This window comes from Methanoculleus frigidifontis, assembly GCF_030464345.1.
Lineage (GTDB): Archaea > Halobacteriota > Methanomicrobia > Methanomicrobiales > Methanoculleaceae > Methanoculleus_A > Methanoculleus_A frigidifontis.
Genome location: NZ_VCYH01000005.1, coordinates 113,421 through 169,448, shown reverse-complemented (window position 1 = coordinate 169,448; position 56,028 = coordinate 113,421). Strand labels below are relative to the sequence as shown.

Below are 56,028 nucleotides of genomic sequence, written 5' to 3'. Positions count from 1 at the left end.
ATTCCTTCCAGCGCAGTGCAGGAGGGCTTGCAACCGGTGTCGGATCGTTCTACAAGTCGTACGAGAGCCTCTGGATCGGGTGGCCGGGGGTGAACGTGCGCAAGAATAACCAGAAAGAGAAGGACGAGATCTGTGAAGCGCTCAGCGCGGAGCAGTGCCATCCGGTCTTCCTCTCACCCTACGACATCAGGAACTACTACGACGGATTCTGCAACAACACCATCTGGCCGCTCTTCCACTACTTCAACCACTTCGCCGAATACGATAAGCATCACTGGAACGTCTACAAGAAGGTAAACGAGTCGTTCTGTGAAGCAGTCCTGGAGGTGGCTCGGCCAGACGACACCATCTGGGTGCACGACTACCATCTCATGCTCCTCCCGCAGATGCTCCGCGAAGAGCTCCCGGATGCCGCGATCGGGTTCTTCCTGCACATCCCCTTCCCGTCGTACGAGATCTTCCGGCTTCTTCCCTGGCGCAAAGAGATCCTGGAGGGGCTGCTCGGCTCCGACCTCGTCGGGTTCCACACCTACGACTATCTCCGCCACTTCCTCTCCAGCATCCGGCGGATCCTCGGGTATGAGCACACCCTCGGGGACGTCACCGTCGGCAACCGGACTGTGCGGGTGGATATGTTTCCTATGGGCATCGACTACCAACAGTTTGCCGAGGCCGCAGAGAGTCCTGCGGTGCAGGAGGAGATCCAAAAGGCGCGGGAACAGTATGGCGACCGCACGATCGTCCTCTCCTTCGACCGGCTGGACTACACCAAGGGCATTCCGCTCCGCCTGGAGGCGTTCGACACGCTCCTCGAGAAGAAGCCGGAGTATCAGGGGAACGTATCGCTCATCCTGGTCGCGGTACCGTCACGGACGGCCATCGAGCAGTACCAGGCGTTAAAGCAGCAGATCGATGAACTTGTCGGGCGGATCAACGGCAAGTACGGCACGACGGAGTGGCTGCCGGTCCGCTACTTCTACAACTACCTTCCGTTCGAGGTGCTCGTCGCCAACTACAAACTGGCGGATGTCGCCCTCGTCACCCCGTTGCGCGACGGGATGAACCTGATGGCCAAAGAGTTCGTGGCCACGAAGACCGAAGGGAAAGGCGTCCTGATCCTCTCGGAGATGGCAGGGGCGGCGCCGGAACTTGGCGAAGCCGTCATCGTCAACCCGAGCGATCGCGATGCGGTCATGGACGCCATCGAGACCGCAATGGCGATGTCCGAGGAGGAGCAGAGCGAGAGGAACCGGATCATGCAGAAACGGCTTCAGCGCTACGACATCACCCACTGGGCAGCAGATTTCATCAACCGCCTCGATGACGCCCGTCTCCTGCAGGAGAAGCGCTCGGAACGGATCCTGACCGCGGAGATGCGCCGCCGGCTCATTGCCGATTATGGAAGCAGTGCAAACCGCCTGATACTCCTCGACTACGACGGAACCCTCGTTCCGTTTGCGGCAAAACCCGAGAAAGCGACGCCCAGCAGTGCCGCCATGGACCAGCTCGCCCGGCTCGCGGCCGAACCGGAAAACGAGGTGGTCGTCATCAGCGGCCGCGACCGGCATACCCTGGAGTCATGGTTCAAAACCCTCGATCTCAGCTTCATCGCCGAGCACGGCGTCTGGATCAAAGAACGCGGGCAGGCGTGGATGATGCCCGAAGCGCTCTCGAGCGAGTGGAAAGAAGAGATCTTCCCGCTCCTCGAACTCTACGCGGACCGGACACCGGGGGCGTTCGTCGAGGAGAAGGAGTACTCCGTCGTCTGGCACTACCGCAAGGCCGACCCGGTCCTCGGCTCCCTCCGGGCAAAAGAGCTCAAAGACGACCTGCTCCACCTCACCGCCAACCTTAACATCGCCGTGATGGAGGGGAACAAGGTCATCGAGGTCAAAAACGCCATGATCAACAAAGGCCGGGCAGCGCTCCACTGGACGGCGAAGAAGCCGTGGGAGTTCATCATGGCGATCGGCGACGACCGGACCGACGAGGACCTCTTCGAGGTGCTCGGCGAGAGCGACTACTCTCTCAAAGTGGGGCAGACTGCATCGCGAGCCCGGTTCAACCTGCCGTCGCAGCGCGACGTCCTTCCACTGCTCCGGGAGTGCACAAACTGCGACGAGCAGCGTGAACGTGGAAAGGCACACAAGTCTGAGAAAAAAGAGAAAAAAGAGAGCGTTACGGGGTCTGCTCCCCTATAGTCGAGCGGACGGTCAGGAAGACCGGGCCGCGGACGTCGACCTTTTTGTTGGTATCCGTGATGTAGCGCATGGCGTAGTCATCGATCCTGAGATTGATGTCGCTCGGGAGCTTCGCCATCTTCGCCTGCACGTGCACAGGCTCCCCACAGCGTGCCGCCTCCTCGATGCGGACGGCGGCCAGGGCGGCGACGGCGTCGAGATAGGTGATGGCGGTAGATACCCCCTCGCTCCTCACCTGCGCCCATTTCTCAACGTCGGGGACACCGAGCACCGCACCGCCATGCACGAAGATCTCGTTGAAGCAGGCAGGGCCGCAGAGCTTCGTATTTGATTCGCTCTCCTCGACGAAGACCTCGACCTGCCGGCCGGCGATCTCGCCCTTCCATGCGGAGAACGTACACGGCCCGGGAGCAGCCGCGTTCTCTGCCGCCGTCTCCCGTATGGCCGTCGCCATCTGCTTCCCGACAAGTGTTGCGGGCTCCTCGCGGAGCCGGACAGCGCCGGCAATCTGCCGGTCCGTGAGCGCCTGCGGGAAGAACTGCGGGTAGGTGAGCTGGCGAACGTCGTCTGCCTGGTAGGCAATCATGGCGAGGCGTTCAACGCCGAGGCCGAGGTTCATCACCGGCACGCCGATGCCGTACTCCGCGAGGGCGGAGGGCGAGTACATCCCGAAGGTCGCGACCTCTACCCAGTCGTGCACCGGGTGGCGGGCGTAGACCTCGGTCTGGGAGTCGGGCATGTAGTACTTGGAGCGCTTCTCGTCCGGCGTGAACTTGAAGTCGGTAAACCCGAAGGCGGAGAGAAGGGCTTCTGAGACGGCCTTCCCCTCCTCGATCGTCACGTCCTCTCCGGCAACGACGCAGGAGGCGGAGTGATAGGTCATCAGGCGGGTCGGCCCCTCTTCCTGCTCGCGGCGGAAACACCGGTCGATCGAGAAGAGGCGGATCGGAAGCGGGCGTCTCTCCCAGGATGCCCCGAGCGAGAGGAACCACCCGCTTGTCATGTGGCTCCGGAGCGTGCTCCTTGAGGACTCGGGCGCAAGTTCGCGAAACTCCGGAAAGACCTCGTCCATGATATGCACAACTGTCGCGTCGTCGGCGTCGAGCACCACCGCGAGCTCGTGCGTCAGCTCGTCGCCGTCGATCGTCCCTTTCTTGTAGCCGTGCAGGGTCTCGCGGAGCGCCGTCTCGGTCTCTTCCGCGAGGCTCCGGTTCAGAATCCCCGCGATCTCGGCAAGCTGCTTTCGTGCAATCCCGACGTTCGGCCGGGGAAGTCCGCCGAGGTAAAAGACGCGGTCGAGGACGGCCATCGCCTCGGGCCCGAACTGCCGGTAGATATCCGACTCCTCAACGATCACGGGGTTGATCGCCTCGTCAAACCCCATCGAAAGATAGGTCGATCGCAGTTTCTGCACGATCTCGTAGATCGGGTGCGGCTGTGCCCGGGCATACGCACGGTGCGGATACCGGCCCGATATTCCCGGCGGCGTCAGCACCTGCGGCCCCTCGTGCCACGCTCGTTCAAAGTCCTCCTTCGCTCGTTTCCGATACTCTTCCACGTCAAATCTCATGCTATCCGCTCCAGGCAGGCGACCCGGCTGATCGGGCTCTCATCCTTGATCTCATAATCGCAGTGCTCCGCGATCGCTTCGGCAAACGCACGCACCTGATCGTGCTGCGGCATCTGATCGCGCTCGAGACGGTGTCTACTGTATCCCAGATGCATATAACCCTTTACTTCCACGAACGAGGCACCCGAGTCCTGTATCATGGCGGCATACCGCTCGGGCGCGAAGTCGTTCAGGCCGCGCACCACCGTAACCCGGATCGCGGAACGGCGACCGGAGAGGAGCACGAGGCTCTCCTGCAGGTTCTCCCAGTAGTCCTGCTGCGGCCGGCAGAGCCGGAGATAGGTCTCGCGGTCGGGCGCGTCCAGGGAGATGTACATCTGGTAGGGGCGGCACCGCCGGAGCACCTCCGGCCGTGTGCCGTTGCTGACCAGGAAGGTCGTATACCCGTCGTCGTTCAGCCCGTCAATCAGCTCCGGGAGGGGTGAGTAGCAGGTGGGTTCGCCCGAGAGGGAGATCGCCACCATCGTCGGCGCCAGCGCCTCGCGGAAGCGCTCGGCAGTGACATACTGCGAGACTTTGTAGCCGGAGAGTGCTTTCTTCTGCAGCCGCCGGAGGTTTGCGCGGATCTCTTCCGGCGGACACTCCTCCTCTTCCGTCACCTCGTGCTCGAACGAACGCCAGCAGAAGAGGCAGCGCTGGTTGCATCGCAGGGTCGGGGTCATCTGGACGCACCGGTGGCTTTCGATACCGTAGAACTGTGCTTTATAGCACATATCCCCGCCCTTGAGGGTGCGCTTGTTCCAGAGGCACGGCTTCACGGCGGCCGAGGAGCGGGAATTGAAAAACTGGTAGCCCTGTTTGCGCAGGGCGTCACATGCTTCGGAGTGCATCGATACCAAGGGTTTCAAGGGATTCTTGCAGGGTGTTCCTGACGGCGTCGACCAGGGTTAAGCGGCTGCTCCGGGTGACGTCCTCGCTCCTCAGCACCGGATCGTAGTGATAGAAGGCGTTGAAGAGGTCGGCGAGCTCCCGGGCGTAGGCAGCGAGAAGGTGCGGCCGCAGCTCCGCCACAACCTGCTCGACGACGACCGGGAACCGGGCGAGGTGCTTCGCGAGCGCTATCTCGTGCTCGGTCGAATACTCGAAGGCGGTCTCGAACTCCCCGGCCTTCTCGAGGATGCTGCAGGCGCGGGCGTGCGCGTACTGGATGTAGGGGCCGCTCTGCCGCTCGAAGTCCAGCGCTTCCTTCCAGTCGAAGACCGTGCTCTTCTCCGGGATGATCTTCACGATATCGTAGCGGATCGCCGCGATGGTGACCGACCGGGCGATGGCGGCCCGTTCTTCCCCGGGAAGCTCCGGGCGACGGCTCGTCACCTCGTCCATTGCTTTTGCCGTCACTTCGTCGATCAGTTCGTCGGCGGAGATGAACTTGCCCGCCCGGGTGCTCATGGAGCCCTCGGGCAGCGAGACGAACTCGAAGTAGACGATTTCCGGGGGGTTTTCGCCGATGAGCGGCAGGGTCGCGGAGAGCTGGGCACCGATCAGTTTATGGTCGGCGCCGAGAATATCGATCACCCGGTCGTAGTTCCGGCCCTTCCAGGTGTGGTAGGCGAGGTCGCGAGCGCTGTAGACCGAGGTGCCGTCGCTCCTGCGGAGGATGTACTTCTTCTCGATCCCGACCTCGGAGAGATCGATCCAGAACGTCTCGTCCTCGTGCGCCTGCGGCAGGCGCTTCATCCGATCGATGATCCGGTCGACGTCGCCGATCCGGATGAAGTCGCTCTCCCAGACGAACCGGTCGTGGCTGCCGTGCAGCTGCGCGAGCGTCTCCTTGATACCTTCCGCACAGAGGCTGACGGCGGCGCGGAACTTTTGGACGGTCTCGGCGTCGCCGCGCTCCACGAGCTGCATACGCCGGTCGATCTCCGTGACGGTTCCGGGGTCTTTCTCCATAGCCCGGTTGGCTGCGACGTAGACGCGTGCGACGTAGTGATCCGCCTTCTCGCCCTCATTCCGCTCGATCCCGAGGGTGTCGAACCCCCAGGAGACAATGGCGATCTGCCGGCCCATGTCGTTCAGGTAGTACTGTACTTCGAGGGGATACCCCGCTTTGCGGAAGGCGCGGGCGAGGGTGTCGCCGATGATGGTGTTCCTGATATGCCCGACATGCAGGGGGCCGTTCGGGTTGGCGCTGGTGTGCTCGAGCACCACCCGCTCCGGGCGGCGGGGTAGTTTCCCGTACCCGGGTTCGATTGCTCGCTGCACGCTTGCGCGGAGGTACGCATCCCCGAAGTGGAAGTTAAGATACGGCCCTGTCGCCTCCACCCGGATATCACCGAGATCGGGCAGGGCGGCGATCTCTGCTGCGAGATCCGCCGCGATCTGCTGGGGCGCTTTCTTTCGCTGTTTGGCCAGTTTGAATGCCACGGTCGAGGCGAGGTCGGCGTGGTCTCCTCCGCCCGTCAGCAGCACATCCTCTTCACCCGTGCATGCCTGCAGCATGCGTTCAACCTGACGGTATTTCTCCCGAAACATCAGTATCCTGTCCTGTAGCGTAGTATTGCCGCAATGCCCCCGAACGCGTTGTAGAGCACTGCTCCTTCTTCAAAGTCGTCGGAGATGATCTCGACGTCGGTGCTGCTCTGGTCTGCAAGCTGTGTCAGCTCGTCGATGATATCCGATTCTTCCGCGATGTAAAGCGGGGCCGTGTCCTTCGGGCAGTTTCCGAGATCGATGTCCCGGAGCGACTTGCCCGGCTCGAGGCGAACCGTTCGCTCCTCGGTATGCCCGCAGGTCTGGCAGGCGACCTTCAGCCGCGCCTGCCGGAGTTTGTCGGAGAGGAGGAGCGTGTCCACCGCACCGATCTCCAGGTTCTTGCGGACGCTCTCCTCGCCGTAGGTCGCGTTTCCGTTGTCCTTGACGAGCTCCTGGAGGAACCGGTTCATGTAGGTCTTCTCCTTGACGACCTCCATCCCCTTCAGGGCGTCCTGCGCGTTGTCCACGAGTTCGGCAAGGCCGCTTTCGTTGGTGTAGGCGACGTCGAAGAGCCCGACGATCCGTTTCTGGAGTTCGTGGTGGAGGTATCCGCCATCGGCGAACTCCTCTTTGGTGGGTGTCGGGCCGCCGATCAGCACGCCCTTGAACCGCTCGAAGAAGTCCTTCTCGGCAAGGAAGATCTCGCTCGCCCGCTCGCCGACCTTTTTGTAGTACTCGTTGATGGCAATCAACCGCAGGCGCTGGAAACGGACGCTGGACTGACCACCTTTCCGCTGCTTGCCGGGGACCGTCGAGGTGACGCCGCTGATGGGTTCGATCCGGTTGCCCCGCAGAAAGCCGATGTAGGATTCCCGCCGGTCGATGACGATCAGCCCGTAGACGACCTTCTCCTCGAGCATCTGCTGCAGCGGTTCGAGCTCGAAGTTCGAGCTGCACCGGTACATATAGAGGTTCAGCGGATCGGGAGGTTCAACGATCTCGCACTGGAGATCTGTCCGATCGCCGCCGGTGTTTATCGTCCCGCAGAAGACGGCCATCCCGTTCTCGGGCGGGCGGTTGAAGTATTTCAGCCGTGAGAGGATCGAGGAGATGGCACTCTGGACGTTGGTTCTGGTCTGTTTGCTCTTGATGTTGGCGCATTGCCCGAACTCATCGCGGAGCTGGGCGGTTACGTCGTGTATCTGTTTGTCGGGGGGGATGTAGATGGTGATCAGCTCGGTACCGCTCCCTTCCTTCTCACTGAGCCTTTCGAGCATCTTTTTGAATTCATAGCGCTTTCGCGCCGTATCCATCTCTTGCGATTCGGCCATTGAATATTCACCAGGATTTCAAGCTACCATATGTTTCGTTCACAGGTGCATAAAACTGCGCACTTTCGGCGATCACGGAATCATCCACTTCGCTGCAGATGCCGTGCGTCCCGTTGAAGGCGATACATTCCTTCGGCTCTCCGGCATGATCGAAGAGCGCCTGCCCATCCGCATACGGGATGATCGGGTCACCTTCGGCATGGAAGATCGTGACCGATCGCGGCGTTATTCTCGCGACACAGGCGTCCGGGTCGATGCTCAGCAGGAACCGGCGGGCGTCGCCCGTGTACCCGTCGCCGGCGCGCCCGAACCCCGAGGTGGAGATACCGATATACCCGGCAAAACCGGGATCGGTTGCTGCGGCGACGGCTGCATACCGGCCGCCGTTGGAGGAGCCCATCGCGACGACCGGCACGCCGGTCCGCCCGGCGAGCACCTGCCGGGCACCGGAGAGATCGGCGACGATCCGGTAGTACTGCGGCCACTCCCCGCCGGCGAACCGGTGGTAGTCCATGTCGAGGTTGAAGGGCTCACCCGGCGTCTCCCCGCCGTTCCCGCGAATGTCCACCACCAGGAAGGCGATTCCTGCTTCGGCGTAGCGGACGGCACGTTCCCGGTGGGCTTCTGCGGGAACGCCGGCCCCGGGGGCAAAGACAATTGCCATGCCCGGTCGGTCAGGCTCTGCGAGGAGGGCGTGGACGTCCGTGCCGTTACCGTTCCTGAAGATAACGCTGCTGACGGTGACGCACCCCTGCTCTTCGAGGACGGTCACGGCCGCATCCGGCGGTGGTGCCGCGAGGGTGAGATGTCCGTCCTCGTCAACGGCATACGAGGACTCCTCCGGTGCGGGCGTGCCGAGACACCCTGCCGCGAACAGCAGCATGATGACAAGCAGGAGCGGCCGGAGCAATCTGATCACCGGAGGCAGCGGCAGACCAGGCAGATCGTCTTGGCGTCGACGATCTCTCCGTCGTCGATCATCCGGCGGATCTCGGCGATCGGCACCTTTACGACCTCGATCACCTCGTCCTCGTCCATCTGATGCTCGTCGGAAGGGGCGAGGTCGCGGGCTTCATAAAGGTGGATTGTCTCGTCGGTGTATCCCGGCGAGGGGTAGATGTATCCCTTCGGGATGAGCGTCGCCGCCTTCATCCCGATCTCCTCGACGAGCTCGCGGTGAGCGGTCTCGTCCGGCGCCTCGCCCTCGTCGATCGTCCCGGCCGGCACCTCATAGATCGTGGCGTCGATGGCGAATCGGTACTGCCGGATCAGGTAACAATCGTCGCCCTCGATGGGGAGCATCGCGACCGCTCCCCCGGGATGAATGACCACCCGCTCCCGTGTGCTTCCGTCCGGGAGCGTGACCGTCTTCTTCTCGACAATGAGGCGTTTGCCGCGGTAAATCTCAGTCACGAGCATCACTCCGCATACTCGATGGGGTCGGTGAGCCCGAGCTCGGTGAAGGCCGAACGGCGGTAGTGGCAGGAGTCGCAGACGCCGCAGGCGATATCATTTCTCTGGTAGCACGACCAGGTGTGCTCATAGGGAACACCGAGTTCAAACCCTTTCCTGAGAATCTCGGCCTTCGTCATATGCACGAACGGGGTCTGCAACCGGATATGGGCTTCCGGCGACGTCCCGATATCGACCGCACGCTGGAACGCCTCGATGAACTCGGGGCGGCAGTCGGGGTAGCCGGAGTAGTCCCCGACCTGGACACCGATGAAGATCGCCTCGGCACCCCGCGCCTCGGCGAGGCTCGTCGCGATCGCGAGGAGGTTGCCGTTCCGGAAGGGGACGTAGGTGTTCGGCATTCCCTCCCGCCCCTCCTCGTACTCCTCGACCGCGATGCTCTGATCGGTCAGGCTCGAGGCGCCGATCTTCGTGAAATGTTCGAGGCTTATCTCGACGAACTCCACGGCATCGAGGCGGCGGGCGATCTCCTGCGCACATTGCCGCTCCTTCGCTTCGGTCCGCTGTCCGTAGGTGAAGTGCAGGGCGACGATCTCGTAGCCCGAATCTTTTGCGAGGTATGCGAGCGTGGCGGAGTCCATGCCGCCGGAAAGGAGACATACTGCTTGCATTCATTTCACTCCGATGATCCTGTGCAGCTGCAGCTGGAACCTCACCGGGAGGTTCTGGTCGACGATGTAGCGGGCGATCGCGAGGTAGTCCGACCCTGCAACCGGTGAGATGAAGATCTCGCCGCGGATGTCGTAGTGGGCGATGACCGCCTGCGCGTAGCGGCAGTCGGCGACATCCGCCACAACGAACTTGACGCAGTCGCGGGGGGTGATATGCCGGAGCAGGTCGAGGTCGCTCTGCTCCCCAGAGGAGGGGCACTTGACGTCCATGCAGATTGAGGCATACTCCTGCATATCCGTGAAGGCGATGGTGCCGTTCGTCTCTATCTCGACGTTGTAGCCGTGGACGGCGAACTTCTGCAGAAGTTCGAGAAGGGCCTGCTGCTGCAGGAGCGGCTCGCCCCCGGTGATGCAGATACGCGTGCCGTGGAGGCGCCAGACGATGTCGAGCACCTCGCCGGCGCTCATCTCTTCGCCGCCCTCCCAGGCGTAGGCGGTATCGCACCAGCTGCACCGCAGGTTGCACCCGGCGAACCGGATGAAGATGCAGGGCGCCCCCTGGTTCTTCCCCTCCCCCTGCAGGCTCTTGAAGATCTCAACGATTCTCATAGACACGCTCGGCATAGCAGCTCGTCGACTCCCAGATGCGGATCTTTGCCACCCGCGCATCGAGGCCCTGTTGCGAGGCTTCGGCATCGATCATATCTGCAATCGTATCGGCGAGCCGCTCGCTCGTCGGGTCGCCGCGGGTGGTGACAACCGGATGGAACGCTTCGAGGCACGGCACCATCGGGTCCTCCTCGTTCAGGATCACCTGGTGGTCGAATGCGGAGACGACGTTCTTGATCGCGTTGTAGTCGATGACGATCCCGGTGCGCTCATCGGCCGTCCCGTCGACCCAGACCTGAACGCGCCACTGATGACCGTGCAGCCGGAAACACTTCCCTGTATAGTGCATCAGGCGGTGGCTTGCTTCAAAAAAAACTTCTTTGTATATCCGGGTTTTCATCACTGAAGGTTACTCGCCAGGATATAATATTATATCAGCTTCCTGCCAATTATATACGGCAAAGATCGGCGCGCCTTGGGGGTTCCACAATACATAAATCCGTGACGCGCGTTGTTTTATACCACATTGAGAGTTGTCTCTATATAAAAAATCAGCAAATCAGAGGGTATCCGATGGGAAAAGGTAAATTTGCAGCCAGAAAAATGAAGCGCGACGCCAAGAACGGGCGCTGGCATGACACGAACTATGCACGCCGCCTGATGGGGCTCGACGTTAAGTCGGACCCGCTCGAGGGAGCGCCGCAGGGTCGCGGGATCGTCCTCGAGAAGGTCGGTGTCGAGGCGAAGCAGCCGAACTCCGCTATCCGGAAGTGCGTCCGCGTACAGCTGATCAAGAACGGTCGTCAGGTCACCGCATTCGCGGTCGGCGACGGCGCCATCAACTTCATCGATGAGCACGATGAGGTCGAGATCGAGGGAATCGGCGGCAGACTGGGACGTTCCATGGGTGACATTCCCGGCGTCCGGTTCGTCGTAACAAAGGTCAATAACGTCTGTCTGCATGAAATGGTCATCGGACGCAAGGAGAAGCCGCGGAGGTAATGCGCTATGGCAGAAGAAGGTACAGAAGCAAAACAGCTGCTCTTCAACCGCTGGGATCTCTCCGAGGTTGAGGTTCACGACCTGAGTCTCGTTCGCTACGTCAACCTGCACTCCATGATCGTGCCGCACTCCTTCGGCAAACTTGCAGGCCAGCAGTTCAACAAGAGCAACATGCTGATCGTCGAGCGTCTCATCAATAAGATGATGCAGATGGAGCAGAACACCGGCAAGAAGGAGCTTGCAATCCGGATCGTCAAGGACGCTTTTGAGATCATCAACAAGCGGACCAAGAAGAACCCGGTGCAGATCCTGGTCGACGCCGTTGCGAACACCGGACCTCGCGAGGAGAGCGTCCGCCTGAAGTACGGCGGTATCAACGTCCCGAAGTCCGTCGACACCGCTCCCCAGCGGCGTGTCGATGCCTCGCTCCGGTTCATCACGACCGGTGTGTATCAGGCGAGCCACAAGAAGAAGAAGAGTGTCAGCGAAGCGCTCGCCGACGAGCTCATCTCCGCCGCAAACGGCGACACCCGTTCGTTCGCCGTCATGAAGAAGGAAGAGAAAGAGCGCATTGCAAAGGCGGCCCGCTAGAGCCCGCCATACTATACTTTTTTAGGTGCATTACATGACCCGAAGGAAGAAGATGGTAGAGAGAGTGACGGAACTGATGGACAAACCGGAGCGTATCCGGAACATCGGTATCGTCGCCCACATTGATCACGGTAAGACAACGCTTTCAGACAACCTGCTCGCAGGTGCGGGCATGATCAGCGAGGATCTCGCAGGCAAACAGCTCTTCATGGACTCCGACGAGGAAGAGCAGGCACGCGGCATCACCATCGACGCGAGCAACGTCTCGATGGTGCACACCTACGGCGGCCAGGAATTCCTCATCAACATGATCGACACTCCCGGCCACGTCGACTTCGGCGGTGACGTCACCCGCGCAATGCGTGCAGTCGACGGTGCCGTCGTCGTGGTGGACGCCGTCGAGGGCACCATGCCCCAGACCGAGACGGTGCTTCGCCAGGCGCTCAAAGAGGGTGTCCGCCCGGTGCTCTTCATCAACAAGGTCGACCGGCTTGTCAACGAGCTCAAAGTCGATCAGCAGGAGATGCAGATCCGCCTCGGCAAAGTGATCGACAAGGTCAACAAGCTGATCAAGGGCATGAACGAGAAGATGTACAACGACGGCTGGAAACTCGATGCCGCCATGGGCACCGTTGCTTTCGGCTCCGCACTCTACAACTGGGCGGTCTCCGTCCCCTTCATGCAGAAGAGCGGTGTCTCGTTCAAGGATGTCTTTGAGAAGTGCAACGCAGGCGACATGAAGTGGCTCGCAAAGAACAGCCCCCTCTCCGATGTCCTGCTCGACATGGTCGTCAAGCACCTGCCAAACCCCACCGATGCGCAGAAGCGGCGTATCCCCATCATCTGGCACGGCGACAAGGAGACGGCCGAGGGCAAGACCATGATGAACTGTGACCCGAACGGTCCCGCCGCTCTGATGGTCACCGATATCTCCTTCGACCCGCACGCGGGCGAAGTCGCCACCGGCCGTCTCTTCTCGGGGACGCTGAAGCGGGGAACCGAGCTCTATGTGATGGGTACGGCAAAGCGTGCAAACCGCCTCTCCCAGGTCGGCATCTTCATGGGCGCCGAGCGTATCGAGGTCGAGGCACTGCCCGCAGGCAATATCGCGGCAGTGACCGGCCTCAAGGACGCTATCGTCGGGTCGACCGTCTCCACGATGATGGACATCACCCCGTTCGAGGCGCTGAAGCACTACTCCGAACCGGTCATGACCGTCGCGGTCGAGGCCAAGAACATGAAGGATCTCCCCAAACTCGTCGAGGTGCTCCGGCAGGTCGGTAAGGAAGACCCGACGGTGCAGGTCTCGATCAACGAAGAGACCGGCGAACACCTGATCGCCGGTATGGGCGAGCTGCACCTTGAGATCATCACCGGCCGTATCAAGCGCGACAAGGGTGTCGAGATCATCACTTCGCCGCCGATCGTCGTCTACCGTGAGACCCCCACCCAGAAGGCCGGGCCTGTCGAAGGGAAGTCGCCGAATCGCCACAACCGGTTCTACATCGAGCTTGAGCCGATGGACCCCGCCGTCATCGACCTGATCCTGAAGGGCGAAGTCTCGATGAACCAGCAGGTCATCGAACGGCGTGACATCCTTGTTACCGCCGGCATGGACAAGGACGAGGCCAAGAATATCAAGGCTATCGAGGGCACCAACATGTTCATCGATATGACCAAGGGTATTCAGTATCTGAACGAAACGATGGAGCTTGTCCTCGACGGGTGGCGCGAAGCACTCCGGGGCGGTCCGCTCGCTGACGAGCAGGTCCAGAACCTCAAGATCAAGCTGCTGGATGTCAAGCTGCACGAGGACGCCATCCACCGCGGTCCGGCACAGGTCATCCCCGCCGTCAGAAGCGCGGTCAAGGCGGGTATCCTGTACGCAGGCGACTCACTCCTCGAGCCCGTTCAGAAGATCCAGATCACCGTCCCCACCGAGCAGATGGGGCCTGCAACGTCCCAGATCCAGGGGCGGCGCGGGCAGGTCTTCGATATGCTGAGCGAGGGCGACACCATGACAGTCATCGGCAAGGCGCCCGTCGCCGAGCTCTTCGGCTTCGCCGGCGACGTCCGCTCGGCAACCGAAGGCCGTGCAATGTGGAGCACCGAGTTCGCAGGCTTCGAGGTCGTCCCCGGCGGCATCGTCGACGAGGTCGTCAAGGGCATCCGCAAGCGCAAGGGTCTTAAGGAACAGATCCCGCGCCCCGAAGACTATCTGGCGTAACCCATACGAATACCCTCTGTTTTTCTTTTTTCGTCCTTCTGTAGCCGATATACTTCCCGCCTCCTACGGAGCCGCGGTGTCTCCCGGACATACCACCCGGTAGGAGGCGGAGATAGGCTTATATCCGGAGCGAACGATTCGGGGAGAGATATCCGGCGGTTGATACTATGACCTGGAAGTTCGGGAAGATCAAGATCAACGGCGTCAAGTGCAAGAACGACGCCTACGTGCATGTCGACGGCAGCGTCACCAAGAGGGACAAAAGCCTCTCGAAACACCTGAAAGAGGAGTACGGCCAGACGCCGCTGACCGACCGTGAACTCGTGTTTCTCCGGAACGAGGAACCGGAGGTCGTGTACGTCGGCACCGGTTTCTGCGGGCAGCTGCCGATCACCTACGCCGCCAAGCGGATCCTCGACGGCTTTGACGTGATCATGATGCCGACGTCGAAAGAACTCAAAAAGGCGCTGAAAAAAGAGAAGCGAAAGTATGCGGCCTTCCTCCACGTGACGTGCTGATACGGCGACGCGGTGTTTTTGTTCAGACCGCCGTAAACGTGAGAGGGGCGGCTCCCGGGCTTTCAGCCCCTCTCCAGCCACGGCGCTCTGGTGTTCGCCGACCGGTATAAACGTTTCCCCAGATCGTGCCGCCGTAGCCTGCTTCGGAAGGAGAGGGAAGGAAAAGCCCATCCCCGCACGATAATCGTCTCCCTCGCCGAATACGCCAAAGCCAAAGGTCTTGCTCACCTGCAGGATGACGACATGGTGACACTCGGCACCCCCTCTGTTCGGAATTCAGGACAGCGTCAACGCATCAAGAGGAAGCATCCCTACCATAAAGTATGCGCTACAAAGCGGAGCTGAGCAGCGAAGAGCAGAAAAAGATTATGGGACTACCGACGCTGGAACCATGCCATATAGACGAACAGAGAGATACCGAGCGCGCCGATAGCAGCGAGGGGTGAGAGCGGAATCTGCGTCGTCGGCGTCGCCGTGGTCTCTGCCGGTGTCGCGGGTGTCGCCATGGTCGTGGGCGGGCCGGTCGGCGTTGCGGTCACCGGCTGCATCGTCACGGTGGGCGGTGCCTGCACAAAGATAATCGAGTTCTTGATGACGCCGTCTTTCGCGTTATACGGGTAGTAGCGGCCGTATGTCCCACCAAGGCTGCGGGAGTTGATCTTGACGTAGGTGTCGTCGTTCACCGGGATGACCTTGGTGACCTGCATGGCAGGGTCGTCCATCTTGTACTGCCGAAGCTCGGTGATCGGGTTGAGCGTCGACTGGTTCCGCAGGTCGACGAGTTCGAGAACAATCTCCTCCTGGCCGATCTCGATGGTATCCCCCGGTTTCACGTCGACGGGCACCGTGCTCTGCGCCGCCGCCGGCAGGGTGATGAGCATCGCCACCAGCAGCGCTGCGGCAAATGTCTTCAGGATACACCTGTGTTCAAACATGAAACTACCTCTTTTGCCCAGATATTTATGCCTGTTGGATTATTTCAGCAGGCATGACGTCCCAGTGAGATCCGGACCGGAGCGGACGGTCATTCGCCCGGCATCGCCCCTTCACCCGTACTGGTCTCCCGGTTCTCCGGCAGTGCATGCTCCGCATCAGTCACACCCTCGAGCTCCTCGACCAGCACGCGATACCCGGTGATCAGCAGCACCACGAAGAGCGGGCCGAGAACGACACCGATGAATCCCATCGCCCCGACGCCGCCGATGAACCCGAGGAGCACGAGCGCCGGACGCACGAAAATCCTCTTCTCCGCCAGCAGGGGGCGAAGGAGAAAGCCGGGAGCGACCGCAAGAAGCGGATATCCGACGAAGACGAGCAGGAAACAACCCCGGTGATCGCCGGAGGCGGCGGCATAGACGGCAAGAAAGGTGATAAGGACGAGCAGCCCGAGGACCGGGAGCAGCCGGAAGAGTGCGGTGAGAGAGGCGAAGAAGAGGACGTCGCCGTAGCCGAAGACGGCGAAGAACGGGACTGCAATGATAAATGTAACGGCGGCAGCGGCGATGTTCGGGACAACGACGGAGGAGAGCGCATCCGAGAAGGTGGTGGAAAGAGCTCGGACGCCCCGCTGCGAACGCTCCGGAAGGACTGCCGCGACCTCCCGGTAGATCCTGTCGCCCCCGAGGAGGACGCTGTAGACCGCCAGCGCGAAGACGATGATCTCCACAACCAGCAGCGGGACTTCGAAAATGAGATCCGTCAGGCTCTGCGTGAACCGGGCGGTCAGCCCGGCCGGCCAGGCGTTCGCGTCAGGGAGCATCCCCACGGCGTTCTGAGCGATGAGCGGTTCGGTCCACGCAGCGAGGGCCTCGAGCATCCGGAGAACTTCGTCGGCATTCCGGATCAGGAGATCCGCCAGAAATGCGAATGTGCCTGCGAGAACTGCAATCAGGGCGGTCGTGAGCAGAGCTGCCGAGAGCCAGGCCGGGATGCGGCGGGAGATGCTCCTGTGGAGGGGCAGCAGGAGAAGCGCAGACGCCGCGGCGACACAGAACGCCCCTGCAAGCTGCAAGAACGCAACAGCAGCCGCAATCCCGATTCCTGCGACGAGGAGGAGCGTGAGCCGATCGGCATGCTGTCCGGAATCAGCCATACGTACGATGATAAACGTCTGCTGCCGGTATAAACGCTCTGGATTGCGTCTCGAAAGCGGCTCCGCCCGAACAACGGCAGGTGTCCGGGGCTCCTACCCCACGGACAGCCGCGATGGTTTACTCGATGATCAACGTCATCTCGAACGTCGTCTCGTTTCCGGTCGCCTCTTCCCACGGCCGCTTGTAGACCGCCATGAACTCGGCCGTTCCCGTTTCGGCTGCCTCAAACTGCCAGACACGGACACCGCCGGCGCCCACAAGCTGCGTTTCGGGAGGCACAAAAGTATCGTTGACAAGGCTCAAATTGTCGGAGTAGGTCGCGTTCCACTCGTATCCGGTCGTCGGATTCTCATCGAGCCGAATGGCAAACTCGCTTCCCCGGGCGACTGTTACCGTCGTTCCATTATCATCCATGGTGAAGACCGGCTCTTCGACCGGTATGGTCGTAGCCGTAGCCGTGGTCGCCGTCGGCGTCTCGTTCACACCGGTCTCCTGCCCGGTACAACCGGCGCCCAGCAGACATCCCACAAGGAAAAGGGCTGCCATTGTGCCGTAGATTCTCTTCATCTGCGTCATGGTAGTGGATACCACCACAATGATATAAATTCTTTCTCAAACCCGGATCCCCGCGTCACTCCGGCGTTGGCAGGTCCGCCGGCTCTGCCACGATCAGATAGTGATAGATGCCCGACTCCGCCACAGACACAACCCGAAACCCGGCACACTCCATCAGGGCTACGGCCTGATCCGCGTCGAACCGTTTTGCGAGCGGCGGCCCGAGCGGCTGCGGCTCCTTCTTCCAATCCAGATCCACGACGATGCCGCCGTCCCGGATTATTTCCCGTGCATTGTGAAGTACCCGTGCGGGGTCATCGAAGTCATGCAGGTCGATGCCGAAGAAGACGACATCGGCGCAGTCTTTGCAGAGAAGGATCTCCTCGGCCGCCCCTTGATGGAGAAAGATATTCGTGAGGCCTTCTTCATGTGCCTTCGCCCGAAGCCGGTCGAGGGCGTCCGCATCGATGTCGATGCCGTATGCCCGTCCGCGAGGGCCGACGATCTTTGCTGCGGGGATGGCAAAAAAACCGTCGCCGCACCCGATATCGACGAACGTCCGGTCGAGAGTGAGGCCGATCCCGATCAGGATTGCCTCCGGGTTCTGCCATGTCCGCCGCTCTCGATCGTCATGATAGTGATGCTTCTCCCGGGTCATTTGCACCAGCGCTCCGCAAAGTCACCATTACCCGTCCCCCGTATTGAATGATTGCACCACGGCTGCGCGGCCGGGGCAAAAGGATTATATAAACAGGTGAAGTGTATCGTCCCATAGACCAGGGAGGAAGGATGAACGGACAGGGAGCATATATTCTGGCGCTGATACTTCTGGCGGCCTGCATTCCCGGCATTGCTGCCGCCGACGAACCCACGGTGCTCGTCTCCAACTACACGGTCACCCCGGACGTGCTGCAGCCGGGGGATATCGGAACCGTCACCGTCATCCTGACCAGCACCGCAACGGCTGCGAGCCGTACCGAGGCGAACGTTGAGATGGGGCCCGGGCAGACGCAGGAGACCACGACGACGAATACCCAGATCAATGCGTTCGTCGAAGACGCCACCCTGCAGGGCAACGGGGTCGACGTGCTGACCGGGAGCTTCGGGCGTGTCGGGGAGATCGGACCCGGACAGTCGATGCCCCTCACCTTCCTCTTCCGGGCGCCCGCCGAGGAGGGCATCTACTTCCCCGAAGTCTGGATCAGGGTGCGCGGGGCGACGGATCTGAAGTATCCCATACCGGTGAACGTGAACTCGCAGTATGCGCTTATCAAGAAACCGGCCATCCGGATCGAACGGAGTGTCCCGGAGAGCGTGACCCCCGGAGACCCCTTCAATCTCACGCTGGTGCTCTTCAACGACGGAGAAGCGACGGCAGGCGATGTCACCGTCAACGCGAACGCGACCACCCGGTCGATGACCGCAGCCACACCGCAGACCTATTACTTCCGGGAGATAGCGCCCGGCGAGCAGAAGACGATACCTATGCGATTTCTGACCGATACGGAGACCGAGCTCGGGCTGCAGCCCGTTCTGATCACCGTCGCCTACCGAAACGCCGACGGAAATGTCTTCCGCGAAACATCGACCGTCGGCGTGCCCATTCAGGGCAGAGCGGATCTCGGGATCGCCTCGGTCAGCACCGATCCGACCCGGATAACCGTGGGCGATCCGATCGACCTGATCATCAGGGTCGAGAACTCCGGCACCGGAGATGCAAACTCGGTCCGGGCGACGATCGACGGCCTCCCCCTGCCGGGAGGAAAAGAAGCGTTCATGGGTACCATCGAGCCCCAGAACGATGCCCCTGCGGTATTCTCCCTCGCGGCCGACGAGGCGGGTACGTTCGACTATACCCTGACAATCACGTTCACCGACGACTTCGGGACGCACACGACGGAGGAGACGCTGCAGATGACCGTCACCGAGTCGAACAATACCGTCCTCCTGATCGCCGTTCTGGTGATCGTGCTCATCGCGGCGGCGGTCGCCTTCTGGTGGTGGCGGCGGCGGCAGCAGGAAGAGGAGATCGAGTAGGAAACAGGTATGCTGGAGAATCTCAGGGTCGCATCCTTTCTGGCCTTCAAACAGGTCCAGCGGGGGAGCAAGGGCACACTCATCCTCACCATTATGATCATCGCCCTCGTCTTCGTCAACCTGGTCTTTCTTCCCTCGATCATCTCGGGGGTCATCGAGACCTTCAACACGCAGTCGATCAACTTCAACTACGGCAACCTGGTCATCGAACCCCGGGAAGGCGACCAGTACATCAGCGACGCCGACACCCTCCAGAAGAAGGTCGAGCGGATCCCCGGGATCGTCGGCACCTCGCCCCGCATCTCGACCGGGGTTACCTACTTCTACAAAGGGAGGGACGCCCGGAGCACCCTCTACGGCATCAACCCGCAGGACGAACGATCGGTGACGACGATCCACGAGAATATGGTCAGGGGAGAGTTTTTGAGCGCGGGCGATACCGACAAGATCGTGATGGGGGCGACCCTCGCCGGGACCGAGGGGGAGGCAGGGGGCGGCCTCCCGACGCTGCAGGGAGTCCAGGTCGGCGACTCGGTCGAGGTCGCGTTCCCGAATGGGGAGCGGCGGACGTTCCAGGTGAAGGGGATCTACGAGACCCAGTCCATCGGGGTCGATACCTCCGCGTTCACGACCACCGGTGCCGTGGCGCAGGTGCTGGGGCTGGAAAACCAGGCTTCGGAGATCCTGGTGAAGACCGCCGTCAACGGCCAGGAGGAGATGTACCGGACACGCCTGCTCTCGTACGGCATCCAGCAGCAGGTCTTCACCTTCCGGCAGAAGGCGGCAGGGTTCGTCGACCAGGCCATCCAGAGCTTTGAGATCATCAACGCCATCTCGACCCTGGTCAGCCTGATCATCGCCGTCGTTGTGGTCTTCATCGTCATCTTCATCAACACCGTAAACAAGCGCCGCCAGATCGGGATCTTAAAGGCGATCGGGATCGACAAGCAGATCATCATCAACTCCTACGTCCTGCAGGTGCTCTTTATCGCCACGTTGGGTGCGCTTGTCGGGATTGTCCTCACGAGCGGCGTGATCTACTATCTCACGATCAATCCCCTCGTCTTCCCGGGAGGCCCGGTCTTCCCGGTGGTCGAACCGGCCACGGTCGCACGAAGCATCGCAAGTCTCTTCGCCGTATCGATCGTCGCCGGATACATCCCTGCATGGAAGACCGCACGCGAGGATATTCTGGACGCAATTCAGAGGTGAAAACAATGATCGTTGCAGAAGAGGTCACCCGGGTCTACAGGATGGGGAAGGTCGAGGTGCGGGCACTCAAAGGTGTTTCTTTCACCATCGCAGACGGGGAGTTCGTCGGGATAACCGGTGCAAGCGGGAGCGGGAAATCAACACTGCTGCATATTCTCGGGCTTCTGGACCGGCCGACGTCGGGGAGAGTCCTCATCAACGGCCGGAACGTTCAGAAACTCTCCGACCGGCAGCAGACGCTCTTCCGGTTGAACCGGCTCGGTTACGTCTTCCAGGACTACGCCCTGATCCCGGAGCTGACCGCAATCGAGAACGTTATCGTCACCTCGCTCGCCCGGGGTGTTTCAGAGAAGGAGTATCTCAAACGGGGTGCGGAAGTCCTCCGGGAGGTCGGCCTTGGGGACCGGATCAATCACCGGCAGAGCGAGCTCTCCGGCGGGGAGCAGCAGCGGGTGGCGATAGCCCGGGCGATCGTGAATAAGCCCAGCATCCTGCTCGCCGACGAACCCTGCGCCAATCTCGACTCGGAAACCTCGAAGAGCATCCTCGATCTCTTCAAGCAGCTGAATGAGGACCTGAACCAGACGATCGTGATGGTCTCGCATGAGAAGTGGCATGAGCGCTACTTCTGCAGGATCATCGACCTCAAGGACGGGCTCATCAACAGCATGCGCGAATGCGATGCAGGCAGGTGAGCGGCGCTCGCCGGTTTTACCGTTTTTCGTCCGTAGTGATCTCGTCCCGGATCCGATGCAGGATCTCGTATACCGCATACCGCAGTTCCCGCTCGACGTCGTCCCAGGTGATCTGCTCTTTCTCCTGCCGGGTCGGTTCACGCTTTTCGCGGCAGACGGGGATCTCCAAATCCTGCTGCCGCGCGACGATCGGGCGGAGGATGCGGACGTAGCCGAGGATCAGGACAGCGAAAAAGACCACAATGGCGAGCGTCACCGACACCGACAGAACCACCGGCGAGAGGGCGATCCCGAAGAGATCGTCGGCGAGCAGAACGATGCGGAAGAGATACGCAATGATGAAGAGGCTTCCTGTGGCGGTGAAGACCGGGCCGGGAAGGTTCAGGGGGAACGGGAGCGCCCGAAAGACGGCTCCGATGAAGATGAGAAACGAGACGGTGAAGAGCAGCCAGATCGTGCTGTTCAGAAAACCCACAGCATAGTGGTATTCCGGGTCCGGGATCACGACGGCCAGAAGGTTCATCACCCCGACCAGGAGAAGGAACCCGATAATCCCGGAATACCGCACAAACAGCGTCCAGTACAGGGAGAAGTCGGACTCTTCGATCATTTCACCGCAGTATCCGCGGGCCTGGGTATTGAAGGTAACCGGCCAACCCGGATCACCGGATAGGCGGTGCCGTCGTGAACTCTGCGGATCTGTCCCGGAGCACCCGGAGAGGGATCTATCATCAATAATTATATATTATTCCCAGTATATCCAACCGACCGGTGAAGACGATGAAAGAGGTGAAGACATTCCGGTGCAAAGACCTCGGCCTCGAGTGCGAGTATGAAGAGAAAGCAGAGGGCGAGAATGAACTGATGAAGCGTATCGAGGGGCATGTCCAGACCATGCACCAGATGGACGTCCAGCAGCCGGAGACCCAGGAGAAGATACGCAAAGCGATGAAGTAACATCTCACGCGATATTTTCAGCACACTTTTAACTCTGCAGGCGGGGGGTTCCTGCCCGTCTCCTTTTCCGGTAGTGCCCTACGAAACAAATGATACTACCTTTGTTGAGATCGCATCCGGGCGTTCCCGATTGATTGCACCCCGGGGCACGGCTTTCCATTGGGTATCGCCATGACTGCCCCCGCCCCTGGGGGCGGGTGAAGTATGCGGATCTTTGCGTAAGACAGGGGAGGGGCAGACCCCTCCCCGTCGGCGCCACCCCCATGGCGATAGCCACCACGGTTCACGGCATAAGGGCATGCGTGAGAAAAAAGGCCGAACTTTGGGAACAGGCCAGGTCCGGCACCAATCCCGTCAGGGAAGCATGACGGCCGGAATAGAGTTTCACCAAAGCCCGATAACGGAAATTTTCTCCCTATGTTCTTTTTTCATGAACGCGGGTTGGCGGGTAGTGTAATTCGGTCGGATTCTCTGAGATCAAGTATCAGGTATATGCTGGAGCACTACCCCTTTTCCGGCATCAGAGAGGCGGGAACGCCGGATATGATGCGGTGCCGGCGCAAGATCTCTTCCTCCCTCTGCAATCCGGGCAGTCGGTGTACATGCCGTCGATCCGCACACATGAGCTGCATTTATACCTCTCCGGGTACAGTAGCCAGCGAACCCTTGGGGGGAATCAATGGCTGACACCGAGTGGGTCGTGACGCTGACCGTCAGAATGACCGTCCGGGGCGAGCGATCGAAGGATGAAGCAGTACAAGCCGCGATAGAGGCGATGCAGAACAGAATCAGGGACGGAGAAGAACTCTCGATGCAGGCGGTCGCACGGAGGATGACAAACCTCACCAACGAAGAACCGCTCTTTGGCATCACCTGGTAGGGGCTGTGGCGGCCGCGGAGGAGGAAAAGGGTGTTACATTCCCGCCCGGGAGAGGATGGTATCGGCCACCTGCCCGGGGCCGGTGAAAGGGAAATCCTCCGGTTTTAGGAGGCCGCCCGCTTCACCTGCGGTCATCTCCACGTCGCCCGCTCTGCAGGTTGTCGCCGCCCCGTCGGGGAATGCAGCGAGGGGTTCTTCGGGAGTCCCGATGGGAAACGTCGCACCGGTGATCCCGGCTCCGGATCTCTTCTCGAACGTTCATTCTTTTGCCTCCAGCATCCCGGCGATATCCCTGACCGCCTTTGCCAGCGAACAGTCGCCACTGTGCTTTGCACAACCGAAGCAGGCACTCTTCACTGCAGCGCAAGCGCCTGCTCTGCTTTTTCGTCCGATACGGACGTTCCGGTGTACCTCCACTCAGGCATGGTTCTCACCGATCACCCAGGGGCCAGTTAGGACAACATAGATGCCCGTCAGTAAATTACACCACGGTTTTGTGCTGCACTCTGCTCACCGTGAGCAGCACGCCCGCAATCGAACACCGTACCAGGTAAGGGAACCGGATGACCGATGGAACAGAACATCACGGCCGTGAAATCGAAGATCTCCGCTCCGAGATAGCAGGTATCAGAGGCGGGATCCGGCGATTCATCGAGCATGCGAGCGAGCAGCACATCGATACGATCCTCGGCGGGCTCCGCAGGGAGTACGCGGAGGTCTTCGCCCGGGAGCATCTCACCGACGCGGATCAGAGCCTTCGGGAGCGGGTGATACAGGAATGTCCCATGCGGGATCGATGTTACGCTGCCTTCTATGAGTTTCTCAAAAACGCTGCAGAACATATCAGAGACGGGGAGGTGAGCGAAGAAGTCATCCGGTCATACCGCGACCGTCTCGGTGCGATGCGAAAGGGAGGGAAATTCGATGACTGCTCCACCTGTTTTACCGAGACAAACCGGCTCTTTGAGAAGCAGATCGATCTGATGCGATCGCCCGGGATCTACCGGAGCAGCCAGCAGGCCTCAGGATCCATTGCAGGTCTCCCGGGCGAGGTTCTGGCCAGGGGTCTCTTCGAACCGCTTGCAAACCGGCACCGCTTCCGGATACTGCAGTCACTCTCCGTCGAAAAGCAGACATTCTCGGATCTCTCGACACTGACAGATCTCCGGGGAGGAAACCTGCTCTTTCACCTTAAGAAACTCCAGGACGCCGGGATGATCCTGCAGCGTCACGAGCGGGGAGACTCTATCATCACCGAGAAGGGTTACAAGACTCTCAAGGGCATCGGCACCCTCTGCACCACCCTGCGGTTGTAACCCCGGCCACGCTTCGCTTCCCCGCAACGCTTTTCATCATCCCGGATCTCTCTCCCTCCATGAACACGTCAACCGATACTCTTGCCGTCGATGTCGCCCTCATCCCACCGGGCCCTGTGATTGACGAAGCGATCCGAATCAACCGGGCGCTGCTCGCCGGCAACTCGGCCGGTGAGATCCGCCTCGGCCGCCAGGCCTGCATCCCGCATATCACCGTTGCGATGGCTGCCGTCAGGCGGGAGAACCTCGGTGAGGTGGAGGCGGCGGTCGGACGGATCGCCCGGCACTGCACGCCAATGACGCTGACCATCGATGCGATCGAGCACTCCGCAATCTCGACGGGCGAGCGGGTCTCGGCCTTTCACGTCCTCCGCCCGGAGATCATCCAGCTCTTCCACAAGACGGTGATGAGCACCGTCTCCCGGTACACGGTTCCGGAGGCTGCGCCGGAGATGTTTGCGGACGAGACCGTCTCCCCCTCCTCGGCCGACTGCCTTCGCGGGTTCCGGGAGCGGTCGAGCTTTGCACAGTATTCCCCGCATATCACCCTCGGTTTCGGCGAGATCGAACCGTATCTTCCCGGCCTTGACTTCCCGCTCCGGTTCGAGGCAACAAGGGTTGCAATCTGCCATCTCGGCAACCACTGCACCTGCAAAGAGATCCTCGCCGAGTTCGAACTGAAGCGAAACGGGAGATGACGCATCACAGGGTTTTTCCCCTACCACCCGCGGCTGGCCAGCCCGCGGCTTTCGTAGAGCGGGACGAAAGCTCTCCACCGCCCGTGCACGGGCGGCCGGAACCGGCGGTTGGTGACGGCAAAGCCGAGGATGCTCTCCGGCCTGTAGCACTGCAGGATCGGGCGGGCGCCGGGAGTGTGACCGATAAAAGCGACCGCCTCTCCACCGGAGAACTCGATCGCGTCCGGTTCAATCTCCAGAGCAACAATCTCACCCCCCGGCGTGCGATGGATGATCTGCACCGCGACGTGCTCTACAGCCGCCTTCACCCAGGCGTCAGGAATATCCAGAGACATCACACAGAATTTATAAAAATAGATAAATAGATTGCGGCGGGCGCCCTACAGCACCAGCACGAGCCGCACCAGCAGGATGAGGAGAACGACCAGAACGGCCGCGGCGAGCCCCAGGATCAGAGCACCGCCGATCCAGAGCACGAGAGGGTTCTGCGGGATGAGCGCTGATACCGTCTCAGCCCTCGCGAGGACGCGATCGGTCCGTGCAGCCACGTTCCGCGATGCGACGAGGGCTTCGTTCAGGTTATCGATCAGGAGTTCGAGACGGGGCTGACCCTCTGTGCGGAACCGTGCGATCGTCAGCCTCGTCTCTTCGAGTGTTCCGGGAACGACGCCGGGCTCCTCGACGGCGGCGTGCGTGAGCGACGCGATCCTCTTCTCCGCCCTGAGCCGTTCCCGCTGGTAATAGCGGTTGATACCAAGGAGCGCAGCGTGGTTCACGAGGATCGCAGATATATCAGTGCGGCGAAGGCTCCGGGCGATACGGGCACTCTTCGGCACGACCTGCACCGGATCGCCCGAGCGGGCTTCGGAAGACTCCGTCTCTCCCCCGCTTCCCGACGCCGCTCCACCGGGAAAGCCGTCCCAAGCATCGGGATGGGCATACAGGAGCTCTTCCTGCAGCCGGCTCAACGCTTTTGTGTTCTTCGCGATCAGCTGGTTGTAGAGGTCGACCGACGACCGGAGCCGGGCGAGTTCCTCCTGCTCTCCGGCAGAGAGAGCCGCAGTGTCGACCAGCCGGTACGTCCTGGCGACAAAAAGGCTCTCAAACTCCCTGAGAACTGCCTCGGATCCCTCGATGGTGTCCCGGGTTGCCCCAAGGAGGTCTTCGATCCCGGTCTGTTCCAGTGTATTGAACCGTCTGAGAACCTCTTCGACGTCATACAGACAGGCGGGGACGACACCGGGCTCCACATACAGCATCTCGTCTATGGCGCTGCGTACTATCGCAAGCCTGCGCAAAAGCAGGATATCCTCCTCTGATCCGGCTGATTCACCCGCGATGGCGTCCGGGGGGACGCCGCCCCACGCACCTGCTGCCTCCGCATCGATCCCGCGCCGGGCGAGCTCATCGAGCAGCTCCGTCTCCTTCGCCCGCAATGCCCGGAGCCGTCCGGCAGCCACATCTCCAAGGTCGGTTTCGCTGCGGGGAACCGCTCCCCGGGCTATCATGAGGCCCTCAAGCTCCCTGGCGAAGACGGAAAGGTCACCGGCGATCTGAGCCGCCGTTGCTCCAAGCGCTGCCGTCGAAGTCTCAATACCATCCGTAAGCCCTTCGACAGCAACCTCTGTCTTCCGGACCGTCATGCGTGCCTGCCGTGTAGCCTTCCAGAGACTGTACAGGCCGAAGGTGGCAGCGCCCATCACCAGGTCATCCAGCGCCGTAAGACATACCCCCCATTTCATCTTCAGGAAAATACGACCAGTGCTGGAACTGTTGATGATGATATTTATGGATTGCGAGGAAGCTGAAAGAATGAAGGGAGGGCTTCGGAGAGGGAATAACAGCATTATACAAATCAGAAACCCACATCTGACAACACTACTGCCCCGGCTCGAGCAGCAGGCCGCGGACGTAGGGCATTGGCCTTAAGACGCACCCGTAGGTCTCCTGCATTGCACTGCAGTCGATCACTTCAACGACCACGCTTTCGGGCGAGAAACCGGGGTCGTGCTCTCGGATCGTCCGGAGAAAGAGCGGCAGCGGCATGAACGGCCGGGCCGCCTCCGGGACGATCCGGAAGTCCTCAAGATCGTCCTGCAGGGTGGACGTCCGGGCAAGATGCTCGTCGAAGTAGAGGTAGACCGCAAAACCGTAGCGCTCGTGCAGGCCTGCAAGGCTGCCGAGATCGAGACGCTTCCCGGACTCAAGGCCGAGGGAGGCGAAGCGTTCCTGCGCACTCCGTCCGGGTATTTCATCGAACGCAGCCGGTGTGCCGCAAAAATACTCACGATCCATATTCAGTCACCTATCCGTGTACTTTTTCACAGTACGTACCTGCCGGAATAAAAAAGGTGTTTTCGGGAGGGAAGCGATCAGGTGCGGCCCTGGTCCTGCCCCGCCTCCTGGAGGACTTGGACAGTCTCGTTCGCCGTGTCGCTCCCGGCAGCGTTCCCGACCATCAGTGTCACGGTGTAGTTGCCGGCCTCCGTGTAGGTGTAGGTGGTGTTCGGGGAGAACGAAACGTTCCCGTCCCCAAACTCCCAGCGCCAGTCGTCGATGCTGCCGGTCGATCGGTCCAGGAAGGTCACATTGAGCGGTGCAACACCGATCATTGGTTCGGCGGAGAAGGCCGCATCGGGCGCCTCAGGCCCGGGAGTTTCGTTTCCGGTAATGTTCTCCATCACGGCCCCATCGGGCGGGAGCGCCGTGATCGTCTCGGTATCAGTCGCCTCTGCCCCGGTTGCATTGCTCACCGTCAGCGCTGCCGTATAGGTGCCGGGTGTGGTGTAGGTGTACGCTACAGGACCCTCCACCGTCGCGCTCGTTCCGTCGCCGAACATCCAGTTCCAGGTGGTCGGATCGCCGGCGACCGTCACGTTGAACGCCACGGTCAGCGGCACAGTGCCGCTCGTGCTATTTGCACTGATGCTCACGGCGAGCGGCGGGACGACCGGTGCCGGCATCTCTGCCGGGCCGGCCTCTACCGGCGGGGCGGGTAGTATGCCGTCGATGGCGTACAGGAAGATGTCCCAGTTCCCGTCACGGTCGTCCTGCCAGACGATGTAATTCCCGGAGATCGAGGGATACATCTGATCGCCCGGATCATCGGTCACCCGGGTGACCGTCCCATCCGTCCGGTCGTAGAGGAAGATATCCCAGTTCCCGTCACGGTTGTCCTGCCAGACGATGGAGTCCCCGGAGATGTCGGGGTACATCTGGTCGGAGGGATCGTCAGTTACCTGCGTCCGGTTCCCGGTCTCGAGATCGGCAGCATAAATATCCCAGCCCCCGTTCCGGTTGTCCTGCCAGACGACAGAGAGCCCGTCGATCGCCGGGAACTGCTGGTCGGCCGCATCAATGCAGACCGGCATCTCGCCGTTGCCGAGGTTCGACCAGTAGATGTCCCAGCTCCCGTTCCGGTCATCCTGCCAGACCGTCGGGCCGTCGGGGCCGCCGAAGGCAATTCCAGGGTTCTCCTGGCTGCCCACCGGCATGCCGGCAGGTGTACCGTTCCCCGGCTGCGGGGAGAGGTCTGCAACGTAGGTCGTCCAGGTGCCGCTCTGGTTATCCTGCCAGCAGACGTACTGGAAGGCGATGGACGGATTTCTCTGCTCCCCGGGAGCAGTCGTCACCGGAGAGGCTTCGCCACTGAAGGGCGAGTACCAGAAAATATCCTCATCGCCGCTCCGGTCATCCTCCCAGACGATCAGCCGCGAGATCCCCGAGACCGCCGGGTTCTCCTGGTTCGCGGGATCGGTGGTTATCTGCGTCACCGCCCCGTCCGAGAGGTTGTAGCGGAAGATGTCCCAGTTCCCGTCCCGGTTGTCCTGCCAGACCACGAGGTCGCCGGAGATGTCGGGGTACATCTGGTCCGCAGGGTCGTCGGTAACCTGCATGAAGGCGCCGGACGGCTGCTGCACCGGCTGCGTCGGTTCGGGAGTGGGCGTGACATTCGGCGTGAGTGTTGGCGTCGGTGTCACCGTCGGAGTGGCATTCGGGGTAACATTCGGCGTGAGCGTCGGTGTCGGGGTTGCAGTGGGAGTGGTGACCGGCGCCTCGGTCACCTCAAACTCCAGCACCTCCTGCCGGACGATCTCGTCCACTTCCGCCTGCATCTGCACCTGGTAGGTGCCGAGCTGGCTCGTATTGGTAAAGACTCCGGTATAGGTGCCGTTCCCGGCAGCATTCAGGAGCACCGTCTCGTTCGCGCCGTCCGGAAGGGTGAATGTCGCGTTAACGGTAGCGTTATCGATCCCCGTCGTTTCGTTCCGGATGTTTGCGGTGACGGTGACCGGATCGCCCGGCGCGTAGTCGAAGGCTCCGATGGATGCCGAGAGGTTCACCGTCGCGCTGACCGCAACCGTGCTTGAGTAGTCGACCGAGACGTTCGCCTCGCTTGCGTCGACCGCATACGACCAGTCCCCAGGAGCCGGGTTATTCACCTGGTAGATCTCGTAGGTGTCCGCCGATACGTAGGTGATATCGGGGCTTTCGGTGCCGCTCGGGCTTGCAGGGTCGAGCTCCACCCGGGTTCCGTTCGGGTAGAAGATATAGTAGTTGACCTCGGTCGTCGGGCCGATATAGGTGAACTCGACGACCTGCACCGAGGTGTCGATGTTGACCGTGTTCTGGACGGTCTGGTTCACCTGGACGGTACCGACTGAGCGTGCTACCTGGTCCTGCCCCTTGATCGTCTGTTTGATCCGGTTGTATATGTCAAGGAGCGCACTGCTCGTCGGAGCCGAGTAGTAGCGCCCGCCCGTCCTGGCCGCTATCTCTTTCATCAGCGCCTCGTCCGCAAAGTCGGTCAGGGCAACGGTGTAGACCGGCCAACCCTGCTCAACGTAGAGCGGTATCACCTCGGCGGGATCCGTTCCGGTGTTGTGCACGCCGTCGGTGAGCAGCACCGTCGCTTTGCCGTGGCCGGGCACGCCCCGCTCGGCGAGCTGATCGAAGGCAGCAAGCATTCCGCCGCCGATATTCGTTTCACCCGACGAGTCCACGCGATCGATCGCCGATTTCAGTGCCGTCCGGTTGTCCCCGACCAGGGAGAGCGGTTCGAGCAGCGTTGCTTCATGGTCGAAGTCGACGATGGCAAGCTGATCGTTATCCGCCGCCAGATCGACGAAGAGGCGGGCGGCATCTATCCGGAGATCGTCCGGGTCGGTGTTGCGCATACTGGCGGAGCTGTCGATGGCGAGGGCGACATCGACCGCACGTACCCCCTCCGCCGAAGCGGCGGTGCCGGCCGTGCCGGTGCTCACCGCAACATCGGTCGACGTGGTGACCGAGGTGTTGGTCGATACGGAGACGTCGGTCGACGACTGGTCGCCGCCGGAAATCACCGACGCTGCGGCGTTTCCCACGAGCAGGCTCAGTATACATGCAAAGATTAGAATCACTATCGGCAGTTCTGGTTTCATGACGGATACCTCCATGGCGTCCGGGTACGGGCAGGTGCAGGGCTGAATCCCCGGAGGCACCTGAGAGATACCCGGGCGGCACCCTCACCACACCCGTACCGAAGACGGTGGAGCCATATAATCGGCATTTATTATAATTATTATGGAATAAAAATTTCAAACGCATCGCATGGCCAGGATACGATGCAGAATCCAGGGAAAGTCCATGCTACTACCCTGAATGGCCTGCTGCCGGTGGCAGTACATTCTTATCGGTTCCCCGGGATGCCATGTGAAAAAATGTGAGAGGAGGTTGGGGCTATGAAGGAAATCCTATCGGATATCATCATTACCGCGTCCCCGGACGACGTGTGGGAGATCCTGACGGACTTTCCCGCCTATCCGGAGTGGAACCCGTTTGTCCGAAGCATCAGGGGCGCCCCGAAGGCAGGGGAGCGGCTTGAGGTGCATCTCCGCCCGCCAGGCCGGCGGGAGATGGTCTCCCGCCCAAAGGTTATCCGGGCGCTGAAAGGGCGCGAACTCCGGTGGACCGGCAGGCTGCTGGTGGCCGGACTCTTCGACGGCGAGCACCGGTTCACCATCGAACCGCTGGCGGACGGACAAGTCAGGTTCGTTCAGGCGGAGGTCTTCTCAGGATTCCTCGTCCCGCTGTTGCCCGGGGCGATCGCCGATACGGAGCGGGGGTTTGCGGCCATGAACCGCGCCCTGAAGGAACGGGCAGAAAGGGTTGAGGAGCATCGGCGGGCGGAAAAGGAGCCGAAGCAAGTTCCCGCACCTTATTAAGACTCTGCCATGCCTGCTTCCCGGAGAAAACCGGGTGCGTTTCAGCATGTTTTATCATCGCTCACGGAAACAACTGTGACCGTCATGCAGCTCCGTGTGCTCGTCGACAATAATGCCCTCATCGACCACTACTTCACCGCAGAGCCGGGAATCTCGCTCCATATCGAGGAGGGCGGAAAACGCATCCTCTTTGATCTCGGCTACTCCGGGATCTTCATCGAGAACGCCCGGAAGATGGGGATCGATCTCCTCCGCACCGACGACGTTGTCATCTCTCACGGCCACCTCGACCACACCTGGGGACTCGAGCCCTTCATCAGGCTGCACACCGAGGCGGCGTTCGAGCAGCTGCCCCGCACGCGCCCGACCTTCATCGCCCACCCCGACGCGTTCCTGACCCGGAGCGCCGGCGGCATCGGTGAGATCGGGTCCCACCTCTCGGTGGAGGAACTCTTCCGTCACGGATCGGTCCTCCTCACCGCATCGCCCCTCTGGCTCACGGACAATCTCGTCTTCCTCGGTCAGATCGAGCAGCGGTTCGACTTCGAGGCGGCACCGCCGATCGGTGAGGTCTATACGCACGACGGCGTGCAGGAGGATACGGTCGTCGATGACAGCGCTCTCGCCTGCAGGACAGAAGAGGGGCTCGTTGTCGTCACCGGCTGTGCGCACGCCGGGATCTGTTCGACCATCGAGCAGGCGAAAGAGGTCTGCGGAGACGACCGGGTGGTCGACGTCATCGGCGGGTTCCACCTCCTTGAGCCCTCGCCGGAGCGGCTCACCGGCACGCTTGCGTACTTCCGCGACCTCGCACCGGCTGCCGTGCACGCCTGCCACTGCACCGACCTCGCCTCCAAAATAGCGCTCGCCCGGGTGGTGAACGTGTGCGAGGTCGGCGTCGGGCTGCGGCTCGCCTGGTAAAGCGGATCAGTCCGGATCCCCGGCAAGGGCCGGAATTCGGCCATACTCTTTTTCATACGCCTGCACTGCGCTTGGCGCCCCGAGGAGGAGGCGCCTGCCGGTATTGTAGACGGAGGGGGTCTTCGCGGGATCGAGGGTAGCCAGCAGAACGGCGAGGATGCGCACCACCGGGGCGTGATACCGCTCCTCCATCCGGTCGATGAACGCGAATGCATCCAGCGCCCGGACGGTGCTGTACTCGTTTATCGGTGCGAGCCGGAGCAGTGCATCTGTCAGGAACGCCCTTCCGGCTTCGGTCTCAAGCGAGTGTTTCCGGTTCAGGGCGAACCTGGCGTAGAGCGCCCGCTGTTCATTCGCCTGCTCTATCCGGAATGCATCCGAGGCTTCGATCTGCCGGAGCAGGGAGACGATATCGGCGGCATCGCTCGCGGCGACAGTGCCGAGGAACGTCTCCCAGGCGACCAGATTCTGCCGTGACTCTGCAAGGAACTCCGTGAAGATCTCCATCCGGTCCGGCGCCGTGCTCTCCAGGTACAGCCGAAATGCGGCGATGCGATCGGTTGCAGACGTCGCCACGCTGAACTGATCCCGGAGCAGGGCGTGAACGGCGGGGGTATCAAGCGCGGCGAGCACGGCAAGAGCGGTATTCTTCACCTGCCGATGCTTGATGGCGGTGACCTCGCCCGAAAGGTCGTCGGGCGTCTCCGGCACGGATGCCGCCGCCCGATGATACGTTGCATACAGGGCATCCTCGTGCTCCCCGGCGATCGCGACGTAGAGCCGGCGCCGGGCGAACGCGAGAGCGCGGTAGCGGTAGGCATACCGCTCGTCGCTCACCGATGCGAAGATCGTCAGGAGCTGGCCGCCGGCCTCGTCCATGAGGGTGGTATCGGTGAGAAGGTCCAGAAAGAGGCGTGGAAATGCCGGATCCGGCGCAGCGCCCGGATCGTCGACCAATCCGATCGTTTCCCGGTCGGCGAGCCGCGCAAAAGCGATGAACCGGTTGACAATATCGGTCTCGGTCCGTGCCTGGAGGAGGAGCTCCGGCACCGTCGCCGTATCCTCGACCCTGCCGTAGAAGGAGTAGCCGCGGTTCAGCGAGAGGTATGCAGGCGCATCGACGTCATCGAGGACGACGACCGTATCCTCCTTAAAAATCCGAACCGTCCGCTCCGCGATCATGCTGCCGTCCGGGCGGACGATGGCGAACCGGAAGGGGAACTCCCAGAGACGCCCCGTCGGGGAACGGCTCTGGTGCAGCGCGAGCGTAAACCGCCGCACCGCGGGGTCGTACGACGGCGCTGCGGTGACGGTTGGATACCCGGTCTCCTTCAGCCAGACTTCCGCCATCCCGGCAAGATCGAGCCCCGAAACCTCCTCCATGCAGCGTATCCAGTCGGCGCGGGAGGCGTTCGCGTGGCGGTAGCGGGTATGGTAGAGGGCGAGGGCCTGCACAAACGTCTCCTTCCCAACCAGTGTCTCGATCATTCGGACGAACTCGGGTGCCTTGCTGTAGGTCACCCCGGTTATCAGTTCGTTCGGGTCGTTGAAGCCGTCCGGCTCGATCGGCATGGAGCCGGCTCCCCGGTCGAGGACAAGCGTCCCGCCCTCCGGTGCGAGCAGGCCGAGGACGGTGGCAAGGCGCGTATAGGCCTCGCCGAAGAGGAATGCGTGGTACTGTTCCTCGACATAGACGGTGGCCGCCTCGTTGAGCCAGATCTCAAACGGGCTTTCTCCCGTCACCTCCGAGCCGTTCAGGTTGTGGTAGTACTCGTGCACCTTCACCCGGATCATGTAGTCAAAAGCCGTATCGGTCATCGCCGGGAAGGGCATGATCCGGTTGGTCGTGATCGTGGTGTTCCCGACGTTCTCCATCCCGCCGAAGTCGGAGTTCTGCATCCCGATCTCCCGATAGACGGAGCCGGTATAGGCGTAGCCGGTCACGATCGTCGATGTGAGATTGACGAGGGCAACCCGACACCGTTCGAGGGCCGCGGGATCGCCCCCCGCCTCTTTCAGGCGGTCGCGCTCCCGGATGAGCCGGTAAATCTCCCGCCGGCTCTCTCCGTTCCGGTACTGTTCGGGGCCGGTGAAGAGGTGCACCCAGATGACCGCATCGGCAAGGACCTCGAGTGCCTGTCCTGCGGCGGCGGGATCGGACCCGGGCGGAACCAGCAGCTCGAGCATGAACGTGCTGCCGCCCGGGTACTCGACCTCCCGCCGGAAGGTCTCGTAGGTACCCACTCCGAGGAAAAAGAGGTAGGGAGCCATCGGCGTCCGGGTATTCAGATATCGGATAGAGCTGCGGTTCAGCCCGACGTAGATCCGGTCGCCGGCAACGTCGCCGTTCGTGATCAGATGCGAGTAGCCGCAGTCGGCGACGATCGTCGTTCTATACGTGCACTTCGCGGTCATGTCGTCAAGGCAGGGGACGAGGCGCTGGAACCCCCACTGCTGGCACTGGGTGATCTGGGTGGGCGGCGCCCCGGGCGGTGTCGCGTCGTAGTAGAGCCCTTCGAGGATATGATGCGAGGGGCGGCAGATGGTCTCCGTCTTGAGGGTGAACCGGGTGCGGGGCGGCACCGGTGAGGCGAAGGTGATCGAGAGGACGGCCGCGTCCCGGTCATAGGTAGAGGCGATGCCGTACTCGTCGCAGGTGACGTGCAGGACGTCCAGATCGCGTGCGTTCAGGTCGAGCACGGAGAGCGGGATGTCGAGTGTCTCGGCCGTCAGATGCGAAACGACGCGGGTGTGGCCATCGTAGACGTCGAACGTCAGGTCCATGTGGATCACGGCGACCGGAAGCGCCCCGAAATCGGCAGGCCGGTATTTGTAGAGAGCGTCGGTCATTCGCAGAGAGGCTCCCCGGCGATCCTGCGGAGCGCCGTCCGGGCGGCTGTCCGCACCTCCGGCTCGTCATCTTCGAGCGCTGCTTCCAGGGAAGGGACGGCACGCGCGTCGCCGATCTTGCCGAGCGCCTCGGCCGCCGCCATCCGGACGTCCTTCTTCCGCTCGGAGAGCAATGGGATAAGCCCCGGCACCGCCCGCGAATCGCCTATCTCGCCGAGCGCCCATGCCGCACCGCGCCGCACCCACCGCTCCGGATCTCTGAGAAGCGGCAGCAACGGTTCGACCGCCCGCTCGTCCTGCAGCTTCCCGAGCGCCCGGGCGACGACCCACCGGACCTCGTCCGAGGGGTCACCGAGCACCTGCACCAGCGGCTCGACGGCACGTTCATCGCCGGTCTTGCCGAGGGCTTCCGCCGCCCGCAACCGGTATGGAACGCTCTCGTCCCCGAGCTGGCGGACGAGAATCTCGAAACTCTCCTCCTGGCGCTTCTCCCTGTCGGCAAGCAATCGCTTCATGGGATGCTCATGAACCATTCTCTGACACCTGCACCAGTATAGGTGCTCCTCCAGAAGTGGTTTGCGGTACGCGTGCCCGGGACGGTCACGCCGCCTCTTCCACAGATTCGCTGACGACGTCGAAGGCCAGCAGGCGGTACTGATAGAACTGCCCGTCGTTCGCATCGAAGTCGAGGAAGACCATCAGTCCGTGCTCCTCCGAGATCCAGATCTCCGCGTCCGAGTCCCCACCGAGGGGATAGAACTGGAAGCCAAGCGCGGTCAGTTCGTCTTCAACGGCGATATCGCACTCCATCTCCGTGGTCATCTCGTAGGTTCTGCTGAGAGCGTACCGCTGCTCTTCAAGGGCAGATGCCTGAAGCCGGGCATACTGCTCCCGCAGAGCAGCCCCTTCGAGGACGGCCTGCAGCCGGGGGATGATGTCGACCACATCGTCAGGAGACATACCTCTGTACTGGAGCACCCCGGTATATCTGCATTAAGTATTGTGATGGCGGGCGCCGGATCACGGAAAAAAGTATGATCGGGAGGGGATAGCCGGGTGTCTGTGCCTCCACCCGTCTCTCCCCGGAATTGGTGTGGGTCTGATTCCCGTTGTGAAGCCACAGGAAATGGAAGTTTCTGGTGCGAGAGGTGTCATCTCCAGATAGACTCGCTGCATTGTATATGCTGAGAAACTGCCATGGAAATCAAACGGATGGACACGGAATGCTGCCCGATGCCGGAAGGCGGCCGGCACCGGATACAACGGGATACCCCCACCATGAGATGCATTCTTCAGTCCACCCCGAACGCCTGTTGATCGTTCCCCCAAAAATCTTTCCGCTCACCTCCTCGCGGATCGGTTTTCACTGTACCAGGTGATAGGATTATTCGAATTACCATATAGTCTCAGCACTGTAAAACATAGCCCACAATACTTTCCTGAGATGTACGTCGCCAGGAATGTTCCGAGTGCATGCCAATCCCCGGATGGAGAGGAAAATCCGAATAAATCAGCATTGAATATCGAAACCCTAAAACCTCCAGGCGTCAAAGATTCGCTAATGGCAGCAGACAGGCTCAAGATCGTAGTCTTCGGCGGGTTCAATGCCGGTAAATCAACCTTCGTCCGTGCGCTCGATGCAGGGGCACGCCACATCGAGGCGAAGACGGAGGGCGGGACAACGACGGTGGCGTTCGACTTCGGGCGGTTCGAGACGAACGGCCGGAAGGTGTACGTCTTCGGAACGCCGGGACAGGAACGGTTTGAGTTTGTCAGGGAGATCCTCGCACGCGGGATGAACGGAGCGATCATCGTCGTCGATGCCACGGTCGGATGTGATGCGACGACGATGCAGACCTACGCCTGGCTGAAAGAGCAGCGCACGCCAATCGCCGTCATGCTCAACAAATGCGATCTTCCCGGCGCCCGGCCGGACGCCTATGCCGACCTGTTGCAGGCCGATATGACCCACCGGATATCGGCGCGGGAGAAGGCGAACGTCCGTCCGGCGATGGAGGCGTTCGTGGCATCACTCGTCGAATCCGGGTGATCAATAAGTATTACAGGTACCGGGTCGCTGATCTGAAGAGCAGGACCGTGGTACCCATGACCGAACAGAACTACCTTCAGGACGTCTCCCGCCACCTCTCCGGATTTCTGGCGAGCGGAAACGCGGACGATCTGATAGCCTACCTGGTCGCCGGCAGCAACCTCCCGGGACCGCGGGCCAACCTGGAACTCGCCCGTGCGTTCACCGAGACCGTCCGTGAATACGCAACGCAGGATGCCGAGGACCGGCGCATCCTCTGGAACCTCTGCGTGGAACTGGCAGCCATCGAACCCGACGATGCGCCCACCGGCGACCCGCACGAGTTCCTCTCGTTCTGCGGCATCCGCGGGATCGGGGCGGTCGGCGCAATATCCCCTGCATTTGCCGACCTCGCTCTCCTGCAGATCCACCAGGCCTCCACCGACCCCCGCTGGCGGGAGCGGGAGGCGGCGGCGATGGGCGTCGCAGATCTGCTCGCGGCGGCACGGGACAGAACCCTTTCGGAGCTCGAAACCTGGGTTGAGAGCGGCGCATGGCTCCCCATGCGAGCTGCGGCCGCAGGCATCGCCGAACCCGATCTCCTCCAGGACGCTGCCGTTGCAGAGGCGGCACTGATGTTGCACCGCAAGATCCTGATCCGGGTGTACACGGCGCCGCACCAGGCCTCCGAAGAGTTCCGGGTGCTCCGCAAGGGGCTCGGGTATACGCTGAGCGTCGTCGTCAACGCTCTGCCTGACCAGGGGTTCGAATACCTCCGCCAGCTCGCCGAACTCCAGAACACCGATATCAGGTGGATCGTCAAGGAGAACGTCAAGAAGAGCAGGCTCGATAAAAGGTTCCCGGATGCAACCGCAGAGATCCGGGAGATCCTCCTGCAGGCCTGAAAAAGGGGGAACTCCCCCTCACCCGACGATCGCCGACGCCGTCTCGTCGAACGGGTTCGTGCGCAGGGCAAGCGAGAAGAGGTATGGATAGTTCTTCTGCAGATACTGCATGTAGTCGAGCCACTGGTGGACAAGGAGGCGGTAGACACGGTTGATGTCGCCGCCGAGGTGCCCGAGGTCGGTTGCCGGCAGCGACGCAACGTCAGGGCGGCGCTGGAGGTCCTCGGCGAGGTGGGAGGCGGCACGGAGAAGCTCGTTGAACGATTCGTGCTCGAGCAACGTCGGGTTCTCGAGCATGCGGAGCAGAACCTCCTCCCGTGAGTCCAGGAACTCCTTCAGCCCGGAGAGGTCGACCCGGTCGATAGCCACCGCGTACGCGTGATCGCGCAGCTCCCGGCCGACCTTCCGGAACGTCTCGTCCGTCCAGTCGCTTGCAACGATCAGATGCTCCCGGAGATTGGCAATATGGGGGTCGTTGTCGGAGCGGTACGTCAGCAGCTGCGTCCCGACCGCCGAGAAGAACGTTCCGATGATCATATTCAGCATTTCAAGCCTCTTTCGCCTATCCCGGATATCGAGCATCTGGTGGATGACGATTGTCACCAGCAGCACCTCGAGGGGGACAAACGCGATGTCGCCGAGCGTATAGATCCCGGATAGGGTGGAGATCCTGAAACACGAGAAAGTGAGGGCCGTAAAGACCGGTGAAAAAGGTGATGAGCCCAAATGCAACGGTGATCAGCCAGTGCGAGTCTTTCATCCTGAATCTTCTCTTCGTTCGAGCCCCCCATTAAGGATCGGTGAGCGGGCTCTGCGGAAGATCGTGCGTGGGAACTGGCCGGTTTTGGACTCCCTTGCTTTCTTTCCACCACAACGCAGAGCGGCGGAGGGAGGCAGACGCCGGACTTGCCCGATACCCACGCAAAAGGGGGCGGCGGATTCCGCCCCGTTATCCGACGCCCGCGATCGATAGCTGCTCGAGAATCGCGAAGATGTTCTCTGCATGAATGGACTCTGACATGCCCGGGCGGCGGTACACACCGGGCTTTGAGTGCTGCGGCGTTCTCGCAAGCGCCTTCTTCGGGGTATCAGTGCTCCCGTCGCACGCATCCCTGTCTGCGTACAAGCGATCGACGCCCAGCGATACGGACGCGATATTGAACGCCGCGTTCACATCAGCGTGATCAGCGTGCCCGCAGTGCGGACACTCAAACCGTTTGCGTTTCCGGATGCCGTTCATGCCGCACCGGCTGCAGTTCTTCGAGGTAAAGGCAGGATTTACGTATGCGACAGAGACCCCTGCTTTGCGTGCCTTGGTCTCCACCATCTTCTGGAGCTGATAAAAAGAGCCGTTGTTTAACGAAAATTCGTACGAAGCGGTCTGTTTACGCTTCTGGATCTGTCCTTTGCTGTAAAGTCTTTCCAGTTTGATGCCACAGTCGAGCACCCGTGCCAGACCGACGATCTGTTTGCTGATCTGATGGTTCAGATCCTTGAGAATACTGCGCTCCCGGTTCCGGATCTTCTTTACTTTCGCACGCTTCCCGGACGTGCGGTAGCGCTGGAGAAGGTGGCTGTACTTCGCGTGAACATGCGGGGTTTTCTTCCCGAGTTTCATCACTTTACCGGTCGTTGGGTGGGCAACGACGGCAATATGACCGGTTGTGTTCAGATCTACACCGATCCAGTGATCCGGCAGGGGATCAGTCCTGGAAATTGCCATCACCGTTCCGGTCTGGATCTCCGACAGCGATACATGAAGGGTTTCTGGGTGCCAGGTTTGGTACGTCTATCTGATTCACCTCCCGGGCTTAGATACTCCTCTGCCCCTACATAATATATAATTTTCGCATTGAGTATAGAACATGAGAGTCGAAGTATAGGGATTTACATATTTCCACCACCAACGAGGAATACAGGGGAGCGGGCTAAAGTCACCCGGATGCACCAGAAAAGCATCGGCAACAAACGTCCATGCCACCGTAGCACATCCTGCATGCACGCATCTGCCTTTCCATATCCTTCACCCCTCCCCGATTACGGCCTGCCAGTTTCTTCACAGATTGAAATACTTCCATGCCTCGTCGATGAAAAGCGCCTGCATCCCGATCTTCATCGGCGCGACGATATCATTCTCATAGCCGTCGCCGATGAAGAGCGTCTCCTCGGGCTCAAGGCCCAGCCTCTCAAGCGCCAGTATGAAGATCCGCGGATTCGGTTTCTTGCACCCAACGTCCGAAGAGAAGATCACAAAATTGAACCGGTCGTAAAAGCCGAGCGCCCGCATTTCACGCTCCGAGAAGACCCGCTGTCCGTTCGAAACAACCCCTTTGGGAAGATCCTGAAAAATATCGAGCAGCCGATGGCTCTTGATATGCGCATGCAGTCGCCGGAGCGAGGCCGCCCGGAACGAGCGGGCAGCCTGGATTCCCAGGTGCTTTTCGTCGATCTCCCAGATGGCGTGCTCCGCACAGATCTCTGCAAAGGCCTCCTCCACCCGGACATCGGGGTGCCGCTCCCACGACGCCTCTATCCGTTCCCGTACCCGTTGTTTATAGGCGTCGCGCAGCCTGTCCGGCGTTATCCGGACACCCTGATAGATGAGCCAGTTGCTCAGCACTTCATAGGTCTGTGTGCTCCCCTCATCGGTTTTTATGTCGACGAGGGTGTCGTAACAATCAAAGAGAACGCCTTTCACCTTTTTTATGTTAAACGTGACCTCAAACATGCTTTCGCCTCCCCTATGAGATACTCCCGGTGCGATGGTGCCCATCCGAGCCGTGCGATCCGCATATATCCAAACGCTATGAAGAACGGCAGTACATCAGTTATTTTGTAAAAATCATCCTCACCTCTGCTGTAGCGCCAGAGGAGATGACCGATGTAAGGCTCGCTCCTCTCACCATCGTCGAAACGGGACGCAAAAAAATGCTTCATCTCGGCAGAGAGAACGCCCAGGTCGTGGATTGGATGCGCATTTCGCAACCCGTTTTCAAAGTCGATTGCGTAGACCTTTCCATCGACATGGATGTAATTGGCCGGGGTCGCATCCCCATGGATCAGTGACCCGTGGAAACCATGCAGCAGCCCGGCATCCCACCACCCTCCAAGGAGGTGATTGAACTGTTCCCGCTGATCGGCGTCCAGCCGATTTTGATCGAGTACTTTGTGAAACTGTCCGAATTCACGCTGAATATTGCATGGACCACGTGTTCCGTCATGGAGCCTCCGGAGCAGCGCTGCGACCGACGAGAGGCGATCATAGAGATGATGTTCATGCCGGAGGTACTTCCTGAGCGCTACACCCTTGATGTAGTCGGTAATAACGACATTATGGAAGTTACCTCGGCACGTGATCGGCCGGGGAACATGGATCACCATTGAAGCTTGTTTGAGGCGTTGGTACTCGTTCCTCATCGCTTTTTCCTCATTATAGTGTCTCATCACGCCTGTCGGCTCGCCGAAGAACTTGCCGACTACGCTGAACTTCTCGCCGGAGAACGCATACCGGCAGACCGTATGGGATGCCGGACTGATCCGGTACACCCGTACTCTGCACGCCGGGTTATGCACCCGGTCGCCGAGCACCTCGACCAACCAGTCCCTGAATGGGTCGCCCGGTTTCAGTGTATTAACGTACTGCTCCGCCACGTTTCAAAAACCTCCTCGTGATCCGCCGGGTAGTGCACCCGGGTTTTCTGCAGTCTTTATCGACAGACCAATCCTTCTGCGGCACCCGCGTAGACAAAGCCAGACTCTGAAAATTTTGTTCCCATACTTTCCCCTCCGCTCACAGGGTCCGGCCGCCCGGATCGACCTGGGACGGGGAAGACCGATTATCCGGATGAGGCGTAAATACGTTTCGGCCATCGGACGGTCCCGGCAAACCGCAGATGTATCACCGGAGCGGAACTGAAGAGAAGAAGGAGAAGTGGCGTGCCACCCACACATTATTAATCCATGCTGGCACTCCTACACAACCGGTTACGTACCAGACTACCCGATCACCAGAAGAGGAGGAACTTAAGTGTTATGGATTATCGCGCACTCCTTCACCCTGCACGGGTCAAACCGCTGACGGCATGGAGCATCGGCGGCTCCCTCATCGGGATCGGCGCTGCGGCCCGGCAGGCGAGATATGTCGGTGTGGACTGGCCACTCCTCCTCATCGCTCTCGGAGATCGCGTCGATGCTGCCCGGCAGGCGTGCCTCCGCGATGGGGGAACGAAACTCGAGGCGAGCACCGGCGCCCTCCGTCCTGGGCAGTTCTATCTCAGCATCGCCTACTCCTTCGCCCTCCCGCTCGTCCGCCTCGGGGTGAGCGTCCATCATGATCCCGGATCCTCCCGGGGGTGGCCTCTCTGACTGCGCTGCGCGATCTCCTCGCAGAGATCCGGCCGGCCGTCAACCGGCGGGTCAGGGAGGTGATGACCACGGACGAAGCCTTCGACGAGGAGCTGCTCCCGCTCCTCCTGAAAGGCAAGCGGATGCGGGCAGGGCTGCTGATTTACGTTCACCGGAACCTCACGCAGCGGCGGAATACCCCGGAGAAGGTGCTCGACCTGGCATGCGCCGTGGAGCTTGCACATGCATCCAGCCTGATCCTCGACGACATGCTGGACGAGGATACCGTCCGCCGGGGAGTCCGCACGCTCCACGTGACCAGGGGAGAGAAACAGGCAATGCTGGATACCATCGGTGTCCTCTCGCTGCCGTACGCGCTCGCAGCCCCATACGGGCCGGATTACGTCACCATGCTCTCGGCAACGCAGCGGAGCATGGCGTCTGGGGTGATGAAAGAGCTCTTCCTGCGGCCGGAGCTCCCGGCGACATCACTCTACGATGCGATCATCACCCGAAAGACCGGGCACCTCTTCTCGCTCACCGCCGCCTGGGGCAGTATGGCCGCCGGCAGGAACGGCAGCACCGTGGGAGCCTTTGCCGACTACGGCCTCCGTGTTGGCAAAGCGATGCAGATAGCCGACGACATCGCCGATCTTTCGGCGATTGCGGGAGGCAGGAAGCGGAGCGGTTTCGGCTCGGAGATGCTGCTGCTGCGCTGTGTCTGTGCAGACAGGCTCTGCAGCGAACTGGTCCGCGACCTTCTGCAGAAGCGCCCGAGCATCGCGAAGGTGAAGTATCTCTGGTCATCGGAAGGGATCGAGCGGGCTCTGACGGCGATGCTGGACCGCGAGATCGCGCATGCTGCCGACAGCCTCACCACACCCGACCGGAGCGTCGTAGCCCCTGCCGAAGGCACGGCGTTCACCCGCATAGCCCACGAGATAGCGGCCATGATGCTTGCCGAGCGAGTGCCCACCGAAGACCGTATGAGCCGGATATAAATAATCGACCGGTCAACATGAGAAGGAGATACCATGCCTGTTGTTACCATACAGATGTCGAAGGGCAAAACGCTCGAGCAGAAGCGCCGTCTGGCAGAAGAGATCACGGCCACAATCACCAGCACGCTCGGCGTCAGTCCGGACTGGGTCACCATTCTGATCGAAGAACTCGATCGCGAGAACATCGCAAAGTCCGGAAAACTGCTCAGTGAATCGTAGAGACTCTGACAATCCTTTCTTCTCTTCCCGCCGGCAGGCGGAAACGATACATACTCCCCGGGAGCACGTATGCACTACGGCGCATTGCCGCGGAAGCGATTGCCATGCCACGTAAACTTGACGAAAAAGACCTGACCATCTTCCGGAAACTCGCCCCCGAGTACGCGGATGTCATCTGCCCGGGAGCGGGGCATGCATTCCAGTCGATCCTCCCACCGGTCTCGAACCATGTTGCAGACGATGCAGATGATTTTGCAGAACGCATCCGCCGCCTCTCGGATGAGGACTGGCAGTACCTCACCGAAGCGATACTGAAAGGGCGCGAGAGCCTTTCGTGCATACCCGAAGAAGACGTCGAAGCAGTGCTCGCGGAGATCACCGCGCACGTATCGGAAGATGCGGCGGAACGGGTCAGAAGGCTCTACCACCTCTCGGAATGCGGGGTGCTGTAAGCGGAGGAGCCCGCGTAGTATGCTGTCTGCCGGATTTCAGGCAATAAATCGCCGTGGGGGTCGATATGCCGGAACAGGGAGCGCCGCACAAATCCCTTGTTCAGGAAGGGAATTCCCTGGCGTATGGAAAGGAAGGATGTGAAGTCCTGCTCCGGGTGCTGACTGGAGAGATGGCGTGCTCATGCCATCTCCTTCTCCCGGCAGGCACCGACCCCCGAACTCAGTATGAAATTATACAATATTAATATTACTAATTAATCCTTAAATTTAAAGCAGTAATATTCCCAGAGGGGGGGCGAATCCTGATTCCCGGCACATGCGCATATCACGGAAGATTTGCTCACAGTGCCCATCCGGCACCGTAGGCCAGCACGACGACCAGCACCGCCATAATACCGTTCCGGAGCGCCGTCGAGATCAGCATGATCTCCGTTCCGGTCCGCATCCCGAAGATCGCCGCATAGGACGACCCGAACCAGCGGATGCTCCGGGTTACGCTGGTGAGAATGTTGCCGACAAGCAGCGTGAGCACGATCTCCTGCCAGGTCATGTCCCCTGCAGCGAGCAGGGCGGACGCGACGCTTGCGCCCGCAACGAAACTCCCGAACTGAGCGGCAATGATCGCAAAGCCCTCCGGAGGAACCGGGAAGAACCCGCCTGCACCCTGCATCAGCTCAGCGAGCCGGTCGAAGGTACCTGCGTTGATGAGGAATGCGACAATGATGATTGTAGGGACGGTGACTTTGAGCAGGCGTGTCAGGGTTTTCCAGGAAGAGGCACCTGCTTCCCGCAGCGCGTCACGGAACGTACCAGCGGCCGGCTCCTCCACAGCCCGAACCTGAACGGGTGGAGCGGGCGTGAGGACGACCCGCCCGGCAACCATGATGACCGCGGTCTTTGCAAGCCCCACCAGCATCAGCAGACCGAAATAGATGAGGCCGGGGATCCCAAGAAGCGGGATGTAGACCGGGAGGAGGTAGCGCCAGTGCATGACGACCGTCGGGAACGAATTCATGATGGCTGCAATGACGAGCTCGCGCCGGGTAATGATCTCCTTTGCGTGGTAATCCACCAGCATGGCGTTGGCGGCAGGAGGCGAGACGAAGGCCATGAGGAAACTGGTGCCGCACTCCTCACGGAGGCAGGCGAATGCGGTGAGCGGGCGGGAGAGAACCGCAATCCTCCCGGCAACCTTCAGGGCGACGAGCAGCTCGGCGAGAAAGACGCCGATGACCATCATCGGAACCATCTCGCCGAGCAGGCCGGCCGCCAGCGTCACCGTCTGAACGATACTGTCGTACATGGCTCCTCGAAACGGGATGTCATAGCCCGGCGCCGTGCAGAGAACAGGGAGATGCGGCCTTCCGGTGCATACGAGTCTCCGGGCGCTGCTCTATCCAACCGGTATGACAATATTGTATAAAAGGATTACTTATTTCACTAACGTTTGTAATTTTACGCACAATGTGCGACATCCCCCATGATATGTAATACCATGCAGAGTCTGCTCAACAGCAGGACGATCTTCCGCTCCCGTTCGTCATCGGTTTGAACAAACATACACCATAATACCTTACTCCTACTGCTCATCGTTCCCGCAGGAAAAGAAATAAAATCCCAGATGGCCGGCAGGTTTGTGCGGCTCAAACGATGACGGGGCACCATTAAGACTACTATTTTAAAATAATTGATTACTTAGTATTACAGAATTCAAAATAGTAAAAAATAAGTATGAACCTAAATCAGATAAGTAACACCCAATGCAATTGAACCCACGGCATTCAATCAAACGGGAGATGCAACCATGAAAACAGCTATTCATCGAACAGGGCTGATTCTTGCCGCCCTGCTGATATTTCACGTCTGCTGCATTCTACCTGCGGCAGCGGCGCCAATCGTCCAGAGAGAGGTTGCGCCCTCCGGCGGAGCAGTGACGGTAACCTACACGATCGACGCGGAAGAACCGTTCGCGATCGGCATCGTCGAGTCCGTCCCCGAAGGCTGGACGTTTGCGGAAACCGACAATGCGATCTCCGCCGCACCGCACTTCGAGATCGACCGCGACGGGCGAAAGATCGCCTTCTTTGTCTGTGACGAAAAAGAGGTCTCCTACACCCTGACGGGAACCGGAGACGGGATCCAGGGCTTTGTAACTGAATGGGTCGACCTCTGCGAACTCTCGCCCGACCTGAAGGAGGGCAAAGGGCGCTGGAACACGCTCGGCGCGTCGTCGGTCTCTTCCGTGAACCTGCAGCAGGAGACGCAGGCACAAAAGTCGCCGGGATTCGGCATCTGTGCAGCCCTGCTCGGCTGTGCTCTCGGTGCCGGTGCCATCGCCCTGCGACAGAGAACCGGAGGTGACGAGGCATGAACGTTTCCAGGGCTCCCGTTCTGCTGCTCGTCGCTCTCGCTGCAGCCTTCCTCATCTCACCGGCCGCAGCGGCGGATTCGCTCCCGCTCGGCGCGGAAGGAAGACTCACCGGTGACCTCGTCGCCACGAGCGTCTGCGGCTATCTCCTCGGCACGAACGACCTGACGCTCGACGAAGTCTCGGACGCCGCATACGTCTATGCCGTCTGGGGCGGCGAGCCAAAGACCGTCACCGACATGACCGGCCGCAAGATGACTCTCTACCGCCCCGTCGAGCGGATCATCACCAATAATCCCGACAACTCCCGGCTGGTGATCGCCTACGGCGACGGGCACCTCCTCGTCGGGTCCGACGAGTGCACCATCGATTCGGGCTGTGTCTGCCCGATGACCGCAGACGGGGAGATCTTCTGCGAAGAATGCTGGGAAGGAGTCACTCCCGGCGGGCTCGAAAACCTCGCCCTGACCAACGACAGATACACGCCGAACTACGAACAGATGGTATCCCTCAAGCCCGACCTGGTCTTCCTCTGGATGTCCTGGGAAGACCAGGCGGACGATATGGTAGAGCGCGTGGGCGCCCCCGTCTTCGTAGCAGGGCCTGATTTCACCTACGAATCGGTGACGGATCATACCCTGGCCGTCGGCGAGGCGCTCTCGAAAGAGGGCGAGGCCGAAGAACTCGTCGCGTTCATGAACAGCAAGATAAGAATGGTGACCGACATCACCGATGCCATTCCCGAAGACGAGAAGGTCCGGGTCTACTTCGCTCCACGCGGGGCGAAAAAAGGTTTCTACGATGCCAAGGAAGGACGTGACTTCACTCGCACCTACAATACCTACTTCCCCCTCGATATGGCGGGAGGCGTTAACGTCGCGGAAGACTGCGCAGACGGGAATGTGAATGTCGCCATCGAGCAGATTATCGCCTGGAACCCCGACGTGATCCTGGTCTCCTGCTCGACGCCGGACGATGCCGGCGTGGACTTTATCCTGGCAGCTCCCGAGCTCCAGTCGATAAAAGCAATCCAGGAAGGCCGGGTCTACAACGTCTTCTACCCACACTGCCGCGGACGGCCACAGGACAGGAACCTCCTGAACGTCCTGTACATGGCCAGGATCCTCTATCCGGACAAATTTGCCGATCTCGACATGGAGCAGGAGGGCAACGAGATCATGACCGCCTTCCTGGGTGTCGACGGGGTGTACAGCGCATATGCGGACTATCTGACGTTCCCGCGTGACCAGCAGATATGACCGCCATTGTCGATTATAACCAACTCTGGCGGCTGCTCCGGCAGCGGCAGGGAGGGCGCACGGTCGACTGGGACCGGCGCGCCGCCTCCTTTCACCGGGCGGTCGCGGGAACGTCGGCAGAGGTCGAGGCGCAGGTCCGCGCCCTCGGCCTTCGTCCGACCGACACCGTCCTCGATATGGGCGCCGGCACCGGCAGGTTTGCGGTTCCGCTGGCCCGGCACGCCGCCCATGTCACCGCCCTCGAACCCTCTGCAGGAATGGTTGCATACCTGGAACAGGGCATGGCGGACGCAGGGCTCACCAACTATTCTGTCGTCCGCCGGCGCTGGGAAGACGTCGAGGTTGGCCGGGACATCCCGGTTCACGACGTCGTCTTCGCATCGAACTCCCTCGGGTTCGACGATCTCGCAGCAGGACTTGAAAAGATCGACGCTGCCGCACGCCGGGCCGTCCATCTCCTCTGGTTCGCCGGGCGCGAGCGCCACCCGATGGATGCGGAGCTCCTCCGCCGCCTCGGGCGGGACGGACAGGAGCGGTTTGTACCCGATTATCGCTTCATTGTGAATGTGCTTCACGTCATGGGGATCTACGCCAACGTCTCGGTGGAGAAGACCACAAGCCGCCAGGTCTACGACAGCCCCGACGACGCCGTCGCCTGGTGGTGCGAACGCAACGATATCTCCTCGTCAGAGACCGAGATCCTCCGCACCTACCTCGCCGAAACACTTGAACCGACCGATGATGGCAGGTTTGCGGCGATGCGAACCGGATGGCGGGCACGGATCTGGTGGGAGAAGGAGGACAGCGGGGCATGACCGGCGGCTATGAGCCCCGCTCCAGGGCGGCGCAGCACCACCGCGAGCTGCGAAATAAGAAGCTCGAGGAGACCCGCAGGGAGCACCGGCGGCTCATGAGCCGCAAATTTACCTTCCTGGCTTTTATCATCGCTCTCATCATCTTTGCCGTCGGCTACATCGTTACGCTCGGCCCGCTCGACCTATCCATCCTGCAGGTCTACGAAACGCTGCTCGCCCGGTTCTTCCCGAGCGTCTTTTCGATGGATGACGTCCTCGAGCAGGTGGTCTGGAACATCCGCTTCCCCCGGATACTCGGCGGGATCTTTGCGGGATTCGGCTTCGGCATCTGCGGATGCGTGATGCAGGCGGTCTTGAAGAACCCGCTCGCAAGCCCCTTCACCCTCGGAATCTCATCCGGCGCCCATTTCGGCGTCGCCATCGCCGCCGTCTTCGGGGTTGCGCTCGTCGGAGGGCCGTTCCTGCTGATCGCAAACGCGTTTGCATTTGCCATGCTCTGCTCCCTCTTCATCGTGTCTCTGGCAGCGCTGAAGGGAGCGACCTCCGAAACGCTCATCCTCGCAGGGATTGCAGTAAACTACCTCTTCTCCTCGCTGTCGCAACTGATGGCGTACTTTGCCACCGACGAGCAACTGCGGCTAATGACGACGTGGGGCATGGGCGACCTCTCCGCCTTCTCCTGGAGCAAGTTCGGGCTCTTCTTCGTCATCTTCGCCGTATGCACGCCGCTTCTCTGGTCGAAAGCGCAGGACCTGAACCTGATGACGATCGGCGATGACTCCGCAAAGAGTCTGGGTGTCGAGGCCAACCGCGTCAGGATGCTCACCATGATCGTCGCCTCGATCCTCGTCGCGACGATCGTCTGCTTCACGGGCACGATCGGATTCGTCGGGCTCGTGGCTCCCCACATGGCACGGATGCTCATCGGGGCCGACCATCGCCTCCTCATCCCCGCCTCCGGCATCCTGGGCGCGTTCCTCCTCATCTGTTCCGATGCGGTGGCCATGAACATCATCGGCCCGACGGTCATCCCGACCGGCATCATGACCGCGCTCCTCGGCGTGCCGTTCTTCCTCTACCTGGTCCTCAAAGGAAAGCGCAAGGAGTTCTGGCAATGAACATGAAACTGCTCGTGCAGGATCTGGAGTTCGCCTACACCTCGATCCCGGTGCTCACCGGGATGTGCCTGGAGGTTCCCGGCGGCTCCCTGGTCTCGATTGTGGGGCCGAACGGTTCCGGGAAATCCACCCTCCTCAAGTGCATCGACCGCATCCTCACCCCAAAGCAGGGAATGGTCGCGATCAACGGAAAAGACGTGCTCCGGCTGGAACGCATGGAACTTGCGAAACATATGTCGTACGTGCCGCAGAGCTCCGTCCGGGTCTTTCCCCACTCCGTCTTCGACGTCATTCTCATGGGCCGCCGCCCCCACCTCGGGTGGACGAGTTCGAGCGAGGATGAAGAGAGGGTCTGGGACGTCATCGATCTGCTCGGCCTCGAGGAGATCGCGCTCGCTCCCTTCACCGAGCTCTCGGGCGGACAGCAGCAGAAGGCGCTCATCGCACGGGCACTCGTCCAGGAGACCGACGTGATGCTCCTGGACGAACCCACGTCGAACCTCGACATCTGGCATCAACTGGACGTGATGATGATCGTCGCAGGCCTCGTCGCAGGGCGCGGGATCACCGCGCTCATGGCCGTCCACGACCTGAATATGGCCGCCCGGTTCTCGGACCGGATCGTCATGATGAAAGACGGGGTGATCCATGCCGCCGGGAGCCCGTGGGAGGTATTGACGCCCGGGCATATTGCGGACGTCTACGGCGTGGAGGCTCTGGTGCAGCGGCAGGACGACGAAACCCCTCTCGTCGTTCCTATGCGTCAGATCTCCCGAAACGGAGCCAGGCCGGCATACCGGCGCATGCACGCCTCCCCGAAGGGAGGAAAACTGTCGTCAGTGCTGTGAGAGCATCGCCTGCAGACAACAGAACGGAAGTGAAAACGACATGAAGATCGCTATTTGTGGAAAAGGAGGCAGCGGGAAGAGCACGCTCACCGCCCTGCTCGCACGTGAGTATGCACGGAGGAACCACCTCGTGCTGGTCGTCGATACCGACGAGTCGAACCTTGGTCTGCACCGCCTGCTCGGGACGGACGCACCGCCCGACCTGATGGATTACTTCGGGGGCAAGAAAGCCATGGGGGCGAAGATCATGGCAGCGATGCCCGATTTTGCATCGGTCAACCTGATTGAGGAGACATGGACGCTCGACAGCCTTCCAAGGGACTACGTCACCGAAGACCATGGCGTTCGGCTCGCCGCCATCGGCAAGATCCACGATGCGGGAGAAGGGTGTGCGTGCCCGATGGGAATACTCGCCAGGCAGTTTCTCGGCAATCTTCGCCTCGGTGACGATGATGTCGTTATTGCAGACACCGAAGCGGGGATTGAGCACTTCGGCCGCGGGATCGACCAGGAGGCCGACGTGATTCTCATGGTGCTCGACCCCTCATTTGAGTCGTTGCGGCTCGCGGAAAAGATTGCGGAGATGGCAGGGGATATCGGCGTCCCGCTCTACTACGTGCTGAACAAGGCGGATCCAGCCATGGCCGCCCGTATGCGCGAAGGAATTGCGAATCCGTCCCGGATAATCTGCGAAATTCCGCAGGAACCCGGCATCCTTGAAGCAGGCCTTGACGGACAGGCTTTGACGGACGGGCACCCGGCCATCAAAACGCTGATCGAGACACTGGATGAACGCTCCGCATAGGAGGAATCGGCCGGGATCCCGGATCCCCGGCCGCCGACAGGTTTTTCCGCGCGCAGAAGCCAAAGGCAGTATGTTTCCGGGCGGCTGCCCCGCTGCCGATCACCTGCTTTGAATAAACCACAACACGGTGAGCGGGTTGCGGTCATTTGTCCTGATCCTCGTTCTGGCATTATCTCTTTCCCCTGCCGCAGACGCCAGCAGCACTCCGGCGATCGTCGGCAGGGTTATGCAGGCGCAGGACGACGGGGACGTATCGATCGACGCAGACTTTTTCTACGGTGCAGCGTGCCCGCACTGCCTATGGGTCAAACCCCTCGTCGAAAAACTGGCCGAAGAGCACCCACAGGTTCACGTCCGGTGCCGCGAGGTCTACTTCAACGCGACGAACCGCGAGGTGTTCCGGAACCTCATCGATCACTACGATGTCAAATCCGGGACAATCCCTCTCCTTATCATCGGCAATACGGCCATGGCAGGGGAAGAGGAGATCCGGGCGGGTCTCAAACCAATCATCGCGCAAGAATCCGGGGAGATAGTGAACCCGTCCAGCATCAGGCGATCCCTCATGCAGTTTGCCGGAAGCGCTCAGGAACCCGGGGGGACGGATAGCAGAAATACTACGGCTCCGGCGGATATACCGTCATCCCGGGGAGCGGAGATCACCCTGGCCTCGGTTCTGGTTGCGGCAGCGGTCGACAGCATCAACCCGTGCACCGTTGCCGTCCTCGTTGTCCTCCTTGCATATCTCACCTCGCTTGCCGACCAGAAGAGACTGCTGCGGGTCGGTCTTGCCTATATCGGAACTGTATTTGTCGTATATCTCCTCTCGGGGCTCGGCTTTTTCGCAATCGTCCAGGCATCCGGGCTCTCGGGAACCGTGTTCACCCTTGCCGGGCTCGTCGCGGTCGCCGCGGGTCTGGTGCAGATCGGGGAGGCGCTCCGGAAATACGATGGATTCAGCTTCTCCATCCCGGAATCGATGAAAGCCGGGATCGGCCAGTACATCCGGCGGGCCTCGATCCCTTCAGCCATCGCACTCGCCGCCCTCGTCAGCGTCGTCGAACTCCCGTGCACCGGGGGGATCTACCTCGCAATCCTCGGCCTGCTCGGCAGCAGGATGACGTTCGCAGAGGGGCTCCCCTACCTTGTCCTGTATAATCTTATCTTCGTGCTTCCCCTGGCGGTCATTCTCCTCATTGTATACTGCGGGTTTTCGCCCGACCGCGTCGGTGCATGGAGGATCACGACAAAACGGAGGGTGCGTTTTGCTATGGGGTGCGTCATGCTGGGGCTCGGCGGAGCGATGCTGCTCGGCCGGCTGTAACAGCAACGACTGCCCGCAGCAGGAGACCGAAAGAGAGACTTTATAGGTCGCCGCCCCAACCAGACCATATGGAACTTGCAGAACAGCTCACCAGCGTTCCCGGTATGCTCCGGCCGTTCAAGGCATTCCTGACGGAGGCCGGCCTCTCCCGGGATGACCAGATCGTCTACTATGGTTGTCCCGGCACCTGCACCCCGTTCGTCGAACTGCTCGCGTTCGCGACCCGCGATCTGCCCTGCGAACAGATCTTCGTGCCCTACGTCGACGAAGTCGGTGCCAGGAAACTCCATATGGTAACGGAGGTCGGGATGCAGGCGAGTGCCGAGAAGGTACCCGTCGATCCGACAGTCATCGTCCTGATGGGAGGGCTGTCCATGCCGAACGTCCCTGTCTCCCGCGATCAGGTCGTGCAGGTCGTCGGCACTCACAAACCATCTGCTCTCATCGGTGTCTGCTTCATGAAGATGTTCGAGAAGATGGGGTGGCTGGAGTCGTTCGACTTCAACATGGTCATCGACGCCACCATCGATCCGGTCAACATCTGGCGATGAGAGGGCACGCATCAGCGCGCTGCCTCAGCGATCGCCCCGTTTTTTGCAGAGTGAACCGGAACGCCGCCCCTCCTTCCGGCTTCCCGGGAATCCGATCGTCCACCCAGATTCTGCCGCCGTAGCGTTCGACCAGCATCCGGGAGATGTAGAGTCCGAGACCTTTGCCGCTCTTGGTCGAGTTCCCTCTCGAAAAGCGGGAGAAGATACATGACTTCGTCTCCTCGGGGACACCCGGCCCGGTATCCTCCACCGAAACCACGACGGTGTCGTCATATTCCGCAACCCTCACACAGACCTGCACATCGGAACCGCCGAACTTGGTGCTGTTTCCGATCAGGTTCGTGAAGACTTCAGGGAGCAGCTCATCTGCAGCAATGCCAACCTGTCTGCCGTCATAGACGATCTCCAGATCGGGGTGCTGCCGGATCTCCGCCCTGATAACCTCATCAAGATCAAACTCCTGCAATGCACAGTCCTGCGAGCGAAGGCGGCGCAACGTCGTGACGTTCTGGATGATCTCAACGCTGCGGCGGATCCCCGTGTGGAGCTTTGTGACCATCTCACGCTCCGCCCCGTTCATGGTATCGGCGAGCAGTTCGGCGTATCCGAGGGCGACGGCGTTGGCATTATTGATGTCGTGCACCATGATGTCCAGGTACAGGTTTGCCTCTTCATTTGCGACCCGCAGAGCCTCTTCTGCCCGTATCCGGTCGGTGATATCCTTGCCTGAGGCAAGTATGCCGATGATCGTCCCACTTTCGTCTCTGAGAACCGTATCCTGCCACGCGATGGTGTACTCCCTTCCGGTCTTCGAAACGACCGGCGTCTCCGCCTGTTCGAAGGCGGTCATGTCACCGGCCATTATCCGATCGAATGCACCTTTTGCCTCTTGCCGATACTGATCCGGAGCGATGACGTCGAACCAATTCTTCCCCATGATCTCGGCCTCGCGGTAGCCGAGAAGCTCAAGGCCGCGCCGGTTGATGAGACCGACCGTCTGGTCGGCATTGATGACAACGAGAAGTACGCCTGCAACGTCGAGCAGCGTCTGAAACCGGTTCTTCTCCCGGTGAAGTTCGTGCTGCCGCCCCTGCACCTGTTCACTCAGAGAGGCGATGACCAGCGAGACGACGACGAACATCAGGGCACGCAGATAGTCGTTAATTATCGTCGGATCTCCGAGCCGGAAGATGATGCTGCTCCCCACCAGGAGCCCGGCGAGAAAGAGGGCGACGAGAACACTTCTCCGCCCCCACCAGAGTGCGCTCAGGATAATCGGAATGTAGAATATATGGGAGAAGACGGTGCCCAGCGCAAGTATCGCATGGAAGTAATACGTCAGGAATACCGAGAATACCAACAGCGCGGCAATCATCGGCATTCTGTACTTCTCATCCATTGCAGGTTGCCTCACACCCATCTCTCTTTCATGCAATATATATCTTAGCCATTATAATAATACACAGATTGAATTAACGGAGAGATCCTGAGAACTTTTATCAGGAAATCGTTCCAGATAAAGCCCCATTTGCAGAGCAGCCGTACTCGTACAAGGGGAGAACCGGATCCCATCACCGCAGATCCGTGCCGGAGATACCGCGATATGCCCGCACAATACTCTTCGAGAGCGAACGTCATTTCGTTAAAACTAATTGGCTTTCAGCAGAACTATGAGACAGGGACCGGCAGGCAAAAGCTGCATTTCCCGTCCCGTTGCGCGTGCAGGCGTCGGCCGATATGCAATATCGGAACCGACGAGCGAGCATACAACCCGTTGGTGAACATCCGTGTCGACAGATCTTCCAGCAGCACTGAGAGCATTGCACTATTCAGAGACAGACATCCCTCGCCTCACCGAGGCATTCCCACCCGCCGTTACCGAATACCTCGAGGACTTCTCAGTCCAGGAGATCCGCGACATCGTCGAGACGCTTCTGTATGTCTACATCGCACAGAACAGCTGCTATCAGCAGGGGAGAGGGCAGGGCGTGGTCGAGCAGAGTTGTTTTGCCTATACCGCAGGTCCACTCTTCGCCCTGCGAGAGGTCGGCCTCATCGAAGAACGCTCCTGGCACGGCATGACTATCATCCGGATTACGGCGGCGGGCGAACGGGTTGCCCTGCCGCTCATGGACGCGCGGCACAGAGATCTCGAGATCGATACGCTCGTCCGGTACATCCACCCGGCCGTCCCCATCCTGCTTGCCGGGACGGTGAAGGGATCGTACGTCAATAAGACATTCCCGGCATCCCTCCCCGAGAGCGAACGGACGTTCGTCGGGTTCCTTCTCAACAATAACCCGATGCTCTTCGAGGAATGCGAACAGTTCGCATCCCGGTTGAGGCAAGCGGGATGCGCGGTTCTCGCATACGCATATGACCTCGACAGCTGCCGGGCGGATGGGACGGCATACGCATTCCCGCCGGAGTTCACCCATATCCTGAAAGATGTCCTGGAAGCGATCGATCCTGCCGTGCGCGACCACTATGACCAGCGGTTTGGGGAGTTCTACGCCAGATACACCGCCCTGCGTTTTCTGGCAACCGGAGAAGACCAGGATATGATCCGGAGCTCGGCGGCGGGCCGGAGGGAACTTGTGCGCACACTCGACTATCTCGGGGATGCGGTCTATATCCTCGAGCACATCCCCCGGAATGCAGAGGACACTCCGGCCAGGTTCATGATCCGGGACCGTGCGCTGTGCGAGACTCGCCTCGAGGAACTCGGCCGGGTGCTCATGCGCGAGGTTGCCATGGTGCTGGATGGTGAAGCCGGGTGCGGCGAGGCCGACAGCTCTGCCCGGGACCTTCCGAAGCCTTCATCGACGGCCGTCATCCCCGGCGAGATCCCGGATATGGGCGGCGATATACCCTCCGGAGCGATGTCAGTTCCGGATATCCCGACCGTAAAAGAGGATGCTGCCGTCGAAGAGGATGAACCGGAGAGAGAAGATGCGGCGGC

Annotated in this window: 57 protein-coding genes (2 of these 57 running past the window's edge); 29 read left to right on the top strand and 28 right to left on the bottom strand. The window is 60.8% G+C overall.

The genetic code is table 11. The features are described 5' to 3' along the window. On the top strand, positions 1-2,201 hold the 3' portion of the coding sequence (locus FGU65_RS09165; protein ID WP_301664150.1) for a bifunctional alpha,alpha-trehalose-phosphate synthase (UDP-forming)/trehalose-phosphatase. Its footprint begins 64 nt before the window's first position; only the last 2,201 of its 2,265 coding nucleotides appear in the window; its start codon lies off the left edge, out of view; its stop codon occupies positions 2,199-2,201. Here the strand turns inward: FGU65_RS09165 and sepS are convergent. The 9 genes from sepS to FGU65_RS09120 are packed head-to-tail and all read right to left on the bottom strand — an operon-like array spanning position 2,179 to position 10,670. Then, entirely contained in the window at positions 2,179-3,771 is a 1,593-nt protein-coding gene (gene sepS / locus FGU65_RS09160; RefSeq protein WP_301664149.1) for an O-phosphoserine--tRNA ligase, read from the bottom strand. The genes FGU65_RS09165 and sepS overlap by 23 nt on opposite strands. Beyond that, a complete protein-coding gene (twy1, locus tag FGU65_RS09155; protein ID WP_301664148.1) occupies positions 3,768-4,661 on the bottom strand; it encodes a 4-demethylwyosine synthase TYW1 in 894 nt (297 codons plus the stop codon). Before twy1 ends, sepS begins: the two co-directional genes overlap by 4 nt. Continuing rightward, the gene (gene argS, locus FGU65_RS09150) at positions 4,642-6,306 is read right to left on the bottom strand and encodes an arginine--tRNA ligase (RefSeq protein WP_301664147.1); all 1,665 of its coding nucleotides are present in this window, start codon (positions 6,304-6,306) and stop codon (positions 4,642-4,644) included. Before argS ends, twy1 begins: the two co-directional genes overlap by 20 nt. Further along, positions 6,306-7,577, bottom strand: a complete 1,272-nt coding sequence (prf1, locus tag FGU65_RS09145) for a peptide chain release factor aRF-1 (RefSeq protein ID WP_301664146.1) — start codon at positions 7,575-7,577, stop codon at positions 6,306-6,308. Before prf1 ends, argS begins: the two co-directional genes overlap by 1 nt. Before the next feature lie 7 nt (positions 7,578-7,584). Further along, positions 7,585-8,487: an alpha/beta hydrolase gene (locus tag FGU65_RS09140; protein WP_301664145.1), complete on the bottom strand. Its 903-nt coding sequence runs from the start codon at positions 8,485-8,487 to the stop codon at positions 7,585-7,587. Between the two features lie 5 nt (positions 8,488-8,492). Continuing rightward, positions 8,493-8,996: an NUDIX hydrolase gene (locus tag FGU65_RS09135; RefSeq protein WP_301664144.1), complete on the bottom strand. Its 504-nt coding sequence runs from the start codon at positions 8,994-8,996 to the stop codon at positions 8,493-8,495. After that, complete coding sequence (queC, locus tag FGU65_RS09130) at positions 8,996-9,661, bottom strand: 7-cyano-7-deazaguanine synthase QueC (RefSeq protein ID WP_301664143.1); 666 nt, start codon at positions 9,659-9,661, stop codon at positions 8,996-8,998. The genes FGU65_RS09135 and queC overlap by 1 nt, the downstream gene beginning before the upstream one ends. Then, on the bottom strand, positions 9,662-10,270 hold the full coding sequence (locus FGU65_RS09125; protein WP_301664142.1) for a 7-carboxy-7-deazaguanine synthase QueE: 609 nt from the start codon (positions 10,268-10,270) through the stop codon (positions 9,662-9,664). Beyond that, positions 10,257-10,670, bottom strand: coding sequence for a 6-pyruvoyl trahydropterin synthase family protein (locus FGU65_RS09120; RefSeq protein WP_301664141.1), 414 nt, complete (start codon positions 10,668-10,670; stop codon positions 10,257-10,259). The genes FGU65_RS09125 and FGU65_RS09120 overlap by 14 nt, the downstream gene beginning before the upstream one ends. 173 nt (positions 10,671-10,843) lie before the next feature. On the opposite strand from FGU65_RS09120, the gene FGU65_RS09115 reads away from it, so the two are divergent. From FGU65_RS09115 to FGU65_RS09100, 4 genes are all read left to right on the top strand, one after another. Next, positions 10,844-11,272: a 30S ribosomal protein S12 gene (locus tag FGU65_RS09115; RefSeq protein ID WP_301664140.1), complete on the top strand. Its 429-nt coding sequence runs from the start codon at positions 10,844-10,846 to the stop codon at positions 11,270-11,272. A gap of 6 nt (positions 11,273-11,278) precedes the next feature. Further along, a complete protein-coding gene (locus FGU65_RS09110; RefSeq protein ID WP_301664139.1) occupies positions 11,279-11,863 on the top strand; it encodes a 30S ribosomal protein S7 in 585 nt (194 codons plus the stop codon). A gap of 34 nt (positions 11,864-11,897) precedes the next feature. After that, entirely contained in the window at positions 11,898-14,090 is a 2,193-nt protein-coding gene (locus tag FGU65_RS09105; protein WP_301664138.1) for an elongation factor EF-2, read from the top strand. A gap of 167 nt (positions 14,091-14,257) precedes the next feature. Further along, positions 14,258-14,608, top strand: a complete 351-nt coding sequence (locus FGU65_RS09100; RefSeq protein ID WP_301664137.1) for a hypothetical protein — start codon at positions 14,258-14,260, stop codon at positions 14,606-14,608. A gap of 374 nt (positions 14,609-14,982) precedes the next feature. Here FGU65_RS09100 and FGU65_RS09095 read toward each other — a convergent pair whose 3' ends face one another. The 4 genes from FGU65_RS09095 to FGU65_RS09080 form a co-directional block, all read right to left on the bottom strand. Then, on the bottom strand, positions 14,983-15,543 hold the full coding sequence (locus tag FGU65_RS09095) for a hypothetical protein (protein ID WP_301664136.1): 561 nt from the start codon (positions 15,541-15,543) through the stop codon (positions 14,983-14,985). 89 nt (positions 15,544-15,632) lie between these two features. Then, positions 15,633-16,700: an AI-2E family transporter gene (locus FGU65_RS09090; RefSeq protein WP_301664135.1), complete on the bottom strand. Its 1,068-nt coding sequence runs from the start codon at positions 16,698-16,700 to the stop codon at positions 15,633-15,635. Positions 16,701-16,818: 118 nt separating this feature from the next. Further along, positions 16,819-17,277: a protease inhibitor I42 family protein gene (locus FGU65_RS09085; protein WP_301664134.1), complete on the bottom strand. Its 459-nt coding sequence runs from the start codon at positions 17,275-17,277 to the stop codon at positions 16,819-16,821. Between the two features lie 55 nt (positions 17,278-17,332). Further along, complete coding sequence (locus tag FGU65_RS09080; RefSeq protein WP_301664133.1) at positions 17,333-17,914, bottom strand: class I SAM-dependent methyltransferase; 582 nt, start codon at positions 17,912-17,914, stop codon at positions 17,333-17,335. Between the two features lie 131 nt (positions 17,915-18,045). Between FGU65_RS09080 and FGU65_RS09075 the strand changes: the two genes are divergently transcribed. The 3 genes from FGU65_RS09075 to FGU65_RS09065 are packed head-to-tail and all read left to right on the top strand — an operon-like array spanning position 18,046 to position 21,200. Continuing rightward, the gene (locus tag FGU65_RS09075; protein WP_301664132.1) at positions 18,046-19,293 is read left to right on the top strand and encodes a COG1361 S-layer family protein; all 1,248 of its coding nucleotides are present in this window, start codon (positions 18,046-18,048) and stop codon (positions 19,291-19,293) included. Positions 19,294-19,302: 9 nt separating this feature from the next. Next, entirely contained in the window at positions 19,303-20,505 is a 1,203-nt protein-coding gene (locus FGU65_RS09070; protein ID WP_301664131.1) for an ABC transporter permease, read from the top strand. 5 nt (positions 20,506-20,510) lie between these two features. Next, positions 20,511-21,200, top strand: a complete 690-nt coding sequence (locus FGU65_RS09065; RefSeq protein WP_301664130.1) for an ABC transporter ATP-binding protein — start codon at positions 20,511-20,513, stop codon at positions 21,198-21,200. Between the two features lie 16 nt (positions 21,201-21,216). Here the strand turns inward: FGU65_RS09065 and FGU65_RS09060 are convergent, their stop codons facing one another. Beyond that, entirely contained in the window at positions 21,217-21,810 is a 594-nt protein-coding gene (locus FGU65_RS09060) for a hypothetical protein (RefSeq protein ID WP_301664129.1), read from the bottom strand. Positions 21,811-21,980: 170 nt separating this feature from the next. Here FGU65_RS09060 and FGU65_RS09055 point away from each other — a divergent pair, with 170 nt between their 5' ends. Together FGU65_RS09055 and FGU65_RS09050 are read left to right on the top strand one after the other, a co-directional pair. Continuing rightward, positions 21,981-22,157: a DUF1059 domain-containing protein gene (locus tag FGU65_RS09055; RefSeq protein ID WP_301664256.1), complete on the top strand. Its 177-nt coding sequence runs from the start codon at positions 21,981-21,983 to the stop codon at positions 22,155-22,157. 679 nt (positions 22,158-22,836) lie between these two features. Continuing rightward, the gene (locus FGU65_RS09050; protein ID WP_301664128.1) at positions 22,837-23,037 is read left to right on the top strand and encodes a hypothetical protein; all 201 of its coding nucleotides are present in this window, start codon (positions 22,837-22,839) and stop codon (positions 23,035-23,037) included. 33 nt (positions 23,038-23,070) lie between these two features. On the opposite strand, the gene FGU65_RS09045 is transcribed toward FGU65_RS09050, so the two are convergent. Continuing rightward, on the bottom strand, positions 23,071-23,268 hold the full coding sequence (locus tag FGU65_RS09045) for an MTH865 family protein (RefSeq protein ID WP_301664255.1): 198 nt from the start codon (positions 23,266-23,268) through the stop codon (positions 23,071-23,073). A 332-nt stretch (positions 23,269-23,600) separates the two neighbouring features. Here FGU65_RS09045 and FGU65_RS09040 point away from each other — a divergent pair, with 332 nt between their 5' ends. Continuing rightward, a complete protein-coding gene (locus tag FGU65_RS09040) occupies positions 23,601-24,353 on the top strand; it encodes a winged helix-turn-helix domain-containing protein (protein WP_301664127.1) in 753 nt (250 codons plus the stop codon). Between the two features lie 59 nt (positions 24,354-24,412). After that, positions 24,413-25,051 carry a 2'-5' RNA ligase family protein gene (locus tag FGU65_RS09035; RefSeq protein ID WP_301664125.1) on the top strand — a complete coding sequence of 213 codons (639 nt, stop codon included), beginning with the start codon at positions 24,413-24,415 and terminating at the stop codon, positions 25,049-25,051. Positions 25,052-25,071: 20 nt separating this feature from the next. Here FGU65_RS09035 and FGU65_RS09030 read toward each other — a convergent pair whose 3' ends face one another. The 4 genes from FGU65_RS09030 to FGU65_RS09015 all read right to left on the bottom strand — a co-directional run bounded on the left by FGU65_RS09030 (position 25,072) and on the right by FGU65_RS09015 (position 30,474). Next, positions 25,072-25,386 (bottom strand): hypothetical protein, encoded by a 315-nt coding sequence (locus FGU65_RS09030; RefSeq protein WP_301664124.1) that lies wholly within the window; start codon positions 25,384-25,386, stop codon positions 25,072-25,074. Between the two features lie 45 nt (positions 25,387-25,431). Beyond that, a complete protein-coding gene (locus FGU65_RS09025; RefSeq protein WP_301664123.1) occupies positions 25,432-26,793 on the bottom strand; it encodes a hypothetical protein in 1,362 nt (453 codons plus the stop codon). 136 nt (positions 26,794-26,929) lie between these two features. Then, positions 26,930-27,346, bottom strand: a complete 417-nt coding sequence (locus FGU65_RS09020; protein WP_301664122.1) for a hypothetical protein — start codon at positions 27,344-27,346, stop codon at positions 26,930-26,932. A 77-nt stretch (positions 27,347-27,423) separates the two neighbouring features. Beyond that, positions 27,424-30,474, bottom strand: a complete 3,051-nt coding sequence (locus tag FGU65_RS09015) for a PKD domain-containing protein (protein ID WP_301664121.1) — start codon at positions 30,472-30,474, stop codon at positions 27,424-27,426. A 300-nt stretch (positions 30,475-30,774) separates the two neighbouring features. Here FGU65_RS09015 and FGU65_RS09010 point away from each other — a divergent pair, with 300 nt between their 5' ends. Beyond that, the gene (locus tag FGU65_RS09010) at positions 30,775-31,257 is read left to right on the top strand and encodes an SRPBCC domain-containing protein (protein WP_301664120.1); all 483 of its coding nucleotides are present in this window, start codon (positions 30,775-30,777) and stop codon (positions 31,255-31,257) included. 84 nt (positions 31,258-31,341) lie between these two features. Next, positions 31,342-32,178 carry an MBL fold metallo-hydrolase gene (locus FGU65_RS09005; protein WP_301664119.1) on the top strand — a complete coding sequence of 279 codons (837 nt, stop codon included), beginning with the start codon at positions 31,342-31,344 and terminating at the stop codon, positions 32,176-32,178. A gap of 6 nt (positions 32,179-32,184) precedes the next feature. Here FGU65_RS09005 and FGU65_RS09000 read toward each other — a convergent pair whose 3' ends face one another. From FGU65_RS09000 to FGU65_RS08990, 3 genes are all read right to left on the bottom strand, one after another. After that, positions 32,185-35,028: a M1 family metallopeptidase gene (locus tag FGU65_RS09000; RefSeq protein WP_301664118.1), complete on the bottom strand. Its 2,844-nt coding sequence runs from the start codon at positions 35,026-35,028 to the stop codon at positions 32,185-32,187. After that, positions 35,025-35,561: a HEAT repeat domain-containing protein gene (locus tag FGU65_RS08995; protein ID WP_301664117.1), complete on the bottom strand. Its 537-nt coding sequence runs from the start codon at positions 35,559-35,561 to the stop codon at positions 35,025-35,027. The genes FGU65_RS09000 and FGU65_RS08995 overlap by 4 nt, the downstream gene beginning before the upstream one ends. A gap of 67 nt (positions 35,562-35,628) precedes the next feature. Further along, on the bottom strand, positions 35,629-35,988 hold the full coding sequence (locus FGU65_RS08990; protein ID WP_301664116.1) for a hypothetical protein: 360 nt from the start codon (positions 35,986-35,988) through the stop codon (positions 35,629-35,631). Positions 35,989-36,589: 601 nt separating this feature from the next. On the opposite strand from FGU65_RS08990, the gene FGU65_RS08985 reads away from it, so the two are divergent. Together FGU65_RS08985 and FGU65_RS08980 are read left to right on the top strand one after the other, a co-directional pair. After that, positions 36,590-37,078: a GTP-binding protein gene (locus FGU65_RS08985; RefSeq protein WP_301664115.1), complete on the top strand. Its 489-nt coding sequence runs from the start codon at positions 36,590-36,592 to the stop codon at positions 37,076-37,078. 56 nt (positions 37,079-37,134) lie between these two features. Continuing rightward, complete coding sequence (locus tag FGU65_RS08980; protein ID WP_301664114.1) at positions 37,135-37,962, top strand: hypothetical protein; 828 nt, start codon at positions 37,135-37,137, stop codon at positions 37,960-37,962. 18 nt (positions 37,963-37,980) lie between these two features. Here FGU65_RS08980 and FGU65_RS08975 read toward each other — a convergent pair whose 3' ends face one another. The 4 genes from FGU65_RS08975 to FGU65_RS08960 all read right to left on the bottom strand — a co-directional run bounded on the left by FGU65_RS08975 (position 37,981) and on the right by FGU65_RS08960 (position 41,613). Further along, entirely contained in the window at positions 37,981-38,688 is a 708-nt protein-coding gene (locus FGU65_RS08975; protein WP_301664112.1) for an MJ1433 family protein, read from the bottom strand. A 223-nt stretch (positions 38,689-38,911) separates the two neighbouring features. Next, positions 38,912-39,685: an RNA-guided endonuclease InsQ/TnpB family protein gene (locus FGU65_RS08970; RefSeq protein ID WP_301664110.1), complete on the bottom strand. Its 774-nt coding sequence runs from the start codon at positions 39,683-39,685 to the stop codon at positions 38,912-38,914. 333 nt (positions 39,686-40,018) lie between these two features. Next, positions 40,019-40,690: an HAD family hydrolase gene (locus tag FGU65_RS08965; RefSeq protein WP_301664109.1), complete on the bottom strand. Its 672-nt coding sequence runs from the start codon at positions 40,688-40,690 to the stop codon at positions 40,019-40,021. Further along, positions 40,666-41,613, bottom strand: coding sequence for a phosphotransferase (locus tag FGU65_RS08960; RefSeq protein ID WP_301664108.1), 948 nt, complete (start codon positions 41,611-41,613; stop codon positions 40,666-40,668). Before FGU65_RS08960 ends, FGU65_RS08965 begins: the two co-directional genes overlap by 25 nt. Before the next feature lie 381 nt (positions 41,614-41,994). On the opposite strand from FGU65_RS08960, the gene FGU65_RS08955 reads away from it, so the two are divergent. From FGU65_RS08955 to FGU65_RS08940, 4 genes are all read left to right on the top strand, one after another. Further along, positions 41,995-42,327, top strand: coding sequence for a hypothetical protein (locus FGU65_RS08955; RefSeq protein WP_301664106.1), 333 nt, complete (start codon positions 41,995-41,997; stop codon positions 42,325-42,327). After that, positions 42,315-43,307, top strand: coding sequence for a polyprenyl synthetase family protein (locus FGU65_RS08950; protein ID WP_301664105.1), 993 nt, complete (start codon positions 42,315-42,317; stop codon positions 43,305-43,307). The genes FGU65_RS08955 and FGU65_RS08950 overlap by 13 nt, the downstream gene beginning before the upstream one ends. 33 nt (positions 43,308-43,340) lie before the next feature. Beyond that, the gene (locus FGU65_RS08945; RefSeq protein ID WP_301664104.1) at positions 43,341-43,526 is read left to right on the top strand and encodes a tautomerase family protein; all 186 of its coding nucleotides are present in this window, start codon (positions 43,341-43,343) and stop codon (positions 43,524-43,526) included. Between the two features lie 104 nt (positions 43,527-43,630). Continuing rightward, positions 43,631-43,978 (top strand): hypothetical protein, encoded by a 348-nt coding sequence (locus FGU65_RS08940; RefSeq protein ID WP_301664103.1) that lies wholly within the window; start codon positions 43,631-43,633, stop codon positions 43,976-43,978. Positions 43,979-44,318: 340 nt separating this feature from the next. Here FGU65_RS08940 and FGU65_RS08935 read toward each other — a convergent pair whose 3' ends face one another. Next, on the bottom strand, positions 44,319-45,281 hold the full coding sequence (locus tag FGU65_RS08935; RefSeq protein ID WP_301664102.1) for a nucleoside recognition protein: 963 nt from the start codon (positions 45,279-45,281) through the stop codon (positions 44,319-44,321). Between the two features lie 501 nt (positions 45,282-45,782). Here FGU65_RS08935 and FGU65_RS08930 point away from each other — a divergent pair. From FGU65_RS08930 to FGU65_RS08895, 8 genes are all read left to right on the top strand, one after another. Beyond that, positions 45,783-46,349 (top strand): hypothetical protein, encoded by a 567-nt coding sequence (locus tag FGU65_RS08930; RefSeq protein WP_301664101.1) that lies wholly within the window; start codon positions 45,783-45,785, stop codon positions 46,347-46,349. After that, positions 46,346-47,605: an ABC transporter substrate-binding protein gene (locus tag FGU65_RS08925; protein ID WP_301664100.1), complete on the top strand. Its 1,260-nt coding sequence runs from the start codon at positions 46,346-46,348 to the stop codon at positions 47,603-47,605. The genes FGU65_RS08930 and FGU65_RS08925 overlap by 4 nt, the downstream gene beginning before the upstream one ends. Continuing rightward, complete coding sequence (locus tag FGU65_RS08920; RefSeq protein WP_301664099.1) at positions 47,602-48,420, top strand: class I SAM-dependent methyltransferase; 819 nt, start codon at positions 47,602-47,604, stop codon at positions 48,418-48,420. The genes FGU65_RS08925 and FGU65_RS08920 overlap by 4 nt, the downstream gene beginning before the upstream one ends. After that, the gene (locus tag FGU65_RS08915; RefSeq protein ID WP_301664098.1) at positions 48,417-49,538 is read left to right on the top strand and encodes a FecCD family ABC transporter permease; all 1,122 of its coding nucleotides are present in this window, start codon (positions 48,417-48,419) and stop codon (positions 49,536-49,538) included. Before FGU65_RS08920 ends, FGU65_RS08915 begins: the two co-directional genes overlap by 4 nt. Then, positions 49,535-50,386: an ABC transporter ATP-binding protein gene (locus tag FGU65_RS08910; protein WP_301664097.1), complete on the top strand. Its 852-nt coding sequence runs from the start codon at positions 49,535-49,537 to the stop codon at positions 50,384-50,386. Before FGU65_RS08915 ends, FGU65_RS08910 begins: the two co-directional genes overlap by 4 nt. Before the next feature lie 40 nt (positions 50,387-50,426). After that, entirely contained in the window at positions 50,427-51,191 is a 765-nt protein-coding gene (locus FGU65_RS08905) for an ATP-binding protein (RefSeq protein WP_301664096.1), read from the top strand. 136 nt (positions 51,192-51,327) lie between these two features. Beyond that, positions 51,328-52,515, top strand: a complete 1,188-nt coding sequence (locus FGU65_RS08900; RefSeq protein ID WP_301664095.1) for a cytochrome c biogenesis protein CcdA — start codon at positions 51,328-51,330, stop codon at positions 52,513-52,515. A gap of 68 nt (positions 52,516-52,583) precedes the next feature. Further along, positions 52,584-53,066 (top strand): DUF2124 domain-containing protein, encoded by a 483-nt coding sequence (locus FGU65_RS08895; protein ID WP_301664094.1) that lies wholly within the window; start codon positions 52,584-52,586, stop codon positions 53,064-53,066. Here FGU65_RS08895 and FGU65_RS08890 read toward each other — a convergent pair. Then, positions 53,050-54,465 (bottom strand): sensor histidine kinase, encoded by a 1,416-nt coding sequence (locus FGU65_RS08890; RefSeq protein ID WP_301664093.1) that lies wholly within the window; start codon positions 54,463-54,465, stop codon positions 53,050-53,052. The genes FGU65_RS08895 and FGU65_RS08890 overlap by 17 nt on opposite strands. 421 nt (positions 54,466-54,886) lie before the next feature. Here FGU65_RS08890 and FGU65_RS08885 point away from each other — a divergent pair, with 421 nt between their 5' ends. Continuing rightward, positions 54,887-56,028, top strand: the start of a protein-coding gene (locus tag FGU65_RS08885; protein WP_301664092.1) for an ATP-binding protein. Its footprint extends 1,201 nt past the window's final position; 1,142 of the gene's 2,343 nt are visible here — the first part of the coding sequence; it begins with the start codon at positions 54,887-54,889; its stop codon lies off the right edge, out of view.

Excerpts from the sequence above, each read along its gene's own strand:
- sepS (WP_301664149.1), bottom strand. The coding sequence starts at position 3,771 with ATGAGATTTGACGTGGAAGAGTATCGGAAACGAGCGAAGGAGGACTTT.
- twy1 (WP_301664148.1), bottom strand. The coding sequence starts at position 4,661 with ATGCACTCCGAAGCATGTGACGCCCTGCGCAAACAGGGCTACCAGTTT.
- argS (WP_301664147.1), bottom strand. The coding sequence starts at position 6,306 with ATGTTTCGGGAGAAATACCGTCAGGTTGAACGCATGCTGCAGGCATGC.
- prf1 (WP_301664146.1), bottom strand. The coding sequence starts at position 7,577 with ATGGCCGAATCGCAAGAGATGGATACGGCGCGAAAGCGCTATGAATTC.
- FGU65_RS09135 (WP_301664144.1), bottom strand. The coding sequence starts at position 8,996 with ATGCTCGTGACTGAGATTTACCGCGGCAAACGCCTCATTGTCGAGAAG.
- queC (WP_301664143.1), bottom strand. The coding sequence starts at position 9,661 with ATGCAAGCAGTATGTCTCCTTTCCGGCGGCATGGACTCCGCCACGCTC.
- FGU65_RS09125 (WP_301664142.1), bottom strand. The coding sequence starts at position 10,270 with ATGAGAATCGTTGAGATCTTCAAGAGCCTGCAGGGGGAGGGGAAGAAC.
- FGU65_RS09120 (WP_301664141.1), bottom strand. The coding sequence starts at position 10,670 with ATGAAAACCCGGATATACAAAGAAGTTTTTTTTGAAGCAAGCCACCGC.
- FGU65_RS09115 (WP_301664140.1), top strand. The coding sequence starts at position 10,844 with ATGGGAAAAGGTAAATTTGCAGCCAGAAAAATGAAGCGCGACGCCAAG.
- FGU65_RS09110 (WP_301664139.1), top strand. The coding sequence starts at position 11,279 with ATGGCAGAAGAAGGTACAGAAGCAAAACAGCTGCTCTTCAACCGCTGG.
- FGU65_RS09105 (WP_301664138.1), top strand. The coding sequence starts at position 11,898 with ATGACCCGAAGGAAGAAGATGGTAGAGAGAGTGACGGAACTGATGGAC.
- FGU65_RS09100 (WP_301664137.1), top strand. The coding sequence starts at position 14,258 with ATGACCTGGAAGTTCGGGAAGATCAAGATCAACGGCGTCAAGTGCAAG.
- FGU65_RS09095 (WP_301664136.1), bottom strand. The coding sequence starts at position 15,543 with ATGTTTGAACACAGGTGTATCCTGAAGACATTTGCCGCAGCGCTGCTG.
- FGU65_RS09090 (WP_301664135.1), bottom strand. The coding sequence starts at position 16,700 with ATGGCTGATTCCGGACAGCATGCCGATCGGCTCACGCTCCTCCTCGTC.
- FGU65_RS09085 (WP_301664134.1), bottom strand. The coding sequence starts at position 17,277 with ATGACGCAGATGAAGAGAATCTACGGCACAATGGCAGCCCTTTTCCTT.
- FGU65_RS09080 (WP_301664133.1), bottom strand. The coding sequence starts at position 17,914 with ATGACCCGGGAGAAGCATCACTATCATGACGATCGAGAGCGGCGGACA.
- FGU65_RS09075 (WP_301664132.1), top strand. The coding sequence starts at position 18,046 with ATGAACGGACAGGGAGCATATATTCTGGCGCTGATACTTCTGGCGGCC.
- FGU65_RS09070 (WP_301664131.1), top strand. The coding sequence starts at position 19,303 with ATGCTGGAGAATCTCAGGGTCGCATCCTTTCTGGCCTTCAAACAGGTC.
- FGU65_RS09065 (WP_301664130.1), top strand. The coding sequence starts at position 20,511 with ATGATCGTTGCAGAAGAGGTCACCCGGGTCTACAGGATGGGGAAGGTC.
- FGU65_RS09060 (WP_301664129.1), bottom strand. The coding sequence starts at position 21,810 with ATGATCGAAGAGTCCGACTTCTCCCTGTACTGGACGCTGTTTGTGCGG.
- FGU65_RS09055 (WP_301664256.1), top strand. The coding sequence starts at position 21,981 with ATGAAAGAGGTGAAGACATTCCGGTGCAAAGACCTCGGCCTCGAGTGC.
- FGU65_RS09050 (WP_301664128.1), top strand. The coding sequence starts at position 22,837 with ATGGCTGACACCGAGTGGGTCGTGACGCTGACCGTCAGAATGACCGTC.
- FGU65_RS09040 (WP_301664127.1), top strand. The coding sequence starts at position 23,601 with ATGACCGATGGAACAGAACATCACGGCCGTGAAATCGAAGATCTCCGC.
- FGU65_RS09035 (WP_301664125.1), top strand. The coding sequence starts at position 24,413 with ATGAACACGTCAACCGATACTCTTGCCGTCGATGTCGCCCTCATCCCA.
- FGU65_RS09030 (WP_301664124.1), bottom strand. The coding sequence starts at position 25,386 with ATGTCTCTGGATATTCCTGACGCCTGGGTGAAGGCGGCTGTAGAGCAC.
- FGU65_RS09025 (WP_301664123.1), bottom strand. The coding sequence starts at position 26,793 with ATGAAATGGGGGGTATGTCTTACGGCGCTGGATGACCTGGTGATGGGC.
- FGU65_RS09020 (WP_301664122.1), bottom strand. The coding sequence starts at position 27,346 with ATGGATCGTGAGTATTTTTGCGGCACACCGGCTGCGTTCGATGAAATA.
- FGU65_RS09015 (WP_301664121.1), bottom strand. The coding sequence starts at position 30,474 with ATGAAACCAGAACTGCCGATAGTGATTCTAATCTTTGCATGTATACTG.
- FGU65_RS09010 (WP_301664120.1), top strand. The coding sequence starts at position 30,775 with ATGAAGGAAATCCTATCGGATATCATCATTACCGCGTCCCCGGACGAC.
- FGU65_RS09005 (WP_301664119.1), top strand. The coding sequence starts at position 31,342 with ATGCAGCTCCGTGTGCTCGTCGACAATAATGCCCTCATCGACCACTAC.
- FGU65_RS09000 (WP_301664118.1), bottom strand. The coding sequence starts at position 35,028 with ATGACCGACGCTCTCTACAAATACCGGCCTGCCGATTTCGGGGCGCTT.
- FGU65_RS08995 (WP_301664117.1), bottom strand. The coding sequence starts at position 35,561 with ATGGTTCATGAGCATCCCATGAAGCGATTGCTTGCCGACAGGGAGAAG.
- FGU65_RS08990 (WP_301664116.1), bottom strand. The coding sequence starts at position 35,988 with ATGTCTCCTGACGATGTGGTCGACATCATCCCCCGGCTGCAGGCCGTC.
- FGU65_RS08985 (WP_301664115.1), top strand. The coding sequence starts at position 36,590 with ATGGCAGCAGACAGGCTCAAGATCGTAGTCTTCGGCGGGTTCAATGCC.
- FGU65_RS08980 (WP_301664114.1), top strand. The coding sequence starts at position 37,135 with ATGACCGAACAGAACTACCTTCAGGACGTCTCCCGCCACCTCTCCGGA.
- FGU65_RS08970 (WP_301664110.1), bottom strand. The coding sequence starts at position 39,685 with ATGGCAATTTCCAGGACTGATCCCCTGCCGGATCACTGGATCGGTGTA.
- FGU65_RS08965 (WP_301664109.1), bottom strand. The coding sequence starts at position 40,690 with ATGTTTGAGGTCACGTTTAACATAAAAAAGGTGAAAGGCGTTCTCTTT.
- FGU65_RS08955 (WP_301664106.1), top strand. The coding sequence starts at position 41,995 with ATGGATTATCGCGCACTCCTTCACCCTGCACGGGTCAAACCGCTGACG.
- FGU65_RS08945 (WP_301664104.1), top strand. The coding sequence starts at position 43,341 with ATGCCTGTTGTTACCATACAGATGTCGAAGGGCAAAACGCTCGAGCAG.
- FGU65_RS08940 (WP_301664103.1), top strand. The coding sequence starts at position 43,631 with ATGCCACGTAAACTTGACGAAAAAGACCTGACCATCTTCCGGAAACTC.
- FGU65_RS08935 (WP_301664102.1), bottom strand. The coding sequence starts at position 45,281 with ATGTACGACAGTATCGTTCAGACGGTGACGCTGGCGGCCGGCCTGCTC.
- FGU65_RS08930 (WP_301664101.1), top strand. The coding sequence starts at position 45,783 with ATGAAAACAGCTATTCATCGAACAGGGCTGATTCTTGCCGCCCTGCTG.
- FGU65_RS08925 (WP_301664100.1), top strand. The coding sequence starts at position 46,346 with ATGAACGTTTCCAGGGCTCCCGTTCTGCTGCTCGTCGCTCTCGCTGCA.
- FGU65_RS08920 (WP_301664099.1), top strand. The coding sequence starts at position 47,602 with ATGACCGCCATTGTCGATTATAACCAACTCTGGCGGCTGCTCCGGCAG.
- FGU65_RS08915 (WP_301664098.1), top strand. The coding sequence starts at position 48,417 with ATGACCGGCGGCTATGAGCCCCGCTCCAGGGCGGCGCAGCACCACCGC.
- FGU65_RS08910 (WP_301664097.1), top strand. The coding sequence starts at position 49,535 with ATGAACATGAAACTGCTCGTGCAGGATCTGGAGTTCGCCTACACCTCG.
- FGU65_RS08905 (WP_301664096.1), top strand. The coding sequence starts at position 50,427 with ATGAAGATCGCTATTTGTGGAAAAGGAGGCAGCGGGAAGAGCACGCTC.
- FGU65_RS08895 (WP_301664094.1), top strand. The coding sequence starts at position 52,584 with ATGGAACTTGCAGAACAGCTCACCAGCGTTCCCGGTATGCTCCGGCCG.
- FGU65_RS08890 (WP_301664093.1), bottom strand. The coding sequence starts at position 54,465 with ATGGATGAGAAGTACAGAATGCCGATGATTGCCGCGCTGTTGGTATTC.